The organism is Streptomyces sp. NPDC002787 (genome assembly GCF_053592095.1).
Window position 1 is genome coordinate 1 of record NZ_JBSFVC010000001.1, and the last position, 56482, is coordinate 56482.

The 56482-nt window shown below is 71.3% G+C and carries 50 protein-coding genes and 3 pseudogenes (1 of these 53 cut by a window edge); 26 read left to right on the plus strand and 27 right to left on the minus strand.

Features of this window, described 5'->3' with window-relative positions:
* Window positions 1-242 precede the first annotated feature (242 nt).
* Window positions 243-788 (minus strand): annotated as a pseudogene (locus ACWD26_RS00005) (LamG-like jellyroll fold domain-containing protein); the annotation flags it as partial.
* Between ACWD26_RS00005 and ACWD26_RS00010 the strand changes: the two are divergent.
* A pseudogene (locus tag ACWD26_RS00010) lies at window positions 789-1341 on the plus strand (MGH1-like glycoside hydrolase domain-containing protein); the annotation flags it as partial.
* A 13-nt stretch (window positions 1342-1354) separates the two neighbouring features.
* Here ACWD26_RS00010 and ACWD26_RS00015 read toward each other — a convergent pair.
* A complete protein-coding gene (locus tag ACWD26_RS00015; RefSeq protein ID WP_451264479.1) occupies window positions 1355-2587 on the minus strand; it encodes a CdaR family transcriptional regulator in 1233 nt (410 codons plus the stop codon).
* Window positions 2588-2790: 203 nt separating this feature from the next.
* Here ACWD26_RS00015 and ACWD26_RS00020 point away from each other — a divergent pair, with 203 nt between their 5' ends.
* The 4 genes from ACWD26_RS00020 to ACWD26_RS00035 are packed head-to-tail and all read left to right on the plus strand — an operon-like array spanning window position 2791 to window position 6676.
* The gene (locus ACWD26_RS00020; RefSeq protein WP_451264481.1) at window positions 2791-3720 is read left to right on the plus strand and encodes a substrate-binding periplasmic protein; all 930 of its coding nucleotides are present in this window, start codon (window positions 2791-2793) and stop codon (window positions 3718-3720) included.
* A 9-nt stretch (window positions 3721-3729) separates the two neighbouring features.
* On the plus strand, window positions 3730-4506 hold the full coding sequence (locus tag ACWD26_RS00025; protein WP_451264483.1) for an amino acid ABC transporter permease: 777 nt from the start codon (window positions 3730-3732) through the stop codon (window positions 4504-4506).
* The gene (locus tag ACWD26_RS00030) at window positions 4503-5381 is read left to right on the plus strand and encodes an amino acid ABC transporter ATP-binding protein (protein WP_451264485.1); all 879 of its coding nucleotides are present in this window, start codon (window positions 4503-4505) and stop codon (window positions 5379-5381) included. The genes ACWD26_RS00025 and ACWD26_RS00030 overlap by 4 nt, the downstream gene beginning before the upstream one ends.
* Window positions 5378-6676, plus strand: coding sequence for an NAD(P)/FAD-dependent oxidoreductase (locus tag ACWD26_RS00035; RefSeq protein WP_451264487.1), 1299 nt, complete (start codon window positions 5378-5380; stop codon window positions 6674-6676). Before ACWD26_RS00030 ends, ACWD26_RS00035 begins: the two co-directional genes overlap by 4 nt.
* A 168-nt stretch (window positions 6677-6844) precedes the next feature.
* Here the strand turns inward: ACWD26_RS00035 and rocD are convergent, their stop codons facing one another.
* The 3 genes from rocD to ACWD26_RS00050 form a co-directional block, all read right to left on the minus strand.
* Entirely contained in the window at window positions 6845-8071 is a 1227-nt protein-coding gene (gene rocD, locus ACWD26_RS00040) for an ornithine--oxo-acid transaminase (protein WP_451264489.1), read from the minus strand.
* Window positions 8072-8108: 37 nt separating this feature from the next.
* On the minus strand, window positions 8109-8939 hold the full coding sequence (gene ddaH, locus ACWD26_RS00045; RefSeq protein WP_451264491.1) for a dimethylargininase: 831 nt from the start codon (window positions 8937-8939) through the stop codon (window positions 8109-8111).
* 121 nt (window positions 8940-9060) lie between these two features.
* Complete coding sequence (locus tag ACWD26_RS00050; RefSeq protein ID WP_451264493.1) at window positions 9061-9552, minus strand: Lrp/AsnC family transcriptional regulator; 492 nt, start codon at window positions 9550-9552, stop codon at window positions 9061-9063.
* A 91-nt stretch (window positions 9553-9643) separates the two neighbouring features.
* On the opposite strand from ACWD26_RS00050, the gene ACWD26_RS00055 reads away from it, so the two are divergent.
* From ACWD26_RS00055 to ACWD26_RS00070, 4 genes are all read left to right on the plus strand, one after another.
* A complete protein-coding gene (locus tag ACWD26_RS00055; RefSeq protein WP_451264495.1) occupies window positions 9644-10399 on the plus strand; it encodes a LytR/AlgR family response regulator transcription factor in 756 nt (251 codons plus the stop codon).
* A 9-nt stretch (window positions 10400-10408) separates the two neighbouring features.
* Window positions 10409-10804, plus strand: a complete 396-nt coding sequence (locus ACWD26_RS00060) for a hypothetical protein (RefSeq protein ID WP_451264497.1) — start codon at window positions 10409-10411, stop codon at window positions 10802-10804.
* Window positions 10805-10824: 20 nt separating this feature from the next.
* Complete coding sequence (locus ACWD26_RS00065) at window positions 10825-12570, plus strand: sodium/solute symporter (protein ID WP_451264499.1); 1746 nt, start codon at window positions 10825-10827, stop codon at window positions 12568-12570.
* 97 nt (window positions 12571-12667) lie between these two features.
* Window positions 12668-13876 carry a sensor histidine kinase gene (locus ACWD26_RS00070; RefSeq protein ID WP_451265236.1) on the plus strand — a complete coding sequence of 403 codons (1209 nt, stop codon included), beginning with the start codon at window positions 12668-12670 and terminating at the stop codon, window positions 13874-13876.
* Between the two features lie 19 nt (window positions 13877-13895).
* Here the strand turns inward: ACWD26_RS00070 and ACWD26_RS00075 are convergent, their stop codons facing one another.
* From ACWD26_RS00075 to ACWD26_RS00105, 7 genes are all read right to left on the minus strand, one after another.
* On the minus strand, window positions 13896-14051 hold the full coding sequence (locus ACWD26_RS00075; protein ID WP_390997614.1) for a hypothetical protein: 156 nt from the start codon (window positions 14049-14051) through the stop codon (window positions 13896-13898).
* Window positions 14052-14065: 14 nt separating this feature from the next.
* Entirely contained in the window at window positions 14066-16036 is a 1971-nt protein-coding gene (locus ACWD26_RS00080) for a protein kinase domain-containing protein (RefSeq protein ID WP_451264501.1), read from the minus strand.
* A 16-nt stretch (window positions 16037-16052) separates the two neighbouring features.
* A complete protein-coding gene (locus ACWD26_RS00085; RefSeq protein WP_451264503.1) occupies window positions 16053-17615 on the minus strand; it encodes a DUF6777 domain-containing protein in 1563 nt (520 codons plus the stop codon).
* Window positions 17616-17845: 230 nt separating this feature from the next.
* Entirely contained in the window at window positions 17846-18790 is a 945-nt protein-coding gene (locus tag ACWD26_RS00090) for a cytochrome c oxidase assembly protein (RefSeq protein WP_451264505.1), read from the minus strand.
* A gap of 186 nt (window positions 18791-18976) precedes the next feature.
* Entirely contained in the window at window positions 18977-20002 is a 1026-nt protein-coding gene (locus ACWD26_RS00095) for a 6-phosphofructokinase (RefSeq protein ID WP_451264507.1), read from the minus strand.
* A gap of 246 nt (window positions 20003-20248) precedes the next feature.
* The gene (locus tag ACWD26_RS00100; protein ID WP_451264509.1) at window positions 20249-20977 is read right to left on the minus strand and encodes a type 1 glutamine amidotransferase; all 729 of its coding nucleotides are present in this window, start codon (window positions 20975-20977) and stop codon (window positions 20249-20251) included.
* A gap of 38 nt (window positions 20978-21015) precedes the next feature.
* Window positions 21016-22254, minus strand: a complete 1239-nt coding sequence (locus ACWD26_RS00105; protein WP_451264511.1) for a MurT ligase domain-containing protein — start codon at window positions 22252-22254, stop codon at window positions 21016-21018.
* Window positions 22255-22406: 152 nt separating this feature from the next.
* Between ACWD26_RS00105 and def the strand changes: the two genes are divergently transcribed.
* A complete protein-coding gene (gene def / locus ACWD26_RS00110) occupies window positions 22407-22946 on the plus strand; it encodes a peptide deformylase (RefSeq protein ID WP_451264513.1) in 540 nt (179 codons plus the stop codon).
* A gap of 97 nt (window positions 22947-23043) precedes the next feature.
* Here the strand turns inward: def and ACWD26_RS00115 are convergent, their stop codons facing one another.
* Entirely contained in the window at window positions 23044-23700 is a 657-nt protein-coding gene (locus ACWD26_RS00115; protein WP_451264515.1) for a TetR family transcriptional regulator, read from the minus strand.
* A gap of 173 nt (window positions 23701-23873) precedes the next feature.
* Here ACWD26_RS00115 and ACWD26_RS00120 point away from each other — a divergent pair, with 173 nt between their 5' ends.
* Together ACWD26_RS00120 and ACWD26_RS00125 are read left to right on the plus strand one after the other, a co-directional pair.
* Window positions 23874-25100, plus strand: coding sequence for an acyl-CoA dehydrogenase family protein (locus ACWD26_RS00120; protein WP_451264517.1), 1227 nt, complete (start codon window positions 23874-23876; stop codon window positions 25098-25100).
* Window positions 25101-25227: 127 nt separating this feature from the next.
* Entirely contained in the window at window positions 25228-25890 is a 663-nt protein-coding gene (locus ACWD26_RS00125; protein WP_451264519.1) for a transcriptional regulator, read from the plus strand.
* A gap of 86 nt (window positions 25891-25976) precedes the next feature.
* Here ACWD26_RS00125 and ACWD26_RS00130 read toward each other — a convergent pair whose 3' ends face one another.
* From ACWD26_RS00130 to ACWD26_RS00150, 5 genes are all read right to left on the minus strand, one after another.
* Window positions 25977-26216, minus strand: coding sequence for a DUF6213 family protein (locus ACWD26_RS00130; protein WP_451264521.1), 240 nt, complete (start codon window positions 26214-26216; stop codon window positions 25977-25979).
* Window positions 26217-26241: 25 nt separating this feature from the next.
* Window positions 26242-27627, minus strand: coding sequence for an NADP-dependent succinic semialdehyde dehydrogenase (locus ACWD26_RS00135; RefSeq protein ID WP_451264523.1), 1386 nt, complete (start codon window positions 27625-27627; stop codon window positions 26242-26244).
* A gap of 64 nt (window positions 27628-27691) precedes the next feature.
* Entirely contained in the window at window positions 27692-28159 is a 468-nt protein-coding gene (locus tag ACWD26_RS00140; RefSeq protein WP_451264525.1) for an NUDIX domain-containing protein, read from the minus strand.
* Window positions 28156-29694 (minus strand): ATP-dependent DNA ligase, encoded by a 1539-nt coding sequence (locus ACWD26_RS00145; protein WP_451264527.1) that lies wholly within the window; start codon window positions 29692-29694, stop codon window positions 28156-28158. The genes ACWD26_RS00140 and ACWD26_RS00145 overlap by 4 nt, the downstream gene beginning before the upstream one ends.
* Window positions 29695-29839: 145 nt before the next feature.
* Window positions 29840-30769, minus strand: coding sequence for an NAD(P)/FAD-dependent oxidoreductase (locus ACWD26_RS00150; protein WP_451264529.1), 930 nt, complete (start codon window positions 30767-30769; stop codon window positions 29840-29842).
* A gap of 78 nt (window positions 30770-30847) precedes the next feature.
* On the opposite strand from ACWD26_RS00150, the gene ACWD26_RS00155 reads away from it, so the two are divergent.
* From ACWD26_RS00155 to ACWD26_RS00180, 6 genes are all read left to right on the plus strand, one after another.
* A complete protein-coding gene (locus ACWD26_RS00155; protein ID WP_451264531.1) occupies window positions 30848-31465 on the plus strand; it encodes a helix-turn-helix domain-containing protein in 618 nt (205 codons plus the stop codon).
* Between the two features lie 117 nt (window positions 31466-31582).
* A complete protein-coding gene (locus ACWD26_RS00160) occupies window positions 31583-32560 on the plus strand; it encodes an NADPH:quinone oxidoreductase family protein (protein WP_451264533.1) in 978 nt (325 codons plus the stop codon).
* Entirely contained in the window at window positions 32557-33741 is a 1185-nt protein-coding gene (locus ACWD26_RS00165; RefSeq protein ID WP_451264535.1) for an acyl-CoA dehydrogenase family protein, read from the plus strand. Before ACWD26_RS00160 ends, ACWD26_RS00165 begins: the two co-directional genes overlap by 4 nt.
* Window positions 33738-34814 carry an acyl-CoA dehydrogenase family protein gene (locus tag ACWD26_RS00170; protein ID WP_451264537.1) on the plus strand — a complete coding sequence of 359 codons (1077 nt, stop codon included), beginning with the start codon at window positions 33738-33740 and terminating at the stop codon, window positions 34812-34814. Before ACWD26_RS00165 ends, ACWD26_RS00170 begins: the two co-directional genes overlap by 4 nt.
* A 185-nt stretch (window positions 34815-34999) precedes the next feature.
* Entirely contained in the window at window positions 35000-35869 is an 870-nt protein-coding gene (locus ACWD26_RS00175) for a phosphatidylinositol-specific phospholipase C/glycerophosphodiester phosphodiesterase family protein (protein ID WP_451264539.1), read from the plus strand.
* 141 nt (window positions 35870-36010) lie between these two features.
* Window positions 36011-36205 (plus strand): hypothetical protein, encoded by a 195-nt coding sequence (locus ACWD26_RS00180; RefSeq protein WP_451264541.1) that lies wholly within the window; start codon window positions 36011-36013, stop codon window positions 36203-36205.
* A gap of 33 nt (window positions 36206-36238) precedes the next feature.
* Here ACWD26_RS00180 and ACWD26_RS00185 read toward each other — a convergent pair whose 3' ends face one another.
* From ACWD26_RS00185 to ACWD26_RS00200, 4 genes are all read right to left on the minus strand, one after another.
* Window positions 36239-37411: a phosphodiester glycosidase family protein gene (locus ACWD26_RS00185; protein WP_451265237.1), complete on the minus strand. Its 1173-nt coding sequence runs from the start codon at window positions 37409-37411 to the stop codon at window positions 36239-36241.
* Window positions 37412-37525: 114 nt separating this feature from the next.
* Window positions 37526-37900 carry a DUF779 domain-containing protein gene (locus tag ACWD26_RS00190; protein ID WP_451264543.1) on the minus strand — a complete coding sequence of 125 codons (375 nt, stop codon included), beginning with the start codon at window positions 37898-37900 and terminating at the stop codon, window positions 37526-37528.
* Between the two features lie 47 nt (window positions 37901-37947).
* Window positions 37948-39435: an alginate lyase family protein gene (locus ACWD26_RS00195; RefSeq protein ID WP_451264545.1), complete on the minus strand. Its 1488-nt coding sequence runs from the start codon at window positions 39433-39435 to the stop codon at window positions 37948-37950.
* A 99-nt stretch (window positions 39436-39534) separates the two neighbouring features.
* The gene (locus tag ACWD26_RS00200; protein WP_451264547.1) at window positions 39535-41592 is read right to left on the minus strand and encodes a pectinesterase family protein; all 2058 of its coding nucleotides are present in this window, start codon (window positions 41590-41592) and stop codon (window positions 39535-39537) included.
* Between the two features lie 394 nt (window positions 41593-41986).
* On the opposite strand from ACWD26_RS00200, the gene ACWD26_RS00205 reads away from it, so the two are divergent.
* From ACWD26_RS00205 to ACWD26_RS00225, 5 genes are all read left to right on the plus strand, one after another.
* Complete coding sequence (locus ACWD26_RS00205) at window positions 41987-42997, plus strand: substrate-binding domain-containing protein (protein ID WP_451264549.1); 1011 nt, start codon at window positions 41987-41989, stop codon at window positions 42995-42997.
* Between the two features lie 298 nt (window positions 42998-43295).
* Complete coding sequence (locus ACWD26_RS00210; protein ID WP_451264551.1) at window positions 43296-45704, plus strand: sensor histidine kinase; 2409 nt, start codon at window positions 43296-43298, stop codon at window positions 45702-45704.
* A gap of 48 nt (window positions 45705-45752) precedes the next feature.
* A complete protein-coding gene (locus ACWD26_RS00215; protein ID WP_020114533.1) occupies window positions 45753-46181 on the plus strand; it encodes a roadblock/LC7 domain-containing protein in 429 nt (142 codons plus the stop codon).
* A 1-nt stretch (window position 46182) separates the two neighbouring features.
* Window positions 46183-46539, plus strand: coding sequence for a DUF742 domain-containing protein (locus ACWD26_RS00220; RefSeq protein ID WP_451264554.1), 357 nt, complete (start codon window positions 46183-46185; stop codon window positions 46537-46539).
* On the plus strand, window positions 46526-47107 hold the full coding sequence (locus ACWD26_RS00225) for a GTP-binding protein (RefSeq protein ID WP_451264556.1): 582 nt from the start codon (window positions 46526-46528) through the stop codon (window positions 47105-47107). The genes ACWD26_RS00220 and ACWD26_RS00225 overlap by 14 nt, the downstream gene beginning before the upstream one ends.
* A gap of 3 nt (window positions 47108-47110) precedes the next feature.
* Here ACWD26_RS00225 and ACWD26_RS00230 read toward each other — a convergent pair whose 3' ends face one another.
* The 4 genes from ACWD26_RS00230 to ACWD26_RS00245 form a co-directional block, all read right to left on the minus strand.
* On the minus strand, window positions 47111-47716 hold the full coding sequence (locus ACWD26_RS00230; RefSeq protein WP_451264558.1) for a TetR/AcrR family transcriptional regulator: 606 nt from the start codon (window positions 47714-47716) through the stop codon (window positions 47111-47113).
* A 28-nt stretch (window positions 47717-47744) separates the two neighbouring features.
* The gene (locus ACWD26_RS00235) at window positions 47745-49805 is read right to left on the minus strand and encodes a galactose-binding domain-containing protein (RefSeq protein WP_451264560.1); all 2061 of its coding nucleotides are present in this window, start codon (window positions 49803-49805) and stop codon (window positions 47745-47747) included.
* Between the two features lie 296 nt (window positions 49806-50101).
* Window positions 50102-51217, minus strand: coding sequence for a LacI family DNA-binding transcriptional regulator (locus ACWD26_RS00240; RefSeq protein WP_451264562.1), 1116 nt, complete (start codon window positions 51215-51217; stop codon window positions 50102-50104).
* 147 nt (window positions 51218-51364) lie between these two features.
* On the minus strand, window positions 51365-51778 hold the full coding sequence (locus ACWD26_RS00245; protein ID WP_451264564.1) for an HGxxPAAW family protein: 414 nt from the start codon (window positions 51776-51778) through the stop codon (window positions 51365-51367).
* A gap of 116 nt (window positions 51779-51894) precedes the next feature.
* Here ACWD26_RS00245 and ACWD26_RS00250 point away from each other — a divergent pair, with 116 nt between their 5' ends.
* The 3 genes and pseudogenes from ACWD26_RS00250 (at window position 51895) to ACWD26_RS00260 (ending at window position 54658) form a co-directional block, all read left to right on the plus strand.
* Window positions 51895-52356 (plus strand): MarR family winged helix-turn-helix transcriptional regulator, encoded by a 462-nt coding sequence (locus tag ACWD26_RS00250; RefSeq protein ID WP_451264566.1) that lies wholly within the window; start codon window positions 51895-51897, stop codon window positions 52354-52356.
* A gap of 234 nt (window positions 52357-52590) precedes the next feature.
* Window positions 52591-52780: pseudogene (locus ACWD26_RS00255) on the plus strand (beta-L-arabinofuranosidase domain-containing protein); the annotation flags it as partial.
* A gap of 204 nt (window positions 52781-52984) precedes the next feature.
* Entirely contained in the window at window positions 52985-54658 is a 1674-nt protein-coding gene (locus ACWD26_RS00260) for a cellulase family glycosylhydrolase (RefSeq protein WP_451264568.1), read from the plus strand.
* A 53-nt stretch (window positions 54659-54711) separates the two neighbouring features.
* Here ACWD26_RS00260 and ACWD26_RS00265 read toward each other — a convergent pair whose 3' ends face one another.
* Window positions 54712-56482: the 3' portion of a glycoside hydrolase gene (locus ACWD26_RS00265; protein ID WP_451265239.1), read on the minus strand. 1379 nt of this gene lie beyond the right edge of the window; the window shows 1771 of its 3150 coding nt (coding positions 1380-3150); the start codon falls outside the window, past its right edge; it ends in the stop codon at window positions 54712-54714.

Sequence of the window (56482 nt, forward strand, 5' to 3'; positions counted from 1 at the left end):
CGGCGTCGACGGCGGCGGCGACGTCCGGGTCCAGCTCGTGCAGGGGCGTGTTCAGAAGCGACATGCGTACGACCTCGTCATCTCAGCCGGCGGTGCGTATTAAGCAACCTGTCGAGCAATACGCAACATCGTGCAAGAGGTGCGGGGTCCGGTCAAGGGCGCCGACGCAGACCGGTGCGCCGCCGGCCGCAGCGAGAAGCGCGCCCGGCCTGTCGACCATGACGGACCGGGCGCTTCGCCGTTCAGCTCATCCCACCGCGCGCGTAGGGCGCGACGGTGATCCGGTCGATCAGCGGCGCGTAGCGGGAGCGGAGCAGCACGCCGGGGAAGGTGTCCGAGGTGTAGGTGGTGCCGTCGAAGTTCGGGAGTTCCTCGGAGCGGAAGGTGATCGTGTTCTGTCCCTTCTTGAACTGGACGGGGACGGTCAGCTCCCAGAAGTTGTTCTGGTGGAAGGTGTGCGGGAAGCCGACCCGCCGCGTCTCGCCGCCGTTGACGGCGATGTCGGCGTGGCGGGCGAGCGGGTCCGGGTTGTAGTGGGTGGCTTCGGACTGCTCGGGGTTGGAGTAGCGGATGCGCAGCGCGTGGGTGCCCGCCTTGTCCGCGGTGACGGTGAACGTGGCGGTGTTGCCGTTGCCCGGGGCGCCGCCGATCCCGGTGATCGCCGTCCCGTCGGTGGCCAGGGAGAGCGGGGTGAGCGTGGCCGAGCCCGCGAGCTCCGCGTCCCGTGCCTCGTACGTACGCGTCGGGAGAGCGCCCTCCGTCGGCGTGACCGTGAGGCGGTCGACGACCAGCTGCACGAACTCGCCGAACTGGCGACGCAACTGAACAGACCGGACGAGGCCCGCCGATGGACGCTGGCCGCCGGGGCGACCCACGGCCATGCTCGACCAGCTGTGGACCGGTGACCGCTTCGTCGCCCGAGGAGTCGCGAGCGGCGACACCTGGCACAGCTCCGGCCTCCTCGATTTGATGCCCATCGTGCTGGGCGAGCATCTGCCGGACGCCGTCAGCCGCGCCCTGGCCGACCGCGTCGAGACCCGCCTGACCCGGTACGGACTGGCCACCGAACTGCCCAGCTCACCGCACTACCTCTCCGACGGATACTGGCGCGGCCCGATCTGGGCCCCCGCCACGGTCCTCGTCGAGGACGGCCTGCGCCGCGCCGGACACCACCGGCAGGCCGACGAGATCAGCGCCCGCTTCCGCGCCCTGTGCGAGGCCCACGGCTTCGCGGAGAACTTCGACGCCCTGACCGGAACGGGCCTGCGCGACCGCGCCTACACCTGGACCGCTGGCGGCTGTCTCCTCCTCGCCGAAGCCCACGAGAACCGCCGGGCGTGACGGCCGACCGCTCTCACGTCCCGAATTCTTCGGTGGTCGCGCCCAGTTGGTCGCAGAGACAGGCGAGATACAGGGCCATGGTGGTGCGGTGCTCGCGCAGTGGCCGACCGGTTAGCTGCTCGATCTTGTTCATCCGGTAGACCACGGTGTTGCGGTGGACGTGCAGCGCCTCGGCCGCCCGTACGAGATTGAAGCCGCCCTCGCACCACGCGGTGATCGTGTCGCGGAGCACCGGCCAGTCCGGCTGGGCCCGCAGGTCCTGGGCGGTCACCGCGAGCAGGCGATGGCGGGCGGGCTGGCCCACCGCCGCCAGGACCTGATGGATCCGCAGATCGGAGATCAGGTGCACCGGGGCGCCGCCCGCCCGACGGCCGGCCGCGAGCGCGGGGGAACCACTCGTCCGCCGGGCCGTCAGATGGAGCGCGTCGCACGCGTCCTGGTAGGAGTCGTGGAGCCTGCCCACGGTGTCGGCCGGTTCGCCGATCCCGGCCCGGGCCGTGAGGGAACTCTGCGCGGCGATGACATCGGCCACCCGGCGGCAGTCGGCGACCAGGGACGCCGTCGGCCGGTCGGCCCGGAGGCGGTGCAGGACGCCGAGCCGGCCGGGAGCCGTGGTCGCGACGATGTCCTGCGGGTCGGCGAACACCTCACGCACCGTGCGGAGCAGTTCCGAGCGGACCAGCGCCATGTCCCGGGCCGGTGCGCCGTGCCGGCGGTTGCCCGGTTCGGCCACGGTCACCTCGAAGGCCACCGCGACCCGGGGGAGCCGCAGGTCGAAGCCCAGCTCGGCGGCCCGGTAGAGCAGGAAGTCGCCCTCCACCACCTGAGGGTCGTACGAGGCGATGTCGGCGAGCAGTTTCTCGGCCGCCCGCTCGGCGAGCAGCCGGGAGCGCAGCATCACCGACTCCCGCAGCAGGATCTCCGTCTGGCGCTTCACCAGCAGGCCGAAGCGCCGCACCTGGGCGGGGGTCCCGGTGATCCCGACCGTGCCCACCGCCTGCCCGTCGGTGACCAGCGGGAGGGTGATACCGGGCCGTACACCCCGTAGCCGAAGGGCCTCCGTGGCGCTGTGCGCGGCCGGTTCCTGGGTGCGGATCACCTCGACGGAGGCCTCGTGGAAGGTGCCGACCCGGCTGCTGTCGCCGCTGCCGATGACCATGCCCTCCGCATCGGTGATCAGCACGTTGAAACCGATCACCGCGGAGGTGTCCCCGGCGATCTCCTGCGCGAGTGACGGGCTCAGCACGGGTGTTCCTCCCGTCGGGGGCGGACCTGAGCTGGACGCACCGTACAGCGGGTCAGGCGCTGTTCACCACAAGTTCGTACGAAGTGAACAGTGACCCGCGACGGGCCCGCTCATAGCCTGTGGGCCCATCACCTCCTCTCCCCGCCGGGGGCACACCGCGGTGAACGGCGGGTTCCTGCAGGCCGACATGGAAGGCCACCCCGATGATCCGTGTGCGTTCGCTCGTCGCCGCTCTGTCCGCGACCCTCCTGCTGTCCACCGTCGGCGCCTGTGGTTCGGGCGACGACGGCCCGAAGAACGTCTCCGCGAAGGCCGCCGCGCTGGGCACCCTCACCCCGGGCGTCCTCAAGGTGGCCGTCCAGCCGTACGCGCCCTACACCAGCGTCCAGGGCGACAAGATCGTCGGGTTGGACGGCGACATCCTCAATCACGTGGCCGGGAAGCTCGGCCTCCAGGTGGAGCCCCAGGTCACGGACTTCGCGGGCATGCTCGCCGGGGTGCAGTCCCGCCGGGTGGACATCACGATAGGCGGGGTCGCCTGGTCGGCGGACCGGCAGAAGCAGGGCCTGTTCACGGATCCGCCCTACTACTCGCCCCCGGCGATGGCCGTGCGGTCCGGCAAGACCTACAAGACCGTCGACGACCTGGAGGGCCTGGAACTCGGGACGGTCGAGGGCTATGTCTGGGTCAAGTCCATCCAGGCCGTCCCCGGCGCCAAGCTGCACGCCTATCCGGACGCCAACGGTGTCTTCGACGACCTCGGCGCGGGCCGCGTCGACGTCGGCTTCCTCGACCCGCTGCTCATCATCGCGGCCCAGAAGGAACGGCCCGACCTGAGGATCGAGACCCAGTACATGACCCCGCCGACCGCCGCGCAGGTGAAGGCGGAGCCCGCCTACCAGTACTTCCAGCCCTACCAGACCGGGTTCTACCTGCCCAAGAAGGCCACCGCGCTGGAGAAGGCGATCTCCGCGGAGATCGACGCCATGTACAAGAACGGCGAACTGAGGAAGCTCGTCGAGAAGTGGGGCGGCGACCCCGAACAGTTCCTGAAGCCCGCCGCCGACGTCGCCACCGCACGCCGGGGCGTGGACCGGCCCCAGGACTGGACCCCGCCGTCCATCGCGCGGTGAGGGGATGACATGTCCGATCTCGCCGGCTTCTTCGAAGTTCCCTGGTCCGACTACCGCCCCGACCTGCTCGACGCACTCGGGCGGACCCTCTCCTACACGCTGGTGAGCTTCCTCGGCGCCGTACTGCTCGGCCTGGCGGTGGCCCTGCTCCGGCTGAGCAGGGCCTGGCCGGCCCGCGCCGTCGCCGCCGTCTACACGGAGGTGTTCAAGAACGTCCCGCTGCTCGCCATCATCTTCCTGACCTACTTCGGCCTCGCCTCCGCCGGGCTCCGGCTGGACGTGTTCACGGCCGGCTGCCTCAGCCTCGTCGTCTTCTACGCCGCCTATCTGTCCGAGATCTTCCGGTCCGCGATCAGCGGGGTGCACGCCGGGCAGACGGAGGCGGGCGAGGCGCTGGGACTGGGCAGGACGGGCATCTTCGGCCACATCGTCCTGCCGCAGGCGGTACGGCAGGCGCTGCCCGGCACCAACACCATGCTGGTCGACCTGCTGAAGTCCACCTCGCTGCTCGTCACCGTCTCCGCCGCCGAGCTGATGTCCGAGGGCCGCCTCATCACCTCGGCCACCTTCCGCGCCCTGGAGGTGTACCTCGTCATCTCGGCCGTCTACTTCGCCCTCTGCTACCCCCTCTCCCAGCTCCTGCTGCTCCTGGAACGCAAGGTACGGGCGGGCGTCCCCCTCTCCCCGTGGCGGCGACGGCGGCTGCGCGCGGCCCGCGCCCTGCTCGGCGGCGACGTGATCACGAACACCGGCGTGGACGCCGGCGCGAAGGAGGCGACGGCATGACCGACTCGGTCACCTCGGCGAAGGGCGAGACCCCGGCCGGGAGCCCGAACCCGGCCGGGAGCACGGCCCCGGCCGGGAGCACGACCCCGGCCGCCGGTCCTGGACCGGCCCCGGCGACGCCGACCCAGGAGGCGGTCGTCCGCATCCAAGGTCTGAGCAAGTCCTTCGACGGCCGCCTCGTCCTCGACGACGTCCACCTGGAGGTCCCCCGGGGCCGCATCGTCAGCGTCATCGGACAGAGCGGCGGCGGCAAGACGACGCTGATGCGCTGCGTCAACCTGCTGGAACGCCCGGACCGGGGCACGGTCGAGGTCGCCGGGGAGGTGGTGCACCAAGGCGGCCGCACCGTCTGCCGCGACCTGGCCCGGCTGCGCCGCACCGTCGGCATGGTCTTCCAGCGGTTCAACCTCTTCCCGCATCTCACGGCCGTCGAGAACGTCGTCCTCGCCCAGCGCAAGGCCGGCATCCCCGAACAGCAGGCCCTGGAGCGGGCCGTCGCCCTGCTGCGCCGCGTCAAGGTCGCCCACCGTGCCCTCGCCCTGCCCGACCAGCTCTCCGGCGGCGAACAGCAGCGCGTCGCCATCGCCCGCGCGCTCGCCCTCACCCCCGAAGTGCTCCTCTTCGACGAACCCACGTCCTCTCTGGACCCGGAGGCGACCCGGGAGGTGCTCAGCGTCATGCGGGAACTCGCCGCCGACGGCATGACCATGCTCCTGGTCACGCATGAACTCCCCTTCGCCCGCGAGGTGTCCGACCATGTCGTCTTCGTCGACGGCGGCCGGATCGTGGAGGAGGGCAGGCCCGAGGAGGTCCTCGACAACCCCGCCCGGGCCCGCACCCGGGAGTTCCTCGCCTCGTACGGGACGGCGTCATGACCCGAGCGCCCGGTACGGGAGGGCCGGTGGGTGACGCCCCGGTCGTGGTCGTCGGCGGTGGTGTCGTGGGACTGTGCACCGCGTACTACCTGGCCGCGGCCGGGGTCCCGGTGGAGGTCGTCGAGCGGCGCGGGCTGGGCTCCGGGGTGTCCCGGGGCAACGCCGGCTGGGTCTGCCTCAGCCATTCGACACCCGTCCCCGCCCCTGGCGTACTCCGCTACGCCCTGCGCTCCCTCGGCCGCCCGGACTCGCCCCTGTACCTGCGGCCGCTGCCGGACCCGGCGTTCGTACGGTGGCTGTGGCGGTTCTGGCGCAGCAGCACACCGGCCGCGTTCCGGCACGGCTACGCGGCGATCGCCGAGCTGAACCGGACCACCTTCGACCTCTTCGACGGCCTGCGCGAGGCGGGCGTCGACACGACGCTCACCCGGCCCGGCATGGTTCACGCCTTCCTGTCGTCGGCCGAGGCCCGTCACCACCTCGCGATCCAGCGGGAGATGGCGGACGGCCGCTACCCGCTGCCCGACGACGTCACCACGGGCGCCGACGCCCGCCTCCTGGACGAGGCGCTGTCGCCCAAGGTGCGTGCGGCGTACCTCGTCGAGGGGGAGGGCGTGGTCGATCCGGAGGCCTTCGCCCGCGCGCTGGGGGAGGCGCTCGCCGCGGCCGGGGTGAAGGTGCACGAGAACGCGGAGGCCACCGGGTTCCGGTCCGGCGGTGGACGGGTCACCGCACTGCGGACCGCCCAGGGGGAGATCCCCTGCTCGGCCGTCGTCGTCGCGGCCGGAATGCGTTCCCCCGCGCTGCTGCGCGCGCTGGGGAGTCCGCTGCCGCTCCAGGCGGGCAAGGGGTACAGCTTCTCCGTGGACCTGGATCCGGCGCCGCGTCACACGCTGTACTTCGGCGAGCGCCGGGCCGTCGCCTCACCGATCGGCGAGACCACGCGGATCGGCGGGACGATGGAGCTGAGCGGGAACAACAACCGGCTGGACTGGCGCCGGGTGGTCGCCGTCGCCCTCGCCAGCCGGCACTATCTCGGCCGCTGGTTCGACGATCCGGACGATCTGGTGGGTCTCATCCGCGATCCGTGGGTGGGCGGGCGGCCGTTCCTGCCCGACGGGCTGCCGGTCATCGACCGAGTCCCCGGCCACGACAACGCGTACGCGGCTACCGGGCACGGGATGCTCGGGGTGACGCTGGGGCCGGTGACGGGCCACCGGCTCGCCGAGTACGTCGTCACAGGGCGGCGGCCGGATGTCCTCACGCCGTTCCGCTTCGACCGGCTTCGGTCCTGAGGGCGGGTTTCGCCCCCGCCGCCGCTTCCCTTCCCCAGGGGCGGCTGCCCCTTCGACCCCGCTTCCGGGGGCTGCCGCCCAGGGGGAGTGCGCTGTCCGCGCGTTGTGGGTGGGTGCTCGCGCCGTTCCCCGCGCCCCTTTCGGGGCGCGGGTGTCGGACTTCGGGTGTCAGGAGCCCTTCTTCAGGACCTCTCCCAGCGTCCCCAGCGCGGAGCCGAGTTCCGCGGCCGTGATCGTCAGGGGCGGGGCCAGTCGGATGGTCGAGCCGTGGGTGTCCTTGACCAGGATCCCCTCCGCCATGAGGCGGTGGCTGATCTCGCGGCCCGTGCCGATCGCGGGGTCGATGTCGACGCCCGCCCACAGGCCGCGCGCGCGGAAGCCGACCACGCCCCGGCCGACCAGTTCCGTGAGCCCGTCCCGAAGGACCCCGCCCAGTTCGGCGGCCTCGCGCTGGAACTCCCCGGTGCGCAGCAGCTCCACCACCGCCGAACCGACGGCGGCCGCGAGCGGATTGCCACCGAACGTCGACCCGTGCTCACCGGGGCGCAGGACCGACAGCACCTCGCGGCGGGCCACCACCGCCGACACCGGCACGATGCCGCCGCCGAGCGCCTTGCCGAGCAGGACGGCGTCGGGCCGTACGTCCTCGTGGTCGACGGCGAGCGTACGGCCGGTGCGGCCGAGGCCCGACTGGATCTCGTCGGCGATGAAGAGACAGCCGGTGCGCTGGGTCAGCTCGCGGACGCCGCGCAGATAGCCGTCGTCCGGGATGAGTACCCCCGCCTCGCCCTGGATGGGCTCGATCAGCACCGCGGCCGTCGTCTCGTCGACCGCCGCCTCCAGCGCGGCGAGGTCGTTGTACGGGACCACCCGGAAGCCGGGCGTGAACGGGCCGAAGCCGTCACGGGCCACCGGGTCCGTGGAGAAGCTGACGATCGTCGTCGTACGGCCGTGGAAGTTGTCGGCGGCGACCACGATCGTCGCCTGGTCGGCGGGGACGCCCTTCACCTCGTACGCCCATTTGCGGGCCACCTTGATCGCGCTCTCCACGGCCTCGGCGCCCGTGTTCATCGGCAGCACCATGTCCAGGCCGATCAGCTCCGCCAGGGCCTCGGCGAACTCGGCGAGCCGGTCGTTGTGGAAGGCCCGCGAGGTGAGGGTCAGCGTGTCGAGCTGGCGGTGCGCGGCCTCGATCAGCGCCGGGTGGCGGTGGCCGAAGTTCAGGGCGGAGTAGCCGGCGAGCATGTCCAGATAGCGACGCCCCTCGACGTCCTCGACCCAGGTCCCCTCGGCCCTGGCCACGACCACGGGCAGCGGGTGGTAGTTGTGCGCGAGGACGGGTTCCTCGGCCCGGATGAGGTCGGCCGAGGAACGCGTACGGACGGGAGCGGTCATTCCGGGGCCTCCTGGGGCACGGGTCGGATCTCCGGAGTCACGGGCGGATCTCCTGAGTGACGCACTTGATGCCACCGCCGGCCTTCTGGAACTCCGACAGGTCGACGGGGACGGGGACGTAGCCCTGCCGCGCGAGCTGGTCGGCGAGTTCCTTGGCACGGGGCGAGATGAACACATGACGACCGTCCGACACCGAGTTCAGGCCGAACGCCATGGCGTCCTCGCGGGTGGCGATCAGCGCGTCCGGGTAGAGCCGGGCGAGGACCGCGCGGCTGCCGGGCGAGAACGCCTCCGGGTAGTACGCGATGTTGCCGTCGTGTCCGTCGTGTCCGTCGTCGAGGACGAACAGCGCGGTGTCCAGATGGTAGAAGCGCGGGTCCACCAGCTGGAGGCTGATCACGGGCACGCCGAAGAACTCCTGCGCCTGGCGATGGGCCTCACGGGTGGTGCGGAAACCGGTCCCGGCGAGCAGCCAGCGACCGGCCGGGACCAGGTCGCCCTCCCCCTCGCAGACCGACTCGGACCGCAGCACGTCGTACCCGGCGCTCTTGAACCAGGCGTCGTACGCGGCGGACTCGGGGCGCCGCTCGGGCGCGTGGAACAGCGAGCCGAGGACACGGCCGCCGAGGACGAGCGCGCAGTTGGCCGCGAACACCATGTCGGGCAGCGCCGCCACCGGCTCCACGGTGTCCACGGTGTGGCCATGGGTTCGGTAGGCGCGGATCAGCTCCCGCCACTGATCCTGGGCGAGGTCGACGTCCACGGGGGTGTCCGGGTGCATCCAGGGGTTGATCGAGTACTGAACGGCGAAATGTCTGGGTTCGCAGACGAGAAAGCGCCGAAGGCGCGGCACACGGCTGTCGGGCACAGAGGGTCTCTCCGCTTCCTGCGGTGTCGGCTGGGATGACACCACGGTAGAAATCGGGGCAGGCGCACGACAAGAAACGAACGTTGCGTGTTCGCGCAGTAATGCTGCGTATCCAACGAGCTCAGCGCACGTTCGCTGCGTCCTGCGTCGCGCCGGCCTCCGGAGCCTCGGGCAGCAGATGCGACAGCACCATGTAGCTGATCGTCTTCCGGATGAACGGCTCGGTGCGGATCCGCTCCAGCACCTCCTCGAAGTGCCCCACGTCGACGGCCCGCACATGCAGCAACGCGTCCGCCCCGCCGGTCACCGTCATCGCCGCGGTGATCTCCGGATGGTTGCGCACCACCTCGGCCAGCCGCCGGGGCGGCGCCGCGCCCTCGCAGTACACCTCCACGTACGCCTCCGTGCGCCAGCCGAGCGCCGCCGGCTGCACCGTCGCCGTGAACCCGGTGATCACCCCCGTCTCGCGCAACCGGTCCACCCGCCGCTTCACCGCGGTGGCCGAAAGCCCGATGGCCGAGCCGATCTCGGCGAAGCTGCTCCTCGCGTTCGCCATGAGCGCCGTGATGATCTTGCGGTCGAGCTCGTCGAACGCCGCCGACTTGCTGTTCATGCGGGCACTGTATCCAGCGGCGCCCCTCCGTGGACGCCGTGCGGCGCGCGCCCGTGTGCAGGCGTGCGAATTGCTCCTACACTCCACCTTCATGCTGCGCGCGCTCGCCGTCGATGACGAGAAACCCTCCCTCGAGGAACTGCTGTACCTGCTGAACGCGGATCCACGGATCGGCAGCGCCGAGGGCGCCAGCGACGCCACCGAGGCCCTGCGACGGATCAACCGTGCCCTGGAGTCCGGCCCCGGCGGACCCGAGGCGATCGACGTCGTCTTCCTCGACATCCACATGGCCGGACTCGACGGCCTGGACCTCGCCCGCCTCCTCACCGGCTTCGCCCGGCCCCCGCTCGTCGTCTTCGTCACCGCGCACGAGGGCTTCGCCGTCCAGGCCTTCGACCTCAAGGCCGTCGACTACGTCCTCAAACCCGTCCGCCGGGAACGCCTCGCCGAGGCGATACGCCGGGCCGCCCAGCTCCGCGACACCGCCCCGCCGATACCGGTCCACGAACCCGACCCCGACCAGATACCCGTCGAACTCGGCGGAGTGACCCGCTTCGTCGCCGTCGACGACATCACCCACGTCGAGGCCCAGGGCGACTACGCCCGGCTCCACACCCCCCAGGGCAGCCACCTCGTCCGCATCCCGCTGTCCACCCTCGAAGAACGCTGGCGCGCACGCGGGTTCGTCCGCATCCACCGCCGCCATCTCGTCGCCCTGCGACACATCGGTGAACTCCGTCTGGACGCGGGCACGGTCAGCGTCCTCATCGGCTCGGTGGAACTCCAGGTCAGCCGCCGCCACGCACGCGAACTGCGCGATCTGCTGATGCGCCGGACCACGGGCTGAGGAGCCGCCATGCCGAACGACCCCACCGAACGCCGCGTCGTCGTCACCGGAGTGCCCCGGCGCACCCTCCCCCACTCCCGGCTGCGCCCGAGCGGGAGGTACCCCCATCCCTCCGGCCATCACCGCCCACGCACCGAGATCGACGAACAGACCACCCTCGGCCACACCTACGTCCGCTCCCTCATGCGCAGCCAACTCCGCGCCGCCCTCGCCGTGTTCGGAGTCCTGGTCCTGCTGGTCGCCCCGCTGCCGCTGGTCTTCGCCGCGATGCCGGACGGCGCCGGCCTGGAATGGGCCATCCTCGGCTTCGGCATCTACCCGCCGCTCGTCGTCCTCGCCCGCTGGCACGTACGCCGCGCCGAACGCAACGAGCAGGACCTCGTCCGGCTCGTCGAGGACCGCTGAGGCGACGGAACCGTGAACTCATGAACGAGAACTACGCCGTCCCCGCGGTCGCCCTGGTCGTCGTCGCCACCGTCTTCGTCGGCGCGTTCGGCCTGCGCATATCCCGCACCACCTCCGACTTCTACGTCGCCTCCCGCACCGTCGGCCCCCGCCTCAACGCGGCCGCGATCAGCGGCGAGTACCTCTCCGCCGCCTCCTTCCTCGGCATCGCGGGCCTCGTCCTCGTCCAGGGCCCCGACATGCTCTGGTACCCGGTCGGCTACACCGCCGGCTACCTCGTCCTCCTGCTGTTCGTCGCCGCCCCGCTGCGCCGCTCCGGCGCCTACACCCTGCCGGACTTCGCCGAGGCCCGGCTCGCCTCCAAGACGGTACGGCGGCTCGCGGGCGCCTTCGTCGTGGGCGTCGGCTGGCTCTATCTTCTGCCCCAACTCCAGGGCGCCGGACTGACGTTGAGCGTCCTCACCGACGCCCCCGAGTGGCTCGGCGGGGTCATCGTCGCCGTCGTCGTCTCCGCCACGGTCGCGGCCGGCGGCATGCGCAGCATCACCTTCGTCCAGGCCTTCCAGTACTGGCTGAAGCTCACCGCCCTGCTGGTCCCCGCCCTCTTCCTCGCCCTCGCCTGGCACGGCGACGGCGCCCCGCGCCACGCCTTCGACGAGCCCGCCGAGTTTCGCGAACAACGCGTGGTACGCGTCGACGAGACCCTCGACCTGAAGCTGGCGAGCCCGCTGACCGTCACCGCCTCCGGCACGATCGACGGCCGCCGCCACGACGACAGCCGCGTCGACCTGCCCGCCGGCACCCACCGCATCGACCGGGGCACCCGGCTGACGTTCACCGAGGGCGACACCGTGCCCCTCGCCGACCGCGGCGGCAACGGCGGCATGTCCACCTCGCTCGCCGCCGGCCGCGAGGAACGCCCCCTGTACGCCACCTACGGGCTGATCCTCGCCACCTTCCTCGGCACCATGGGCCTGCCCCACGTCGTCGTCCGCTTCTACACCAGCCCGCACGGTGTCGCCGCCCGCCGCACCACGGTCGTCGTCCTCGGCCTGATCGGCGCCTTCTACCTCCTGCCCCCCGTCTACGGCGCCCTCGGCCGGCTCTACGCCCCCGACCTCACCCTCACCGGCGACGCCGACGCGGCCGTCCTGCTCCTCCCGGACCGCATGATCGGCGGCCTCGGCGGCGACCTGCTCGGCGCGCTGGTCGCGGGCGGCGCGTTCGCCGCGTTCCTGTCCACCGCGTCAGGGCTGACCATGGCCGTCGCCGGGGTGCTCACCCAGGACGTACTGCCCGCACGCGGCGTACGGCACTTCCGGCTCGGCACCGTCCTCGCGATGGCGGTGCCGCTCGCGGCGAGCGGCCTGGTCGGCGGGCTGCCCGTCGCCGACGCGGTCGGCCTCGCCTTCGCCGTCTCCGCCTCCTCCTTCTGCCCGCTGCTCGTCCTGGGCATCTGGTGGCGGCGCCTCACCCCGCCGGGCGCGGCCGCCGGCATGCTCGTCGGCGGCGGCGCGGCCCTCCTCGCGGTCGCCGCGACCATGGCCGGATACCCGGGCACCGGCACCCTGCACGCCCTGCTGGCCTGGCCCGCCCTCTGGTCCGTACCCCTCGGCTTCCTCACGATGGTCCTGGTGTCCCTGGCCACCCCCGGCAAGGTCCCGCCCGAGACACCGGCGATCCTGGCCCGCTTCCACCTCCCCGAGGAACTGGTCGGCGGCCGGACCCGCGCGGCCACCAAGGAGGTCGAGCTGTGGCGGCGGTGAGGACCGGCGGAGTCGATGGCGGCGGTGAGGCCGGCGGAAGGGAACCCACGGGCGATGAGCGGTGTACCCATGCAGGAGGTGAACGATGAGCGGTGAAGTGAGCGGGTTCCTGGCGGGGCTCTTCGTGGCCGTGCTCCCGATGCTCGCGGCCGGATTCTGGCTCGGCCGCCGTACGGCCCGGCCCCGCAACAGCCTCGGCGGACTCGGCACGCCCGTCGAGCACGCCACCTTCCAGACCCTGCACACCGCCACCCTCGCCGCGCCCCCGCTGCGCGCCGGCCTCACCGAGGAGACCGCCCGCAGATCCGCCAAGCGCCTGCGCACTCTGCTCGGCACAGACGCGCTCTGCCTCACCGACCACGAGTCGGTCCTCGCCTGGGAGGGCGTGGGGGAGCACCACCGCGCCGAGATCATGGGACGGCTGGCGGGTCCCCTGGAGACCGGCCGGGGCGAGGCCTTCCGGCTGACCTGCGACATCCTCGACTGCCCGGTGCGCTGGGCGGTCGTGGCCCCCCTCACGGTCGACGATCGGGTCCACGGGGCGCTCGTCGCCTGCGCGCCCCGCGAGTCCGCCGTCCTCGTCCGGGCCGCCGGGGAGGTCGCCCGCTGGGTCTCCGTCCAGCTCGAACTGGCCGATCTCGACCAGTCCCGCACCCGGCTGATAGAGGCCGAGATCAAGGCCCTGCGCGCCCAGATCTCCCCGCACTTCATCTTCAACTCACTCGCGGTGATCGCCTCGTTCGTCCGCACCGACCCCGAGCGCGCCCGTGAACTCCTCCTGGAGTTCGCCGACTTCACCCGCTACTCGTTCCGCAGGCACGGCGACTTCACCACCCTCGCCGACGAGCTCCACGCCATCGACCACTACTTGGCACTGGTCCGGGCCCGCTTCGGCGACCGCCTCTCGGTCACCCTCCAGATAGCCCCCGAGGTCCTGCCGGTCACCCTCCCCTTCCTCTGCCTCCAGCCCCTGGTGGAGAACGCGGTGAAGCACGGCCTCGAAGGCCGGATCGACAAGAGCCACATCAGCATCACCGCCCAGGACGCGGGCGCCGAGGCGCTCGTCGTCATCGAGGACGACGGCGTCGGCATGGACCCCGCGGTGCTCCGCCGCATCCTCGCCGGCGAGACCAGCCCCTCGGGCGGCATAGGCCTCAGCAACGTCGACGAGCGGCTCCGCCAGGTGTACGGCGACGACCACGGCCTCGTCATCGAGACCGCGGTCGGCGCGGGCATGAAGATCACCGCCCGGCTGCCGAAGTACCAGCCGGGCGTACACCCGGACGGGGGAATCCCCCGGGCCTGAGAGACACAGAGCGTGAGCCTCAGGTGCGCGACGCCACCATCCCCAGCGTCAGCAGGCCGAGGACGACCCATCCGAACCACAGCCAGCCGTTGCTGCCGAGCGCCACCGTGTAGGCCGTCACCACGACCAGCCCACCGAGGGTGAGCACCCCCATGGCCTTCGTCGAACCGGGCATCGCAACACCCTTCCTCAGGCTTCTTCTCCCTCCATGGTGCCCCCACTGGCGGAGACAGCGGTGCATACGACGAAATGTGCGCCCAGTTTCCAGCCGTCGTCGCTGATCCAGAAGCCGGACAGGACGCTGCTCGGCTCGTAGCCGTAGTCCTGCGGTCGCATCTTCTCGGCGCAGTTCTCCGGAGCGTTCCTGAAGGCCTGCGCATAGGTCGTCTGCGGGCTCATCTCCAGGAAGCCGAGCACCTTCTGCCGGTGGCGGTCCTGGCAGGAGACCAGCTTGGCCTTGTTCTCGTTGATCGTGTCGAGACAGTCCTGCTTCTGCAGGGTGGCCGTGTCGTTGAACACCGTTCCCAGCTCGCGATGGTGGCCCATGGGTCCGTACACCGGCCTGCGCTCGCCCAGCAGCAGACAGGCGACGCGGTGCCCGGCGGCGGCGAAGCCGTCGGTGGTCGGCAGGACCGCGTAGGTGCGGATGTCCACGAGTTTGCCGCGCGCCTCCTGGGTGAGCTGATCACACCGCGTGGCTCCGCTCGCGCGGGCGTCCTCGGCGGACGAGGCCTCGTAGAACGCCATCACCTGCCCGTCCGTGCTCGTGCTCGCGCAGCGCGGCAGGACCCTGAGTCGGGGCGTGTCGGCGAAGGGCGTGTCCTTCCAGGTGGCGTCCACACAGTCGCCGTCCCGCAGCGGCTCCGTCAGCCCCACGGTCTTCCCGTACGGCAGCGCCTCGCTCCCGGTGTCACCGCCGAGCCCGCCCGGCAGGTCCTGGATGTTCCCCATGGCGTACCAGGCCCCGCTCACCACGAGGGCCAGGCCGAGGGTGGTGGCCATGCCCGCGAGGAGGGCCCTGCCGCGGTGCCTACGGCGGCGCCCACCACCGCCACGGCCACGGCCACCGTCCCCGGTGGTCCGTGCGGGAGGGCCGAACCCCTGTCCGCCCGACGCCCGGTGCTCCGCCGGGGACCAGGCGTCCTGTCCGCCGTGCCCGGCCGACGGCGCGTACCACGGTGTCTCGTGCCGGACGTGGGGGAGGACGGGGATCTCCGGCTCCGCCGTGTGCGTCGGCTCGCTCGCCCACTGCGGCTGGGAGCCCAGGTCGGGCTCGGTGCGGGGGTGGGCCTGGGGTGTCACGATCGCGGAGAGCGCGGCCTCGGTCTCGGCGGCGGTGATCCGGTGCACGGGGTCCTTGGCGAGCATGGCGGACAGCACCGGCTCCAGCGCGCCCGCCCGCAGCACGGGGCGCGGTTCCTCCAGGACGACCGCGGTCAGCGCCGCGATCTCCGAGTCCCGCTCGAAGGGCCCGTACCCCTCGACGGCGTAGTACAGCGTGCACCCCAGTGAGAACAGGTCGGCCGCGGCGGTCGGCGGCCCGCCCTGCGCCCGCTCGGGCGCCAGATATCCGGCGGTGCCGACCAGGACGTGCGTGCGCGTGTACCGGGTCTCCTGCGTGTCGGGCTGGACGGAGATGCCGTAGTCGGTGAGCAGGACGCGCGCGTACGGCGATCCGGTGCGGTCCGGGGCGAGCAGGATGTTGGCCGGCTTGACGTCCCGGTGCATGACGCCGCGTTCGTGCCCGGCGGTCAGGGCGTCCAGCACGGCGAGCCCGATGCGGGCGCACTCGGCGGGCGCGAGGGCGCCGCGCCGGGTGACGAGCGCCTTCAGGTCGAGGGCGCCCGGCACGTATTCCATGACGATCCACGGCAGCTCGTCGTGTTCCAGCACGTCGTGCACCGTGACCACGTTCGGGTGGGCGCGCAGTCCGGCGGCGTGCCGGGCCTCGGCGCGGGCGCGGGCCACCCGGGCCGTGCGCTCCCGCTCGGCCTCGCCCGCATTGCGGAACACGATCTCCTTCAGCGCGACCTCGCAGTCCAGCTGCCGGTCGTGCGCCAGCCAGACATGGCCCATGCCGCCGCTGCCGAGCCGGTTCAGCAGGAGGTAGCGGTCGGCGATCACCCGGCCGACTCCCGAGTGCGGTGCTCCTGACTGCATCGGTCACTCCCCAGGTTCAGATCCGTACGGGCTGGGCGGGGTTCTCGACGGGAACGCCCGGGTCTCCGGGCGCTCCCGCGTCACCCGAGTCGCTCGGGTCCCCCGGGTGCCCCGGGCCGTCGGACGGCGGATCGCCGGTCGGATCGGGATCGTGCGTCGTCGGGGTGTCGGTGGGCGGGGTGTCGATGGGCGGGTCGCTGTCCTCCGGTGGAGTGGGATCGGGGTCGGGAGTGGTCGGTGGCCGGCTCGACCTGGTCGGGCTGGGCGGCGTCGACGGAGGGGTGGGAGTGGGATCGGGCGGTGGGGTCTGCGAGGCCTTGGAAGGCGTCGGGGTAGGTGGCGTCGGTGACGCTTTCTCGCTCGGCGGGGGAGAGCTCTCCTCCGTGGGCGACGATCCGTCGTCCGTCGGACCGGAGCCGCCGCCGGACGGGGTCGTGTTCTCACCGCCCGGCGTCGATTCGCTCTCCGACGGCGATCCACCCGACGACGAACTGCCGCCCGTCTCCCTGGGCCCGGTGGAGCCCGGGTCGGTCCCCGTGGAACCGGAGTCCGACCCCGGCCCGGGCCCCGATCCGGACCCCGAGCCCGACCCCGATCCGGGCCCCGGCCCCGAATCGTCCGTGCTCTCCCCGTCCGTACCTCCCCCGTCCGTGCTCTCCTCGGACGACGCCCCCGGCCAGTCCACCCGCAGCGCCACCGCGGCCCCGAACTCCAGCTCGGTGCCCGGCCCGGGGCTCGACCCGATCACCGGCGCGTCACCCGGCGGCATCCCGTCCCCGGCGACCGTCACCGCGAGGCCCTTGTCCGCGAGGGCCGCACTGGCCTCGCCGAACGTCATGCCCCGTACCTTCGGCACCGGCTGCCGCGCACGCGTGTCGAACGTCGTGTCGGACTCGCCCGTGGTGCCGACCTCCCGGCTGATGCCCTGGTCCGGGTCCTCGACGTCGACGAGCTTGATCTCCTTGAGCTGCTCGGGCGCGGGCTTGACCACGACCAGCGCGGACTCGTCGAAGCCCTCCCACTCCTTGTTGCCGTCGGCGAACTCCACCTTCACGCGCTTCGGGTCCTCGTCGAAGGCGCGCAGGGGATTTCCGCAGCTGCACTTCACGGCGGGCAGGCCCTGGTCGTCGACCAGTACCGCGATTCCGGCCTCCAGCAGCGCGTCGAAGGGGACGGCCTTGCCCTTCTTGTAGTCGTGGTTCTTCACGAGGGTGTCGTGGCGCAGGAGAACGGGTGTGAGTCCATCGAGATAATTTCCGATTCCGTCGACCTTGATGCCGACGACGCGGGCCCAGTCCTGAGCCTTTTTCTCGTTCTCGGGGGCGGTGAGGAAATCCTCCAGCTTGCGGACGTCGCAGACCTTCGGTTTCTGGGTGCCCCCGTACAGGCCGGGGGTGTTGCCCTGCTGCAGACCGCTGTGCGGCTCCAGGGACCTGAGGTCGGGCTCGTCCCGCCCCAGCTGTTCGCCCTCGTCGAAGAAGGGTGCGAGAGACGGCACCCCCGCGGCCACGGCCTTCACGGCGAGGATCGACGGAGCCGAGTCGCCGCATCCACTCAGGATCACCCCGCCCACGAGCACGACGGCGATCCTCCGGGCAGCCGATTTCCCGGCTTTTCGCAAACACGTTCGTAAGCAGGCGTGAATGGTCATGACCGCTCCCCCCGGCGGTTTCCCCCGTCACCCCGCAGAGCGGACGCGGGGCTCACGCATCATGCTACTGAAGGGCAAAGCCTTTCGGTCAAGGAAATAAAGATGAGCGGGGTCATGGGGTCAGACAAAGGAATTGGGGCGCGAAAAAGAAATGTGACTCAACGACTGCGTGCGTTGAGTGAGGCCAGATAGGCGTTGTACGCCTCGAGTTCCTTGTCGCCGTCCCGGTCGGCCGCGCGGTCCTTGCGCCGGGCCTGCCGCTGCTCGGAGCCGTACCACTGGAAGAGCAGCGCCAGCAGCACGAGCACCGAGGGGATCTCGCTGAACGCCCAGGCGATGCCGCCGGCCGCGTTCTGGTCGGCGAGCGCGTCGATGCCGAGGGAGGCGGGCGGGTTCTCGTACGTCTTCACCATCGGCGTGGACGCCATCATCAGCGCGATGCCGAAGAACGCGTGGAACGGCATGCCCGCGAACAGCTCCAGCATCCGCATCAGATAGCCCGGCCGGTGCGGCCCCGGGTCCACTCCCATGATCGGCCAGAAGAAGAACAGCCCGACCATCAGGAAGTGCGTCATCATCACGATGTGCCCCGGCGTCGACCCCATCAGGAAGTCGAACAGCGGCGTGAAGTACAGCCCGTACAGGCTCGCGATGAACATCGGGATCGTGAACGCCGGATGCGTGACGATCTTCATGTACCAGCTGTGCAGGAACATCAGCAGCAGCTCACGGGGCCCCTTCCGCCCCTTGCCCGCCGTCGGCAGCGCCCGCAGCGCCAGCGTGATCGGCGCCCCCAGCAGCAGCACGATCGGCGCCAGCATGCTGACCACCATGTGCTGGACCATGTGCACGCTGAACATGACCATGCCGTAGTCGTTCAGCCCGGTACACGTCACCAGCAGCACGAGCAGCACACCGACGACGAACGCGACCGTCCGCCCCACGGGCCACTTGTCCCCGCGCCGCACGAGCCGCACGACGCCCCAGCCGTAGAGAGCGAGGGCCGTCAGACAGGCGACGAGGAAGAACGGGTCAGCCGACCACGCCAGTCCCCGCCCGAGGGTGAAGGGCAAAAGCCCCATACCGTGCCCGCTGTGATCCATCCGCCGGCTCCTGTTTCGTGGGGGTTGAGCGCTGTACGTCCGCCCCAAGACTAGAACCGCCCCCGGCCGCCGCTACGACCGGGGGCAGAGCAGCGAGCCCCTTCAGGGGCGCGGGGAAGTGCGCGAGCGACCACGAACGACCCGCGGCCCGCACATCACCTGCTGGACCGAGCTCTCATCGGCGTCCTAGAGCACACACTCCGCTTCCGCGTACCGCTCCGAAGGCACCGTCTTCAACGTCTCCACGGCCTCGGCCAGCGGCACCATCACGATGTCGGTCCCCCGAAGCGCGGTCATCCGACCGAACTCCCGCCGGTGCACGGCCTCCACGGCGTGCCACCCGAACCGGGTCGCCAGCACCCGGTCGTACGCGGTAGGCGTACCACCGCGCTGCACATGCCCGAGGATCACCGGCCGCGCCTCCTTGCCGAGACGCTGCTCCAGCTCGATCGAGAGCTGACGCGCGATCCCGGCGAACCTCTCGTGGCCGTAGATGTCCTTGCCGCCCTCGTCGAACTCCATCGACCCGGCCTTCGGCTTGGCCCCCTCCGCCGCCACCACGATCGCGAACCGCTTGCCCGCCGAGAACCGCTCGGCGACCTTCGCGGTCAACTCCTCGATGTCGAAGGGCCGCTCGGGGACGACGATGGCGTGCGCGCCGGCCGCCATGCCGGAGTGGAGCGCGATCCAGCCGGTGTGGCGGCCCATGACCTCCACGACCAGAACCCGCTGGTGGGACTCGGCGGTGGTCTTCAGCCGGTCCAGTGCCTCGGTGGCGACCCCGACGGCCGTGTCGAAGCCGAAGGTGACGTCCGTGACGGCGATGTCGTTGTCGATGGTCTTCGGCACGCCCACGATCGGCAGGCCGTTGTCCGACATCAGCCGGGCCGCCTTGAGCGTGCCCTCACCGCCGATGGGGATGATCGCGTCCAGACCCAGCTCCTCGACATGGCCCTTCGCCCGCGCCACCCCGTCCCGCAGATGGGAGGGCTGGACCCGGGAGGAGCCGAGGATCGTGCCGCCGCGGGCCAGGATGCCCGCCACCGCGTCCAGGTCGAGCTTGAGGTAGTCGCAGTCCAGGAGACCTTTCCAGCCGTCCCGGAAGCCGATGACCTCGTCGCCGTGGTCTACGACGGCACGGTGCACGACGGACCGGATGACGGCGTTCAGTCCGGGGCAGTCGCCGCCGGACGTGAGGACACCAATGCGCATAGCCCGAATACCTTCTCAACGTGGGCCGGGGACCGGACCACGTTGTCCGGCTGGAATCCCCGCCACCCTACCGGCGGCAGGGGGCGGGGCCGTAGCGGGCGTCCGCCTGCTGGACGGCCCCGCACAAGTGAGCGGAGGCCTGGTCAGACGGGCTTTCACACGTGAGCGGAGATGCTGTCGGACGGGCATGCGTACGGGCAGTGAGGAACCGTTTCTCAGGCTCCTCCGCCCGCCTCACGGACCGTGCTACGCCGGCTGCGTGGCCGCCTCGATGCGCTCGTTGCGCAGCGCCTCGAACCAGCGGTCGTCGGTCGGCGGCAGCGCGTTCACGTCGAGCGCCAGCTTCAGCAGCAGGTCGGCGATCTGCGGGTTCCGCGCGAGCACCGGCCCGTGCATGTACGTACCGAACACCGTGTCGTTGTACGCGCCCTCCGTGCCGTCGCCCGTGCCGTTGCCCTTGCCGAGCCGCACCTGTGCGAGCGGGCGGGCGGTGGGGCCGAGGTGGGTGATGCCCTGGTGGTTCTCGAACCCCGTCAGCTGCGGCAGCCCGAGGCGCGGGTCGATGTCCGCGAGGACGTCGCCGACGCAGCGCTCGCCCTCACCGCGGGTCGTGGTCACGTCGAGCAGACCGAGGCCGGGCTCACGCTGACCGAGATCGTTGACGAACTCGTGGCCGAGGATCTGGTAGCCGGCGCAGACCGCGAAGACGATCGCGCCGTTGTTCACCGCCTGGTACAGATGCCCGTCGCGGCGCAGCCGCTCGGCGGCGAGCCGCTGCGGACGGTCCTCGCCGCCGCCGATCAGGTAGATGTCGCCGGAGGTCGGGATCGGCTGGTCGCTGCGTACGTCCAGCCGGGCCACGTCCAGGCCGCGCTGGCGCGCCCGGCGTTCCACGACGAGGACGTTGCCCTGGTCGCCGTAGGTGCTGAGCAGGTCCGGGTAGACCCAGACGACCCGCAGACTGTTGTCGCTCATGAAAGTCGGTGCCCCTCGCAGTCGTTCGTGGTCGGTGCTCAGTTGCCCACGCGGCGGCGCAGGTCCTGGAACGCGGTGTAGTTGGCGATGACCTCGATCCGGCCCGGCGGGCACATCTGCACCGCCTGGTCGAGGCTCTCGCAGACCTGGAAGTGCTGGTTCGCCACCTCCAGACGTACCGCGAGGTCGAGCTTGCGGTCGCCGAGCACGAAGATCGGGTGGCCGGTCAGCCGTGTGTAGTCGACGTCCCACAGCCAGGAGGTGTCGGTGCCGTCGGCGCCGCGCGCGTTCACCGACAGGATCACCGGCGCCGGCGGCTGGTCGATCAGCGAGAACGTCTCCAGCCAGCCCGCCGGGTTCTTCGCGAGCAGCAGCCGCAGATCGCGCTGCATGAACTGCACCACGTCGTACCGGCCGGCCACCGCCTGCACCTGGTACATGCGTTCCAGGGCGACCTGCGGCGGTACACCGAAGACGGCGGCGGTCGCGGCCGACGAGGCGGCGTTCGCCTTGTTGGCGCGGCCCGGCAGCTGCAGATGGATCGGCCAGGCCGAACCGTGCGGGTCGAGGACGTGGTCGCCCGAGAGCGCCCAGCTCGGCGTGGGGCGGCGGAAACCGCACTCGCCGCAGAACCAGTCGTCGCCGGGGCGCTGCATCACACCGCCGCAGGACGGGCAGGACCAGGCGTCGTCCTTCCACATCTGGCCGACGGCGACCCAGATCACGTTCGGGGAGGACGAGGCCGCCCACACGATCAGCGGGTCGTCGCAGTTGGCCACGACGACGGCCTTCGTACCGGCCAGGCCCTCCCGCCAGGCCTCCGCCATCATGCGGGTCTCGGCGGCGCGGTCGAGCTGGTCGCGGGAGAGGTTGAGCAGCGCGATGCACTTGGGGTCGGTGTCCCGCGCGACACCGGCGAGGTACTTCTCGTCGACCTCGATGACCGCGAACTTGGCGTCCGAGTTCCCGGCGAGCGCCGAGGTGATGCCCGCGGGCATGTTGGCGCCGAGCGCGTTCGACACGACCGGGCCCGCGGCCCGCAGCGCCTCGGCGATCAGCCGGGTCGTGGTGGTCTTGCCGTTGGTGGCCGAGACCAGGACGACGTCCAGGCTCTGCGCGAGCCGGGCGAGGAGGTCGGGGTCGAGTTTGAGTGCCACCCGGCCGCCGATCACAGATCCGCTACCGCGTCCCGCGGCACGCGATGCCGCCGCGACCGCCTTGCCCGCCGTCACGGCCAGCTTGGCCCGCGGCGTGAGCGGGTCCGAGTTGCCTGCCATCAGTTCTCGATCCTCCTTGCGTACAGCGCCGCGCCCAGTCCCGGCAACATGTGGACCAAAGCCTATCGAGATCCACTCACGCGCCCGAATCTCGCCGGGTGCGTTGCCCTGGCCGGACCGGCTAAATCGGGTCTGAACGTACCCTTGCCGCCATGCGAAGCGGCTCGATTCCCGGCGCCCGAGGGCGCGTTCTCCCCATGACACTCCTCGGAGACCCCGTATTGCACGCGCCCTGTGAAGACGTGACGGAGTTCGGGCCCGAACTGGTGCGGCTTGTGGAGGACATGTTCGCGACGATGTACGACGCGCGGGGGGTGGGGCTCGCCGCGAACCAGGTCGGCCGGGGGCTTCGGGTGTTCGTGTACGACTGTCCGGACGACGAGGATGTGCGTCATCTCGGGCATGTGGTGAATCCTCGGCTCGTCTCGGCGGAGGGGATCGTACTGCGGGGGCCCGAGGGTTGTCTGTCGCTGCCCGGTCTTGAGGCGGGGGTGGAGCGGTACGACGAGGCCGTGGTGGAGGGGTTCACGGTGGACGGGGACCGGGTGCGGGTACCGGGGACCGGGTTCTTCGCGCGGTGCCTGCAGCACGAGTGTGATCACCTTGAGGGCCGGGTGTATGTGGACCGGCTGTCGGGGTGGAGACGTTCTCGGGTGATGAGGAAGGTCGCGAAGGCGTCGTGGGGGTCGTGAGTGCGTCGGCGGGTGCGGGTTCGTCGTGGCTGGTCGCGCAGTTCCCCGCGCCCCTGACGGGGCGCGCCCACGCCGGCCACGCCGAGAAGGGGGCCCACTAGAAGCCCGGGCCGCCCACCTTGTCGCCCGCCGCTGCCAGGCGGCCCCAGAGGAGGTCCGCCAGGCTGCGGACCAACTCGGCCCTGGTGAGGGGGCGTTCGCCGAGCCACCAGTCGCCCGCGGCGTGCATCATGCCGACGATGCCGTGGCCCCAGACACGGGCCAGTTGGCGGCTGTCGGGGCCGAGGTCGAGGCGGTCCTCTATGACCGTGCCCAGCTCCTCGCCCATGCGGCGCAGGAGGGGGGCGGAGTGCTTGCCGACGTCGAAGCCCTGCTCGCCGGGCTGCTCGCCGGGCTGACCGCCCTCGGCGGGGTGCATGAGGAAGCGGTACACCTGGGGGCGGGCCTCGATGGCCGCCAGATAGGTGTCGAGGGTCGCCTCGACGCGTTCACGGCGCTCCGCCGGGGCGTCCAGCGCGGCCCGCAGGGAGTCGAGGAGGGCGTCGGTGTGGCGCTGGGCGAGAGCGGCGTAGAGTCCGCCCTTGTCGCCGAAGTGGCGGTACAGGATCGGCTTGGTGATGCCGGCCTCGGCGGCGATGGCGTTCATCGACGCTCCCGGGCCGTCGCGGAGCACGACTCTGTCCGCGGCTTCCAGCAGCTCACGCCGACGACGGTCGGCGGACCGCTCCTGGTCGGTCCGCTGCGTGGTGTCCATGAGTCTCTCCCCCAAATACTGATGACAGTGACGCCCTGCGCAAACTAACACTGATTGGCACGTGCCGATCGAACGGGCTACCGAGCCCGGCGCGGGAGTTGACTTTTCCTACCGACCGGTAACAGACTCGCGTTACCGCAGGTAACATCTTAGTGCAGTGCTGGAGGCGCGTCATGGCCGAGTTCACCATGGAACTCAACGAGGAACAGCGAGAGGTTCGCGACTGGCTCCACGGATTCGCCGCCGATGTGATCCGCCCCGCGGCGGCCGAGTGGGACGAGCGCGAGGAGACCCCCTGGCCGGTGATCCAGGAGGCCGCCAAGGTCGGCATCTACTCCCTGGACTTCTACGCCCAGCAGTACTTCGACCCCACCGGCCTCGGCATCCCCATGGCCATGGAGGAGCTGTTCTGGGGTGACGCGGGCATCGCCCTGTCCATCGTCGGCACCGGCCTCGCGGCCGTCGGCGTCCTCGCCAACGGCACCGAGGCGCAGATCGGCACCTGGATCCCGCAGATGTACGGCGATGCCAACGATGTCAAGGTCGCCGCCTTCTGCTCCTCCGAGCCCGACGCCGGTTCCGACGTGGCCTCCATGCGCACCCGAGCCGTGTACGACGCGGCCAAGGACGAGTGGGTCCTCAACGGCACGAAGACCTGGGCGACCAACGGCGGCATCGCCAACGTCCACGTCGTCGTCGCCGTGGTCGACCCCGAGCTCGGCTCCAAGGGTCACGCGTCCTTCATCGTGCCGCCCAACACGCCCGGCCTGTCCCAGGGGCAGAAGTTCAAGAAGCACGGCATCCGCGCCTCGCACACCGCCGAGGTCGTCCTGGAGGACGTACGCGTCCCCGGCTCCTGCCTCCTCGGAGGCAAGGAGAAGCTCGACGAGCGCCTGGCGCGGGCCCGTGAGCGGGCCAAGGCCGGCGGCGAGCGGGTGAAGAACGCGGCGATGGCCACGTTCGAGGCGTCCCGCCCTGCCGTGGGCGCCATGGCGGTGGGCACCGCCCGCGCCGCGTACGAGGTCGCCCTCGACTACGCCAAGACCCGCGAGCAGTTCGGCCGGCCCATCATCGACAACCAGGGCGTCGCCTTCCAGCTCGCCGACATGCGGACCTCCGTCGACGCGGCCCGGCTGCTGGTGTGGCGGGCCTCCTGGATGGCGATCAACGGCAAGCCGTTCACCGCGGCCGAGGGCTCCCAGTCGAAGCTGTTCGCGAGCGAGACGGCGAAGAAGGTGACCGCCCAGGCCATCCAGATCCTGGGCGGCAACGGGTACACCCGGGAGTACCCGGTGGAGCGGATGCACCGGGACGCCGCTATTTACACCATCTTCGAGGGTACGAGTGAGGTGCAGCGGCTGGTGATCGCCCGGACCCTGTCGGGGATGCCGATTCGGTAGCGCCGTGGGTGTGACCGTGTCGGTCGGGCCGCGGGTGATTCGTGGTTGCTCGCGCAGTTCCCCGCGCCCTCAGGGGCGCGGGCTGCTGATCAGCGGTGACGGCATGTGAACCCGACGGGAGTGCTCGATGACGCGTACGGCCGGAGAAGTGCTGGAAGCCACCGCCGCGCGGCTCGCCCCGGAACCCGACGCCAATCCTCTGCTACCCCTGATCGCCTCCGGTGCGGCCGATCTCGACACGCTTGCCGCGCTCGCCATGGAGCAGCGACTGGTGATCGCCGCGGATCTGCTCTCCTTCCGCCATCTGGCCGAGCGGTCGGCGGTCGAGGAGCCGGCCTGCGCGCCCTTCTTCGAGATGCTCGCGGAGGGGGAGGCGGTGGCGGCGGAGCGGCTCGGGGCGTTCGCCGAGGCGTGCGGGGTGGACGCGGAACGGGGTGCGGCGTACGAGCCGCTGCCGGGCTGTCAGGCCTACCCGTCGTACGTCGCCCGGCTCGCCCTCAGCGCCGCCCCGGCCGACGTCGTGCTCGCGCTCAGCGCCAACTTCGCTTCCTGGGGCGGCTATTGCGCGACGATCGCGCGGGCCCTCCGCCGCCACTACGGCTTCACGGACGAGACCTGCGCCTTCTTCGACTTCTTCGCCGAGCCGTCACCGGAACTGGACCAGAGGGCGAGGGTGGCGGTACAGGCGGGGTTGGACGCGGGGCGGATCGATGCGGAGGCGGTGAACGGGTACGGCCGCCTGCTGCAGAGCTACGAGTCGATGTTCTGGACCACACTGGCACGCCCCTGAAGGTGGCGCGGGGAACTGCGCGACAAGCCACGACGTACCCGCGGGCGTGTACGGTCGCGAGTGCTACGGCGGACAGGCGAACCACCCTAGCCGGAGGCGGCCCCGCTGCTGTGCGCGATGCACGCCACGTCGATGCGGTCGGCCAGCTTCGCGAGTTCGATCGTCAACGCCGCGACCGTGTCCTCGTCCAGCCCTTCCTCACCCGCCTCCACCAGGTGCAGCCACCGTCCGCCCACCGTCCGCAGCAGCTTGCTCACATCGGCCGCAGACACCTGCAAGGTCCCGCGGTCGTCGACGATCAGAGGCAGAGTCACTTCGCGGTTCACAACGGGGATGGTAGTCGCGTAATGCTCACGCCCCGTGCCATACGGTGGTGATGTTGCAGAACTCCCGGATTCCGTGTCCGGACAGCTCGCGCCCGTATCCGGACCGCTTGACCCCGCCGAACGGGAACGCCGGGTGGGAGGCGGTCATCCCGTTGACGTAGACCGCGCCGGCGTCGAGGTCCCGGACGAAGCGGTCGACCTCGGCGGTGTCCCGCGTCCACACGTTCGAGCTGAGCCCGAAGGGCGTGTCGTTGGCGATCGCGATCGCTTCGTCGACGTCGGCGACCCGGTACAGCGTGGCGACCGGCCCGAACGCCTCCTCGCGGTGGATGCGCATCTCGGGGGTGATGTCGGCGAGGACGGTCGGCGGGTAGTACCAGCCGGCCCCGTCGGGGCGCTCGGCGCCGCACAGGACCGTGGCGCCGCTTTCCACGGCCTCGTCGACCAGCTCCTCCAGATCCTCACGGCCCCGCTCGCTGGAGAGCGGCCCGACGTCGGTGTCCTCGTCCAGCGGGTCGCCGACCTTCAGTGCCTTCATGCCCTCGACGAAGCGTTCGGCGAAGGCGTCGTACACGTCGGCGTGCACGATGAACCGCTTCGCGGCGATGCACGACTGCCCCGTGTTCTGCGCCCGGGCCGTCACGGCGATCTCCGCCGCCTTCTCGATGTCGGCCGACGGCAGGACGACGTAGGGGTCACTGCCGCCGAGCTCCAGCACCGTCTTCTTGACCTCGTCCCCGGCGACCGAGGCGACGGCCCGGCCCGCCGGTTCGCTGCCGGTGAGGGTGGCGGCCCTGACGCGCGGGTCGCGCAGGATGTCCTCGATCGCGCCGGAGCCGACGAGCAGGGTCTGGAAGCAGCCCTCGGGGAAGCCCGCCCGGCGGAAGAGGTCCTCCAGGTAGAGCGCGGTCTGAGGGACGTTCGAGGCGTGCTTGAGCAGGCCCACGTTGCCGGCCATCAGGGCGGGCGCGGCGAAGCGGATCACCTGCCAGAGCGGGAAGTTCCACGGCATCACGGCGAGCACGGGGCCGAGCGGGCGGTAGCGGACCAGGACGCGGGAGGCGCCCGAGTCCTTCACGTCCGCGTCGGAGGGCTCCACGTCGGTGAGCAGCACCTCCGCGTGGTCGGCGTACCAGCGCATCGCCTTCGCGCACTTGGCGGCCTCCGCGCGGGCCTGCTTGACCGGCTTGCCCATCTCGGTCGTCATCACCCGCGCCACGTCCTGCGCGTCCTCGTCGAGGAGATCGGCGGCCCGGTGCAGCAGACGGGCACGCTCCGCGAAGGACGTGGTCCGGTAGGTGCGGAACGTGGTGTCGGCGGTGGCGAGGCGGCGCTCGATCTCCTCCTCGCCCAGGGCGTCGTACGTCTTGATCGTCTCGCCGTTCGCCGGGTTGACCGTGGCGATGGGCATGCTGGCCTCCTGCGTGGGCTGTCCTTCGACCTTCCCGCGCGGCGGCGCACGCCGCAACGCGGACTCAGTGCGAGTGCTCCAGGAGACGGTCGAGAAACTCCGCCTGTGCCGGGACGATCACGGCCCGGGCCCGTTCGACGGTGAGCCACTCCACCCGGTCCAGCTCCGGGAACTCCTGAATCCGCCCCGACCTCGGCGGCCACTCCATCCGGAAGGTCCCCGGCACCACGGTGGCCGGGTCGAGATCCGCCTCGATGGCCCAGGCCGTGACGAGCTTGCCGTTCGACTGCCGCACCTCACCCAGCGGCACGGCCTCCCCGTCGGGCGGCGCCAGCCCCAGCTCCTCCTGGAACTCCCGGCGGGCCGCCTCCCAGGCCGGCTCGTCCGGCTCGTACTCGCCCTTCGGCACGCTCCAGGCCCCCGCGTCCTTGTGCGCGAAGTACGGGCCGCCCATATGGCCGAGCAGGACCTCGACGCCGTGCTCGGTGCGGCGGTGGAGCAGCAGACCGGCACTGCGCCTGGGTGTGGTCAACGTGTCACCTCGGGGTGTGCGGCGAGCAGGGTCTCGACCGTATCGGCTTCCGCGGGGGTCTTGTCCTCGCGATAGCGGATCACGCGGGCGAAACGCAGGGTGACACCGGCCGGGTAGCGGGTGGAGCGCTGGAGGCCGTCGTACGCGATCTCGACGACGAGTTCGGGGCGTACGGTCACGCCCCAGCCGTGCTCCGCCACGGCCAGCTCCGCCAGCCGTTCGGTCTGCCAGGTCAGCAGGGCGTCGGTCATGCCCTTGAAGGTCTTGCCGAGCATGGCGAAGGAGCCGTCGGCGGTGCGGGCGCCGAGGTGGAGGTTGGAGAGCTTGCCCGTGCGGCGGCCGTGGCCCCACTCGGCGGCCAGGACCACCAGGTCGAGGGTGTGGACGGGCTTGACCTTCAGCCAGGACGCCCCTCGCCGGCCCGCGCTGTAGGGGGCGTCGAGGGCCTTCAGCACGACCCCTTCGTGGCCGCGTTCCAGGGTGTCCGCGAGGAAGCGCTCCGCCTCGGCGAGGTCGCCGGGGCCGTTCACCAGGGTGCGCCGGACCCGCATCGGCTCGGGTACGAGCCGGGCCAGTACGGCGTGGCGGTCGGTGAAGGGCAGGTCGAGGAGGTCCTGGCCGTCCACGGAGAGCGCGTCGAAGAAGACCGGGGAGACGGGCACCTGCTCGGCCGCCGTCGCCACATCCACCCGCGAGCCGACCCGCCCGGCCGTCTCCTGGAAGGAACGGGGCCGCCCGCTCTCGTCGAACGCGATCACCTCCCCGTCGAGGATGAACCGCTCGCCCCTCAACTCCCTTGCAGCGGAGGTCAGTTCGGGCAGCCGGTCGGTGATGTCGTCCAGGGTGCGGGTGTACAGCCGTACGTCGTCGCCGACGCGGTGGACCTGGACGCGGATGCCGTCCAGCTTCTCCTCCACCGCGCACGCGCCCAGCTTCGCCACGGCCTCCGCGACGGAGGACGCGCTGTGCGCCAGCATCGGCAGGACCGGCTGCCCGACGGTGAGCCGGAACCCTTCCAGGGCCGACGGCCCCTCCGCCAGCAGTGCCTGGGCCACGGTCTGCAGCGAACCGGCGAGCATCACCGCCCGGCGTACGTAGGCGGCGGGCGCGCCGGTGGCCCCGGCCAGCCCCTCCACGGCCAACGCGTCCAGCGCGCCCTGCCGGACCTCGCCGGTGAGCAGCCCGAACAGGTACCGCTGCTCGTCCTCGGTGGCCGCGGCCAGCAATTCACCGACCAGGCGCGTGCGTTCGGCTTGTGAGCCGGGGCCGGTGGTGTGGCCGATCGCCGTCAGGCGGGCGTCGACCTCGTGGACGGTGAGGGTGGGGTCGGTGGCCGGTGGGATCCGCTGGTTCAGGAGCTTCCAGCCGATGCCGAGCCGGCCCTGTGGCAGCCGGCCCGCGAGGTACGGGATGACGATCGGTACGTCCGCCGCCTCGGCGTCCCGGAAGAGCTCGGCGAGCAGGGTGGTCTTGCGGGACCGTGCCGAGGTGGCGGCGATCTCTTGCGACACGCGGGCGAGCCGGGCGAAGAGCATGGGGCCATGGTCCTACGGAGTTCAGCCGGGCGCCCAATTGGGGTGGGGCGCGGGTGCGTCGTGACTGGTCGCACCTACGCGGCGGCAGCCGCATATTCAGCACAGCCCCGCGCCCCTTCGGGCGATGGCCCTTCGGGCCGATCGATCATCCCGCGTCCAGGTCCGTCATCAGCAGCTCCCCGTTGATCGTGGCCCCTGCCCGGTAGCCGGAGGAGGCCGCGTTGATCACCTGTTCGGAGAAGGCCATCGCGTTGCCGACCGCCCAGACGCCGGGGACGGTGGTCAGGCCGGTCGGGTCGACCACCGGGTAGGTCCCGAAGGGGGTCTCGTTCATTTCGGCGCCCAGCTTCTCCAGCAGGCCGGTCCGGGGGATCGGGCGGGGGGCCGTGAAGAGCACCGAGCGGTCGTGTGCCGTGCCGTCGGTGAGTCGGACGCCGGTGAGGCGGTCCTCCTCGACGATCAGGCCCGCCACCTCTCCCGGCACCACCCGGACCCCGGCGGCGGCGAGACGGCGCAGGTCGTCGTCGGAGAGGTCGGTCTCGGCGACGGTGTGCAGGAACATGGTCACGTCCTTGGACCACTGGGAGACCATCAGCGCCTGGTGCACGCTCCTCGGGGTCGTGGCGAGCACGCCGAACGGCTCGTCCCGGACCTCCCAGCCGTGGCAGTACGGGCAGTGCAGCACGTCCCGGCCGAAGCGCTCGGCGACGCCGGGCACGGCCGGCAGCTCGTCCTTCAGGCCGGTGGCGACGACCAGGCGTCGGGCGCGCACGGGTCGGCCGTCCGCGAGGGTCACCGTGAAGCTCCGCCCGTCCTCGTCCCGGGTGACGTCCGCCGCCCGGTCCCGGACCAGCTCGACGCCGTAGCGGGCGATCTCCTCCCGGCCGACGGCCAGGAACTCCGCCGGCGGCATCCCGTCACGGGACAGAAAGCCCTGCATGTGGGCGGCGGGCGCGTTGCGGGGCTCGCCGGCGTCGACGACCAGGGTGTGGCGCCGGGCCCGGCCGAGGACCAGGGCCGCAGAGAGCCCCGCCGCGCCGCCGCCGATGACGATCACTTCGTACTGCTCGGTCATGGTGACCACCTCCGGGACGACCGTCGCCCGAGCACCGCAGCATTGACAAATGTCTTTGCCGAAACTGCAATACAAGGCATGAGCGAGATGAACGAGATCAGTGGGGCGGGGGAGGGGCCCGCCCGGACGGACGAGGTTCTCGCCGGTGTCGGACCCCGGCTGCGGCGGATCCGGAGGGAGCGGGGGGCCACGCTCGCCGGGCTGTCGGAGGCGACCGGGATCTCGGTGAGCACGCTCTCGCGGCTGGAGTCGGGGCTGCGCAAGCCCAGCCTGGAGCTGCTGCTGCCGATCGCGCGGGCCCATCAGGTGCCGTTGGACGAGCTGATCGGGGAGCCGCCGGTCGGCGACCCGAGAATCCGGTCGAAGCCGATCGTGCGGCACGGGCGGACGTACTGGCCGCTCACCCGGCAGCCGGGGGGTCTCCAGGCGTTCAAGGTGCGGGTCGAACCCCAGGGGCAGCAGGAGCCGGAGCCGCGCACCCACGAGGGCTACGAGTGGCTGTATGTGATGTCCGGGAAACTCCGGGTGGTGCTCGGCGAACACGATCTGGTGATGGTCGCCGGGGAGGCCGCCGAGTTCGACACCCGGGTCCCGCACTGGTTCGGGTCGGCGGGGGAGGGGCCGGTGGAGTTCCTCAGCCTGTTCGGGCCCCAGGGGGAGCGGATGCACGTGCGGGCCAAGCCCACCCGTTCGTGACGCACGCTACCGGGCGCGGACTGTTCCCCGAAGGGCAAGCGACCGCTTAGTATGCGTACGACAGTCGAGTCGACCCGGTCAGACGACGAAGTCCGAAGAAGTCCGTGGAGGCACCGCATGCAGGCATGGCAAGTGCACGAGAACGGCGAGCCGAGCGAGGTGATGCGGCTCCAGGACGTGGAGCGGCCCACGCCCGGTGACGGCCAGGTCCTGCTGAAGGTGCGCGCCGCGAACATCAACTTCCCGGACGCGCTGATGTGCCGGGGGCACTACCAGGTCAGGCCGCCGCTGCCCTTCACCCCGGGCGTGGAGATCTGCGGCGAGACCGAGGACGGCCGCCGGGTCATCGCCAACCCCGCCCTGCCGTACGGCGGACTCGCCGAGTACGCGGTCGCCGACGCCGCCGCGCTGCTGCCCGCGCCGGACGCGCTGGACGACGCCGAGGCCTCGGCCCTGCACATCGGCTACCAGACGGGCTGGTTCGGCCTCCACCGCCGGGCCCGCCTCGAAGCGGGGGAGACCCTGCTCGTCCACGCTGCCGCCGGAGGGGTCGGCAGCGCGGCGGTGCAGCTCGGCAAGGCCGCCGGAGCCACGGTCATCGGCGTCGTCGGCGGCGCCGACAAGGCCGCCGTGGCCCGGGAACTGGGCTGTGACGTGGTCGTCGACCGGCGGAGCGAGGACGTCGTCTCCGCCGTGAAGGAAGCCACCTCAGGCCGGGGCGCGGACGTGATCTACGACCCCGTGGGCGGCGAGGCCTACACGCAGTCGACCAAGGTCGTCGCCTTCGAAGGGCGCATCGTGGTCGTCGGCTTCGCCAGCGGGACGATCCCCAGCCCCGGCCTCAACCACGCCCTCGTCAAGAACTACTCGATCCTCGGCCTGCACTGGGGCCTGTACAACACCAAGAACCCGAAGCTGGTCCAGCACTGCCACGAGCAGCTCACCGAACTGGCGGCCCGGGGCGTCGTCAGGCCGCTGGTGAGCGAGCGCGCGCCGCTCGACCGCGCCGCGGCCGCCGTGCAGCGCGTCGCGGACGGCGTCACCACGGGCCGTGTCGTCGTGGTGCCCTCGCTGGAGAACGGAGCCGCCGCATGACCGACGCAGCCGAACTCCGGCGCCGCGCGGCCGAGTTGCTGGCCGCGTACCCGCCCGCGACCACCGACCGCCTGGACTTCCTGCGCGCCCGCTTCGACGCGGGGCTCGCCTGGGTGCACTACCCCGAAGGCCTCGGCGGCCTCGGCGCCCCGCGCTCCCTCCAGGCGGTGGTGGACACGGACCTGGAGGCGGAGGGAGCCCCCGACAACGACCCGCGCCGCATCGGCATCGGCCTCGGCATGGCCGCGCCGACGATCCTCGCCTACGGCACGGAGGAGCAGAAGCGCCGGTATCTGCGGCCGCTGTGGACCGGCGAGGAGGTCTGGTGCCAGCTCTTCAGCGAGCCCGGCGCCGGATCGGACCTCGCCGCGCTCGGTACGCGGGCCGTCCGCGAGGGCGACGGCGACTGGGTCGTCAACGGGCAGAAGGTGTGGACGTCCAGCGCGCACATCGCCCGCTGGGCCATCCTCATAGCCCGCACCGACCCGGACGTGCCCAAGCACCGGGGCATCACGTACTTCATCTGCGACATGACCGACCCGGGCGTCGAGGTCCGGCCGCTGCGCCAGGTCACCGGCGAGGCCGAGTTCAACGAGGTGTTCATCACCGACGTCCGCATCCCGGACTCGCGCCGCCTCGGCGAGGTCGGCGACGGCTGGAAGGTCGCGCAGACCACGCTCAACAACGAACGCGTCGCCATCGGCGGTATGCGGCTGCCCCGCGAGGGCGGCATGATCGGCCCGGTCTCCAGGACCTGGCGCGAACGCCCCGAACTGCGCACCCACGACCTCCACCAGCGGCTGCTGAAGCTGTGGGTCGAGGCCGAGGCCGCCCGGCTCACGGCCGAGCGGCTGCGCCAGCAGCTCGTCGCCGGACAGCCCGGCCCCGAGGGCGCCGGCATGAAGCTCGCCTTCGCCCGCCTCAACCAGGAGATCAGTGGCCTGGAGGTCGAACTCCGGGGCGAAGAAGGCCTGTTGTACGACGACTGGACCATGCGGCGCCCGGAACTGGTCGACTTCACCGGCCGCGACGCCGGCTACCGCTACCTCCGCTCCAAGGGCAACAGCATCGAGGGCGGGACCACCGAGATCCTGCTGAACATCGTCGCCGAGCGCGTCCTGGGCCTGCCCGGCGAACCGCGCACCGACAAGGACGTCGCGTGGAAGGACCTCGCCCGATGACGGATCTTCTCTACTCCGAAGAGGAAGAGGCACTGCGGTCGGCGGTACGGGACCTGCTCGCCGACCACTGCGACGCGGCCGGCGTGATCGCGCGCGTCGAGTCGGACGACCCGCACGACCGCGAGGCCTGGAAGGCGCTCACCGACGGCATGGGCCTCGCCGGACTCCTCGTGCCCGAGGACCGGGGCGGCCAGGGCGCCACGCACCGTGAGGCCGCCGTCGTCCTGGAGGAGCTGGGGCGCGCGGTCGCCCCAGTGCCGTACCTCACGAGCGCCGTCGTCGCCACCGAGGCCCTGCTCGCCTGTACCGCCGACGACCTGCTGGCCGAGTTGGCGTCCGGCCGGAAGATCGGCGCCCTCACGGTCGCGCTCAACCTGTCGGCCGGCAGCGCCTACCACGTCGTACGGTTCGAGGACGGCGCCCTGCACGGGGAGTTGACCGGCATCGCGGACGCGGCCGTCGCCGACGTGCTGCTGGTGCCCGCCGACGACGGCGGCCTCTACGCGGTCGACGCCTCGGCCGCGACCGTCACCCCACAGGTGTCGCTGGACCTGACCCGGCCGCTGGCGAAGGTGACGCTCGACGGGGCGCCGGGCCGCCTCCTCGGCGACGCCGAACCGGCCGTACGCCGTGCCCTGCGCGCCGGGGCCGGGCTGCTGGCCTCCGAGCAACTCGGGCTTGCGGAGTGGACGTTGACCGAGACCGTCCGCTACCTCAAGGAGCGCAAGCAGTTCAACCGGCCCGTCGGCGGCTTCCAGGCGCTCAAGCACCGGCTCGCGCAGCTGTGGCTGGAGGTCGTCAACCTGCGGGCCGCCGCCCGGAACGCGGCCGACGCGCTCGCCACCGGCAGCGAGGACGCCGACCTGGCGGTGGCCGTCGCCCAGGCGTTCGCGGCGCCCGTCGCCGTGCACACGGCCGAGGAGGCGCTGCAACTGCACGGCGGGATCGGCATGACCTGGGAACACCCCGTCCACCTGTATCTGAAGCGGGCGAAGGCCGACTCCATCGCGTACGGCACCGCGGGCGCCCACCGGGCGGCCCTGGCCGAACTGGTCGACCTCCAGGCCCCCTGACGTACACCCGGAGAAGAGCAGGCGAAGCCCGCCCCACCTGGGGTGGGCTTTCCCCTGTGCGCGCGGTGATCCAGGTGAACGAACGACGGCGGTCCGGCCAACTCCCCGCAGGGCACTGCTCATCGGCCCCTTCCGGCTCGCATACTCGCTTCCGTCCGTAACCGGCCCCACCCGGGAGGCAGAGCATGGCCCTCACCACCCGTCGCAGAGCCCTCACCGCCCTCGGCGCCGCCCTCGCGGGCTCGGTCGCCCTGCCCGCCACGAACGCGCTGGCCGACGAGCGAAAGCACCGCCCACGTCCGCTGTGGCGCGCCCACGCGCACAACGACTACGAGCACCCGCGCCCCCTCCGCGACGCCCTGGACCACCGCTTCGGCAGCGTCGAGGCCGACATCTTCCTCGTCGGCGACCAGCTCCTCGTCGCCCACGACGCCGCCGACCTCGACCCCACCCGCACCCTGGAATCCCTCTACCTGGACCCGCTCGCCGCCCGCGTCCGCGCCCACCACGGCTCGGTCCACCGGGGGCACCGCAGGCCCTTGCAGCTTCTGATCGACATCAAGACCGAGGGCGCGTCGACGTATCTCGAACTCGACCGCCATCTGCGGCGCCACCGGCACCTGTTCACGACCTACGCGCACGGCCGGGTGTACCCGGGCGCGGTCACGGCCGTGATCTCCGGGGACCGGGCCGCCCGGGTGCCCATGGAGGCGCAGACCGTGCGGCGGGCCTTCTACGACGGGCGGCTGGCCGACCTCGTCAGCGCGACGCCCGCGCCCGCCTCGCTCATCCCGCTGATCTCCGACAACTGGTCGCTCAACTTCACCTGGCGGGGCGTCGGCCCATTCCCGGACACCGAGCGCGCCAAGCTGCGCCAGATCGTCTCGACGGCTCATGGGCGCGGGCAGAAGGTGCGGTTCTGGGCCACACCGGACCTGGCGGGCCCGGCGAGGGACGCGCTGTGGGGCGAGTTGGTCGCGGCCGACGTGGACTACCTCAACACGGACGACCTCGCGGGGCTCGAAGCGTTCCTGGACGCACACCGGTCTGCGTAGAGCGGCGCGGCCACGACACGTTCGACACGACACGTTCGACACCACACGTTCGGCGGACACGTCAGCCGCACGGCCGAACCCTCCGCTACGCCACACTTGCGGCCGAATGCCGCGAAGTGGGCGTGGCGGAGGAGGTTGACGGTGGCCATTTCCATCTCTGTGGTGCTGCTGCTGGCGATTCTGGCGGTCATCTTCGTGCGGAACGGAGCGCTGAAGGTCTCGCACGCGGCGGTCTGTGTGCTGCTGGGTTTCTCCATGGCCGGCACGAGTTTGGCGCCCACCATCCACGACGGCCTGACGGCCACGGCGGACATCGTCAGCAGCCTGAAGCCGTGACGCCGGGCGCGTGGACGGGGGACCCCGCGGGACTCACGGTTTCGTGAACACGCCGATGCCGTTCGGCACGGCCCGCTCCGTGCCGTCGCTCGGATGGTTCCGTACGGTCACGGCGGTCGCACCGGGCGCGCGGGCGACCAACGTGGAGGAGCCGCCGCCGTCCAGGCTGAAGGCGTCGACGGAGCCCAACCCCCGCATGGTGTCGGCGACCTCGGCGATGGTGAGCCCCGTGCGGTACGCGGCGGCGCCGTCCAGGGCGAGCAGCAGCAGACGGTGACCGTCGTCCGCGATGCCGGCGGCCGTGCGCACCGCCGAGGTGGTGGCGTCGAGACCTGGCAGCGGGCGGCCGCCCCGGAGGACCGGGTAGCCCCCGACCGCGAAGGCGTAGGGGGACCTGGACGTCGAGGCGACGAGGCGGTGCCGTACCTCGACCGCGTCACCCGGGGAGAGTTCGCGCAGCCACTGGGCGCCCGCCTCGCGGCCGACGAGGACGGTGGTGCCGGGGTCGACGGGGGCGCTGCCAGGGGTGCCGGCCGTGCGGACCACGCGGCCGTCCGCGACCAGGACCTCGTGGGTGTCGGTGCTGCACGGCGCCGCCCGGTCGGTGTCCGTGCCGCAGACCGCCCGCAGCCGGGACATCTCGCCCCAGTCCGAGGTGAACGCCCCGACGGAACCGACCGGCAGGGCGTACTGGTTGAGGCCGCCGAGCGGGCGGTCGCCCTCGGCGGTGGTGACGGAACCGTCGAGGGCGATGCTGTCCAGGCGGGCCGTACCGTCGGCCGTCACACCGAGCACGTCCTTGGTGCTGGTGCCCGGCGGCAGGGCCGGGCCGAAGCGCTGGCCGTTCGGCACGGCCGCCTTGAGCGCGTGCCCCTGGGCGATCGCCGGACCGACCGAGGCGCCCGTGGCCGCGACACCGGGATGCTGGGTCTCGGTGATGTTGAAGAAGTCGCCGTTGACCCCGGCCACGGCACCGGCGGAGGTGGCCAGTCGGGACACGGTCGCCCGCGCCGCCACCTTGCCGGGGTACAGGAGTCCGACGTCCACCTGACCGCGGCGCAGATCGACGCTCAGCACATGGGCGTGCGCCACCCCTCGGGCCGCCCGGATGTCGAACTCGGTGTACTCGACGCCCGGCGCGACGACGACGGCCCTGGACGCGCCACTGGCCGGTGCCGCCCCCACGAGGGCCGCGCCGGCCAGCACACTCCACACCGCGAGAACCGTCGGTACCGTTCTGAACCGTCCACCACGACGCGGCACGATGCCCCCTGATGTCTCGTCAACTGTCCCAGGACTCAGGGGAAGTGCACCAGACGACTACCGGCCGGGCGGCGGCTCGGTGTCGACGACGCGGGAACGGATGAGAAAACGCACTCCTTCGGGTGCCTCCAGTGAGAAACCGCTGCCCCGGCCCGGTACGACGTCGACGATCAACCGGGTGTGGCTCCACACCTCGTACTGCTTGCGGGACATCCAGAACCCGACCGACTCCTCGACCCCGTCGACGCTCAGCTCCGCGAGGAGGACGTCCGAGTCTCCCGTACGGAACTCGCCGTCCGGGTAGCACATGGGGGCGCTGCCGTCGCAGCAGCCGCCCGACTGGTGGAACATCAACGGGCCGTGGGCCGCCCGCAGCCGCCGTACGAGATCGGCGGCGGCGGGCGTCAGCTCTACACGCGGGACCACATCCATGTCCGCAGTGAACGCCTCGTCGGGTTGCGAGGACGTTGCGTGGCCCGTCAGCTCTCCGACGGGCCGCCCGAGCGGTTGCGGCGGCGCAGCAGGAGCAGGCCGCCCGCGAGGGCCGCGACGCCGCCCGCGGCGGTCCAGGCCGGGAAGTCGGAGGTGCCGGTCGCGGCCAGGTCCTCGCCCCGTCCGCCCTGGGCGCTCGCGGAGGCCGAGGGGGAAGCCGCGGAGGTGCCCTTCTTCGAGGTGGCGTCGGACTCCGAGCCGGACGCCGCGGCCTTCGCCGACGGCGCCGCGCCCGCCTCGGCGGCGGTCGCCCTGTCCCGGGTGAACGCCAGGGTGCCGAAGCCCAGTTGGTCGTAGCCGCCGCTGTTGGGGCCGTAGTCGCCGCCACCGCCCTCGGGGGCCGCCTTGGCCGCGATCCGGGTCAGGTACGAGGCGTCGAGGCCCCGGCGTTTGGTGTAGTGGTTGGCGATCATGGCCCAGATGGGGCGGGTCATGTTCGGGTCGACGCCGGCGGCCCGGGACGCCGTCTCCCGGCCGGACCAGCCGTTGATCGCGCCCTTCGCGCGGGTGTTCTCGGTGTAGGCGACCTGGCCGCCCAGGCTCCACTTGGCCACGTACTGGGCGCCCTTGAGGAAGCGGTTGTCGTCGTAGCCGTACAGATCGACGCCCTGGTTCCAGGCCATCTCGCAGAAGGTGCCCATCAGGCCGACACCCAGCAGGGCGTGGCCCTGGTCGCGGCCCGCCTCCAGCCACTCGGCGAGGCCGTCGTCGTGGACGACGGGGATGGCCTTCTTGACGGCGCCGAGGCCCTCGCCGTTCTTGAAGTAGTCGACCGCGCGGGCGACTTGTGCCTTGTCGTCGCAGAAGATGCCGGTGGCGAGGACGCAGGCCATGTTGGCGAGGTCCCAGTTGGGCCAGTAGTTCGTGACGACGGCGCCGTTGTGTCTGACCAGGAAGTCGTCGCTGACCCGGGCGAAGACGCCGCTCAGCATCTCCTGGAAGCGGTCGAGAGCGAAGTCCGGGTGGTCGCGGACGAGTTCGGCGGCGTTGGCGAACTGGTAGCCGTACAGCCCGGCGGCCAGGAAGCGGTCGGCGTTGCCCGCCAGCGAAGTGAGATTCGCCGACCAGGCGTTGAGGATCGCGACAGCCGTGTCGGCGTACGCGGACTCGCCGGAGACGTGGTGACGGAGGCCGTTCTGGTAGGCGGCGTGGACGTCGTTGTAGAGGGTCACGTAGTTCTGGCCGGTGCCTCCACGGGTCACGGTCGCCTGTGGGTTTGCCTGCCAGCCGCTCTGCGCGTGCCGGTTGGCGGTGAGCTTCGCGAAGCCCGCCGTGTAGGGCTCGGCGCTCGCCTTCACCTTGGCCGCCATACGGGCCAGGTCCGCCTGAGTGTGGAGCAGACCGGGGTGCGCGTAGGCGCCGCCCGCCGCCGCGGCCGGCGTCGCCGCCGTGCCCGTGCCGATTCCCAGGCCCGCCGCGCCCGCGGCGATACCGGCGATCCTCAGGGTGCTCCGGCGGCTGATCTGTGTTGTCACGTGGGGGTCCTCGGGTCTCGGGTACGTCTGCCTGCGAGAGGAGACGCACCGGCCCCCGGGAGATAACAGAAAGGGGGAGCGGTGCGTCTCTGCGCGCGGTCAGGCGCCCGGCGTCCAGCCGCCCAGCCAGTCCGCGACCTCCTGGTCCGCGGCCTGCGCGTCCGTCAGCTGCGGTCGGTCGGCGCTCGCGCCGCCCGACCCCGCGCCGGTGTTCCGGTACTCGGCGAAGCGGTCGTCCTTCCAGGAGAAGCCGCCCATGTCGGACCAGGGCTTGGACTTGATCGCTGCGCTGAGGGTGGAGTTGCGGACCGTGGTCTGCGGGTCGACCGTGGTGTCGCCGCCGGGGTGCCAGTTGCGGCCGAGGAAGAAGCTCGCGTCGGACACGTCACCGTTGACGGTGGACCGGTTGATGAGGATGCCCTTGCGGTTGCCGGGTGTGCTGGGTGCGGTGATGTACCCGGCGGAGGTGCCGTCCCAGCGCTTCTTCAGGGTGATGATCGACTGGTCGACGACGGCGGTGGCCCGGCCGAAGATGAAGTCGACGTTGCCCGTGATGTACGAGTTGGTGATGTAGACCCGGCCGAGCTTGTCCTTGGCCGCGCTCTCCAGCTCCAGGGTGTCCTGGTCGCCGTTGACGATGAGACTGTCGAGGACGATGCGGTCGGCCTGCGTCAGCAGCGCCACCGCCTGGTGGCCGGAGAGGCTCTGGTTGGCCTTCTCGTCGAAGTCGTTGGTGACGGTGAGGTTGCGTACCTGGGAGTCGTCGGACTGGATGGACACGGTCGCGCTGCCCGGCGTGCCGTAGGTGCCCGAGCCGTCCGGCTTCTGCATCCCGGAGGCGTTGCCGTACACGATCGTCGTGTCCTTGCGGCTGCCGCCCGAGCCCTGGATGGTGACGTGCGGCTTGTTGGACGGGACCTTGACGACCTCACGGTACGTGCCCGGCGCGACCGAGATCACCACGCGCGCGGTGTTGTTCGCGGGCACCGCGTCGACGGCCTTCTGCACGCTGGTGAACCGGCCGCTGCCGTCCTTGGCGACGGTCAGCGTGGTGGCCGCGGCGGCCTTGGTGGTGGCCGTCGTGCCGATCGAACCACGGGGTCCCGCACCGGACTTGAGGAGGGCGGGGACGTCGGCCGCCTTGTCGAGGGTGTAGCCGTAGTACGTCTTCGGGTCGAAGGCGGTGCCGCCGCTCTCGTTGCGGCCGGAGGTGCCGGAGAAGACGTTGCCGCGCTGGACCAGGGCGGCCGTGGAGTCCTTGGTGACCGGGTTCCTCAGGCCCTGGAAGTAGCTGTTCTCCAGCACCATCCTGGTGTTGCCGCGCGCGTAGTTGCCGTACGACGAGGTGATGTCCGTGCCGGACACGTCCTCCAGGAAGTTGTTGTACAGGTGCGCGTGGGCCACGTTGTCGGTGGACGGGTTGCGCTGTTCCGTCTCGCGGAACCAGTTGTGGTGGATCGTCAGGTCGGCGGTGGTGTTGGTGGTCCAGCCGATGCCGAAGGTCTTGTTGTTCTGGCTCAGCTTGTTCCAGGAGACCGTGACGTAGGTGGTGTCCTTGCGGCTGTCGATGAGGCCGTCCGCCATGTGCCGCAGGTCGTTGTGGTCGATCCAGACGTGGTGGGCGCCGTCCATCTGGATGGCGTCGAAGTCGTGGTCCTTGTCGTTCCAGGTGCCCTGGTAGGAGTCCCGGATCGTCAGGTTGCGGATGATGACGTTGTGGACGCCCGAGCCGAGGAAGAAGCCGCCGCCCACGATGTGGCCGGAGGTCCCGGAGCCGACGATCGTCTTGTCCGAGGCGACCTTGATCTCCTTGCCCACCGGGTTCATGTTGATCGTCGCGGCCACGACGATGACGTACGGCTCGGCGGCGGTCGCGTACTTCTCCAGGTCGGCCAGGGTCTTCACGGTGACCGTCCTGCCGTCGCGGCCGCCGTAGGTCCCGTTCTGGCCGAGCGCGTTCACCGAGGCGAAGCCGTCGGCGGACTCGGCCGCCCAGGCGGAGGTGGCCGCCGCGGCTCGGGGCTGGGCGTCCTCGCCGAACACACCGAAGACCGTGCCGTAGGCCATGGTTCCGGCGACCGCCAGGGACAGGGGGACACCGGCCACGAGCGCGGTCTTCCTTCTGCGGTGGCGGGCCTTGCCGTGATTCTCGCTCACGCGTCGCTTCCGTTCCGTGCGGGGGATGGTCGTCAGCGGGGCAGTCGCCGCCGGAGGGGCGGAGGTTGCCGCCTTCGGGCGCGAATTTCGGCCAGGAGAACAGAACTTCGCTTCGGGACCGGAATTGGCTGAGAATCGATCCCCGGGCCCGGAGTGGAACGGTCCATGTCACTTGTCACGGGCCTGTGGCGGCCGTTGACACGTGTGTGCAGGTCAGCGCCGGGCAGTCACAGCAGTACATCGTTTTTGTTGTTCACTTGACTACCGGGCGTCACACGCGATTGGCTCCGCCCAGCGAAAGTCAGCCAGTCACCGCACGTCATCGCGGTGATGATGGCCGCTTCGCTCTCCCCAGACGTCCCACCCCGGTCGCACAGCGAGGTGCCGCGCCCCCATGAACCCGCCCCCAGCGCCCCACAGAATCCTCACCGCCTTCCGCGTCACCGCGCTCGCCGCCGCCGTCAGCCTGACCGTCGCCGGCTGCTCGGTGTTCGGCGGATCGGCGTCTGATTCGGACATGGACGCGTCGGGTGCCTTGGGCGGCGGGATGAAGGTCGCGCTGATCACGCACAGCGCCGAGGGCGACGCCTTCTGGGACCTGGTCCGCAAGGGAGCGGAGGTCGCGGCCGCGAAGGACGGCATAGAGCTGACCTTCGTCAGCGACCCGGACGCCGCCGGGCAGGCCCAGCTGGTACGGGACGCGATCGCCGACAAGGTCGACGGCATCGCGGTGACCCTGGCCAAGCCGCGGGCGATGCAGGGCGCGGTCGCCGAGGCCCGCGCCGCCGGCATACCCGTGGTGGCCCTCAACTCCGGCATCGACGCGTGGCAGGCGCAGGGGCTGCTCGGCTTCTACGGCCAGGACGAGAGCGTCGCGGGCCGGGCGCTCGGCGACGAACTCGACGCCCGCGCCGCCAAGCACGCCCTGTGCGTCATCCACGAGCGCGGCAACGTCGCCGTGGAGGCCCGCTGCGCCGGCGTACGGAAGACCTTCGGCGGCCGGACAGAGAACCTCTACGTGGACGGCACCGACATGGACGCGGTGACCGACTCGATCACCGCCAAGCTCCGCCAGGACCCGACCATCGACGAGGTCGTCACGCTCGGGGCGCAGTTCGCGCTCGCCGCCGTGGACTCGGTCGACGAAGCGGGCAGCAAGGCCCAGGTCGCCACCTTCGACCTCAACAAGGACCTGGTCCAGGCCGTGAAGAGCGGTGACGTCCAGTTCGCGGTGGACCAGCAGCCGTACCTCCAGGGCTATCTCGCGGTGGACGGGCTCTGGCTCTACAGGACCAACGGAAACACCAGCGGCGGCGGTGTCGAGCCCGTGCTCACCGGTCCCGCGTTCGTGACCAGGAAGAACATCGCCGGCATCGCGAAGTTCGCGGCGAACGGGACCCGTTGACGGGACGCGGCCGGCCTCCCGCGAGGTCTCCGGCGGGCCGAGGCATCCGGGCCGCCGGACGGACAAACGGAACCTTCCGTTCGGGCATGACCGTGGTGCGGAACCCAAGCATCCGGAACGGTCGTGTAACGGCGACGCCAAACTTCTGACCACCCCTGCGACGTGCGCTCACTTGTACGGATAACATCCTGCGCATCCCCTGTGCGCTGTACCGACAGGTGTTCAGCCACCCATCTCGGCCCCCTGTCGCCCCGTCCCCCGATCCCTTCCGCTCCCCGCCAACCGCCCAAGGACGACGATGCCCCCACGGACCGGCGCCCGGCGCCGTCTCGGCTCCATACGTCTCTCGCTGATCCTCCTGGCTCTGATCCCCAGCGTCACCCTCGCCGCCAGCTGGGCCGTGACGACGACCCAGATGTTCTCGGAGGGGCTGCGGCTGCGGGCGCAGACCGGACTGAGCAAGTCCACCGGCGCCATGGGCACCGACGCGACCCTCGCCCTGCAGCGCGAGCGGGCCCTGTCGGCCGCCTACATGGCCGCCCCCGGCAGCTCCATGGACGCCCTGGAGCAGCAGCGCAGGGAGACCGACAGGGCGGTCGCCAAACTGGACCGCCGCGCGAGCGAGATCGAGGAAGCCCCCGACCGCATCGGCGACCAGCTGTACTCGGTCATGGGCGGGTCGAACAGCCTGGAGTACTACCGCGACCAGGTGGACAGCCCCACCGACATCACGCCCGAGCAGATCCTCGACCACTACAGCTCGATCATCGACGGCCAGATCCACGCCTTCCAGGCGCTCTCCCAGGTCGACGACGGCGACCTCACCTCGCAGGCCGGTCCGCTCGTCACCCTCGGACAGGCCGCCGAACTGGTCTCCCAGGAGGACGCGCTCCTGACCCTCAACTGGCCCTCGGGACAGCTCGACGAGCCGAACCGGGACCGCTTCGCCCAGGTGGTCAACGCCCGCCGCTGGCTCGTCGACAACCAGCTCGTGCCCTCGCTGGAGGGCGAGGTGAAGAGCGAGGTCGAGCGGATCGTCCAGGGCAAGGACTGGCAGGCGCTGCAGGCCGTGGAGGACCAGGTCCTCTCGGCCCACACCACGGGCACCGGGAACGGCCGGAAGACCAGGCTGCCGGAGTCCCAGGCGCGCTGGAACGACGCGATGGCGAAACTGTCCGCCCAGTACGAGCAGTTGATCCGGGCACAGACCAAGGGGCTGCTGGACCGCAGTGGTGAGGAGGCGCGCGGGCTGCTGATCAAGGCCGGCTCGCTGAGCGCCGCCGGACTCGCCGCGCTGCTGCTGTGCGTCATGATGTCCTGGCGGATCACCCGCTCCCTGTCCCGCCGCCTCACCGGCCTCAGGACCGCCACCCTCAGCCTCGCCGAGGAACGGCTGCCCGACGTCGTGGCCCGCCTCGACCGGGGCGAGAAGATCGACGTCGACACCGCCGCGGCCCCGCTCGACTACGGCACCGACGAACTCGGCCAGGTCGCCAAGGCGTTCAACGCCGCCCAGCGCACCGCCGTGCACACCGCCGTCGAACTCGCCGACACCCGGCGCGGCTTCCAGCGCGTCATCCTCGGCATCGCCCGGCAGAGCCAGAACCTGGTCAACCTCCAGCTCAGCAAGCTCGACAAGCTGGAGCGCCAGCACCAGGACCCGGAGATCCTCAAGGGCCTGTACGAACTGGACTCCACCGCCAGCCAGCTGCGCCGCTACGAGGAGAACCTGGTCATCATCAGCGGCGAGCGGCCCGGCCGCAGCTGGACCGAACCGGTCGCGCTGATCGACATCCTGCGCAGCGCCGTCGGCGAGGTCGCCGAGTACCAGCGGGTGGAGGTGCACACCGACGACGACGTGTGGATCGCCCCGCCCGCCGTCGCCGACGTGATCCACCTCCTCGCCGAGCTCATCGACAACGCCACCTCGTACTCGCCCGCGCCCAGCCCGGTGAGCGTCCGCGCCGCGACGGTCGCCAAGGGCCTCGCCCTGGAGGTCGAGGACCGCGGACTCGGCATGTCCGAGGACGACTACGCCGCGTTCAACGCCCAGCTCGCCGTGCCCCCGCAGTTCGACGTCGTGGCCCTCGCCGACGACCTCCGGCTCGGCATGTTCGTCGTCGCCCGCCTCGCCACCCGGCACGGCATCACGGTCACCCTGCGCGCCTCGCCCTACGGCGGCACCACCGCGATCGTGCTCATCCCGGACGAGATCGTGGTGCGCGAGGCCCCCGCCCCCGGCGAGGACGGCACCGACACGGCCGAACCGCCGGCCCGCACCTCGCTGGTGGCCGCACGGGTCGCCGCCGCGGCCGAGTCCGCACCCGAGCCCGTACGGCAGGACCCGGACCCTACGCCGGAGGAACGGCCCGTCACGCACGGGCACACCGCCGATGCCGCCGAGGACGGGAACGGGAGACAGCCGGCCGCCGCCAGGAAGCCTCCGGCCGCGAAGAAGGGCGGCCTGATGCCGTTGCCCCGCCGGATCCCGCAGACCAGTCTGGCGGCGGAGCTGAAGGAGGACGCGGACCCCTGCCCGGACGGCGACGCCGACGACTTCACCGCCGAGCGCGCGGCCTCCTCGCTGGCCGGATTCCAGCGCGGAACGCTCCAGGCACGTGACGACGACGCGGAAGCCGAGTACGCCCCGGGGGAGGAATCCGCATCCGAAGACCCAGGAGACCGAGTCCCCGCCTCCGGCACCTGACGTCCCCCCGACTCCCTCCCCCGCAGACCGCTCATGAAGGACACACAGATGACACGCCCCATCCCCGCCACGCACAGCCAGCTCGACCAGCTGCTCACCGGACTGGTGGACCGGGTCGCCGAGGTCGACCACGCCGTCGTGCTCTCCGAGGACGGACTGGTCGTCAGCAAGTCCACCGCGTTCCTGCGCGACGACGCCGAGCGGTTGGCTGCGACCGCGTCCGGGCTGATGAGCCTCAGCAAGGGCGTCAGCATGGACTTCCGCGGCGGCCCCGTGCGCCAGCTGCTCATCGAGATGGGCAACGCCTTCCTGATCCTCACCAACGCCGGGCCCGGCGCCAACCTCGCCGTGCTGACCCGGCAGGGCGCGGACGTGGGCGTGGTCGCGTACCAGATGAACATGCTGGTGAAGAAGATCGGCGAGCACCTCAGCGCGGCACCGCGTGCCGGTGTCGTCGCGGCCGACAGCGGCGAGTGAGGTGAACGGAGGCGATGCGGCGGGCCGGCTGGTTCGCCCGTTCACCCTGACGGGCGGCCGGACCCGGCCCGCTCGTGGCGACTTCACCCTGATCACCATGGTGGTGGCGGTGGACCCGCAGCCGGCCGGGGGCACCCGGCCGCAGCCGGAGCACGCGCGGATCCTCAAGCTCGGCGCGAAGCCGATCGTGGTCGCGGAGCTGGCCAGCAAGCTCGACCTCCCGGTGAGCGTGGTCGCCATCATGCTCTGCGACCTGCTGGAAGCGGGCCGCATCAGCGTGCGCCAGCCGCGCCTGATCTCCCGCGCCCCCGACCTGGACCTGCTGAAGAAAGTGAGGGACGGCCTTGGCCGGCTCTGACCCCACCCCCCAGGGGATCGCGGCTCCCGACACGGTGAAGATCCTCATCGCCGGGGGATTCGGTGTCGGGAAGACGACCATGGTCGGGTCGGTCAGCGAGATCGTCCCGCTGCGCACCGAGGAACCCCTCACCACCGCCGGTCTCGGCGTCGACGACCTCGACGGCATCCCGGACAAGCACGCCACCACGGTGGCCCTCGACTTCGGCCGGATCAGCATCGGCCAGGACCTCGTGCTGTATCTGTTCGGCACGCCCGGGCAGCAGCGGTTCTGGTTCATGTGGAACGACCTCGCGATCGGCGCCCTCGGCGCCGTCGTCCTGGTCGACGTGCGCCGGCCCGAGTCCAGCTTCGCAGCCATCGACTTCTTCGAGCGCCGCAAGATCCCGTTCGTCATCGGCGTCAACGGCTTCCACGGCGAACACCCCTACGAGCCGGAGGTGATCCGGGAGTCGCTGGCCCTGCCCGAGAACACCCCCGTGCTGCTCTTCGACGCCCGGGAGCGCACCTCCTGCCGTGACGTCCTGATCGCCCTGCTCGACCAGCTGATCGCCGCCTCGGCCCGCTGAGGCCTACGGGCGGATCTCCTCGCGCACCAGGCCGGCCACGTGGTCGACGATCGTGTCGAGGACGTCCGCCCAGGCCGCGTCGGCGCCCAGCACCAGGTAGTTCAGGGTCAGGCCGTCCGTCATGGCGGCCAGGTAGCGGGCCAGGACCGGGACGGGCACGGTCAGTTCGAATCCCGTGGTCACGCGCAGCTGCTCGATCAGGTCGGCGTAGGTCTCGCAGTACATCTCGTACTGCCGCCGCGCCAGATGCTCGAACCCCGGCTCCCTGAGGGCGTACTGGGCCAGCTCGTAGGTGAGCATGTGCTCGCCCGGGTGGGCGGAGACATGGTCCCAGTACGCCTGGAAACCGGCCCGGACGGTCTCCCTGAGCGTCTCCCGCGGCCGGATCGCCTCCCGCACCAGCGTCACGTAGTGCCCGGTGATGGTGGTGATCACGGACTCGAGCAGCTCCTGCTTCGACTCGAAGCAGTAGTGGAAGACACTCAGCGACACGCCCGCCTCGGCCGCGATGGACCGGGTCGTCGTCCTGGGGACGCCGTCCCGGGTCATCGCGCGGATCGCCGCCTCGGTCAGCTGTCTGCGTCGTTCGGCCGACGGCAGGCGTGCCATGTGGATTCCTTTCCCCCGTTTCGTGCGGTCAGCTGCTGTAGACGCCGACCTCGTAGAGGGAGTAACCCCAGTCCGTGCCGCGGTCGGTCCCCAGCATCCGAACATATCTGGCCGTCACACCGGCGAACGTGGCCGTGTCCAGGCCGCCGTCGCCCGAGGTGGTGGACCACACGGTCTTCCACGTCGAACCGTCGGTCGAGACGTCGATCTGGTACGCCTTGCCGTAGGCACGCTCCCAGTCGAGGGTGACCTTCTTGACGACGCGCGAGGAGCCGAGGTCCAGCCTCAGCCACTGGCTGTCGCTCCAGTCGCTCGCCCAGCGGGTGCCGCCGTCACCGTCCACCGCCCGGCCGGGCTGGTAGCTGGTGACGGGGTTCGACTCCGACGAACTGGCCGTCGCCGCCACGCCCTTGGCGAGGTTCACGCCCGCCTGGTGGGCCTCGGAGGAGCCCCACGTGTCGAGGTAGGACTCGGCGCCCTTGAAGAGGTCGTCCACGACGCCCTGACCACCGACGAGCCGGATGTCCTCGATCCAGTCCGGGACCATGCCGACATGCGCGGCACCGTCGGTGTTGTAGTTCCACGTGCGCTGACCCGTGGTCTGCTTGTCGATCGTGGAGCCGCCGTCGACGCTCTTGAAGGGGTACGTCACCGGGTGCGAGGCGTCGGCGCCGCGCGGGGCCGGGTGGTCGCCGATGCCGTTGAAGTCGGTGCCGTAGCCGTAGCCCACGTCGTACTTCGTACGCAGCGCGTCCGTGCGCTCGGCCTCCTCGCTGAACTCCTCGGAGCCGTGCATGTACTGGGCGACGAAACCGCCGAGGGAGTAGACCCGCTCGGTCCAGTTCAGGTCCATCCAGCTGTGCGAGGACAGCACGCCCGGGTACGAGGCGGCCTCGAACATGTCCAGGACCTGGCCGGTGGCCTTGACGCTCATGTGGTCGATCTCGAGCATCATCTTGCGCTTCATCATGCCCTGCACGGCGTACTCGCCCAGGTCGGTGAGCCCGCGCACATTGCACTGCGCGTCCTCGTCGTACTCCGGGACCTCGGTGCCCGCCGGCAGGTCCTCCTCGGCCTCCGTGGACGCCTCACCGATCGGGTTGTCCTTCTGCGGGCCCTTGCACTTCTCCGTCTGCCAGAAGGTGCCGGTCGACAGGAACTGGCCGACGTTGATCGCCGTACCGAGACCGTGCTCGTCGAAGCGGACACCGCACAGCGCGTTGTCGAACTTGTGGCACAGGAACATGCTGCGCACACCCAGGTCGTACAGCTCGTCGAGGCCCTTGTCGATGTCCTCCTTGCCGCACTGCGGGATGTCGAGGATCTGCTTGCAGCCGAACGGCTCGGAGGTCTCCACCCCGAGGACGACGGCGAGCTTGCCCTGCTTGATGACCTCACGGGCCTGCGCGCTGTCGGTGACGATCCGGAACCAGCCCTTGCCGGCGCCGCCGTACTGCTTGTCGATGTAGTCCTGCAGGTCGTACGTCAGCTTCGCCTGCAGCCGGATCGAGGTCATCTCGTCGCAACCACGGTCCTTGAACGGGTAGATCGAGCAGATCATCCCGTTGGTGACCAGGTCGTTGACCAGCACCCGCTGGCCGCCGCGCCAGGCGCGCTCGATCCAGGCGTAGTAGTTGGCCTGGTGGGTCATCGAGTCGTACGCCGGCCAGTCCTTGAACGTCGGGTAGCCGACCGGGTCGTGCTTGCCGTCGCCGCCGTGGGTGATGTAGTCGAAGATCGCGAGGCTGCCGTCGGGGTAGTGCTCGGGGCAGTCCTTCAGCGCGTCGGCGATGCCGGACGTCGAGAAGACCTTGCCGCAGATGAGCCGGCCGCCGAACGCCTCGTTGGAGAACAGGTGGTTGTGCGCGTCGACGAACCCGCGTACGTCGCCCGCCGAGTCGGTCCCCTTGAACGGCTCGCCCGTCACGTTGATCTGGGAGTCGGGCGACGGCCGGGAGGTGGGCAGCCACCAGTCGCCGGTCGCGGCCGAACTCGACGACGGGCTGAGCAGCATGCCCATCGCGGTGAGGAACAGCGCCAGCACCATGAGGGGTCTGCGTCTGCGGTGGGCGCGTGGAGTTGTGGTCATCACTCACGTCCTCGGTCGGGGGGACGCACGGTCGATGGGCCAGACCGTTCCGGGACGCGTGAACACCCACGACGCCTGAGGGCCTGCCCGGGCCCGATTGTCATGGCTGGCACAAGCGATGTGACGAGAATCGCCACTGGGCTGACCCGAGTCAATAGTCCGGGACGGTTGACCTGATGGCACTCTCGGCTTTACGGCGGGATGACGCCACGTCACATTCCTGTGAAGGTACGGAGGTTGGTCCGGGACGGGCGGCCCGTCTCGGGCCCCGGACGTTCACCGAGGGGTGGATACGTTCACGAAAGCGCCCGTACCGACTGACGGATCACCAACTGCGTGCTCAGTACGACGTGGTCGTCGCCCCCGAGGCGCTCCTCGCGCTCCAACGCCAACCGGACCGCCGTACGCCCCAGATCCTCGTACGGCACCCGCACCGTGGTCAGCGCGGGGGAGAGGTCGGCGGCGAACGGGACGTCGTCGAAGCCGACCACGGAGACGTCGCCCGGGACCTTGAGACCGGCCTCGCGCAGCGCGGCCAGCGCGCCCGTGGCCACCATGTCGGTGCCCGCGAAGACCGCCGTGAACTCCAGGCCGGCCGCCAGCGCGTCCCGGGTGCGCTGATAGCCCGAGACCCGGGTGTACGGGCCGGGCAGCTCCAACTCCGCCAGGTGCGCCACCCCGTGGGCGCGCAGGGCGTGCAGGAAGCCGTCCCGGCGCTGCTCGGTCGTGCTCAACCCGCGCTCCCCGCACAGGAAGAGGACGCGCCGGTGCCCGGCGGTCAGCAGATGGTCGGTGGCCTGGAAGGCGCCGCCCCGGTTGTCGTACTGCACCACCGTGACCGGTAGATCGCCGGGCAGTGGCGGGCGGCCCACCAGCACGAGCCGGGAGCCCGCCGCGTCCAGCGCCGTCGCGTACTCGGCCATGCGCCGCTGGTACGCCTCGTCCTGCGGGGCCCCGCCGACGAGGAGGACGGCGGCCGCGTGCTGCTCGCGCATCAGCTGGACCAGGGCGTCCTCACGGGCCGCGTCGTCGTGCGTGGCGCACACCAGGCTCAGCCGGCCGCGTTCGGCGGCCGCCTGCTCCACACCTGCGGCGACATGGGCGAGGGAGGGGCCGGTGATGTCCTTCATGACCAGGGCGACCGGGCCGGCGACCCGGCCGGAGAGCGCCTTGGCGTGCACGTTCACCACGTAGTGCAGCGACTCGACCGCCGCCATGACCCGGGCCCTCGTCTCCGTGGAGACCGGGTAGTTCCCGGCGAGCGTGCGGGAAACGGTTGCTACGGAGACCCCGGCCTGCGCGGCGACATCCCGAATCGTGCTGGGCCGCTCGCCGCCCGTGGTGCTGCTCCGTCGACGCCTGGCCCCGTTGGGTTCGGGGCTGTTTCGGCGACCGTTTTCATTGACCGTCACGGTTCGACGTTACTGCATGGGAGGCTGATCGCGGGGCGTGGTTCGGTAACCGGGGCCACTGGAAGTGGTAAGCGTTTACTGGACGACGCCGGGCCGAACTCCTCCAGGGTTGCGGTGGCCTGTCCGGCGGGGCTCCGTTCGGAGCGGTCAGGACGACGGGTCGCCCGCCGAGACCGTGGCGGTCGCGGTGCCGGTGGTGCCGGCGGCTTCGGGGCTGACGGTCGGTCCCGGTACGGCCGGGGCCGGTACGGAGGGGAGCGGGGCCGGGGTGCGGCGGCGGCCGGCCAGGCGGCAGCCGAGGCACTCCCCGTGGCCGCCGCGGGCGGCGGGGTCGCGGACCCAGGGGCTCCACTGGTCCCGGGGGCGGGGCCCGGGTGGCTTGCCCCAGCCGGCGAGGTGGAGGACCCAGGTGACCAGGAGCGCCAGTACCGAGAGGGCGGCCCCCAGGGTGAACCCCGGTGACCAGCCGCAGACGCCCAGGCCGAGCGCCGTGGCGCCGACCGTGCCGAGGGCGGTGCCGGTCCAGCCGGCCACGGTGTGGCCGTCGTCGTGAAGACTCACGTCTCTGCTCCCCTCGCGCGCCGTGCCGAGCCACGGCACGGCGCAGCCACGCCGACGGCGCCGGACTATGATGTCTTAGCAACTAAGGAATCTAGCGTGCCTCGGAGGCGAGTTCAATGGAGGCCGATCGCCGTCCCACCGTCCCGGAGGCCATCAGTGCCATGGACGGCCTGATCGCGACGATGATCGTCGGCCAGCAGGAGTTCGCCCGGACTCTCGGTCTGAGCGTCACGGACCTCGTCTGCTTCGCGTATGTCCTTCAGGCCGGGGACGCCCCGGTCGCCGCCGGCGATCTGGCCGCGCGCGCACATGTCACCACGGGGGCGGTGACCGGCATCCTCAACCGCCTGGAGCGCGGCGGCTTCGTGACCCGGCAGCCGGACCCGGCCGACCGGCGCCGGGTCCGCGTGGTCGCGGTCCCCGACGCCGCCGAGCGGGTGGTCGCCGTCTACGGCCCGTTCTACGCCCGCCTCGCCGAACTCTTCGCCCAGTACTCGGCCGACGAACTGGCCCTGCTCACCGACTGGTTCACGCGCGCGGGAGAGCTGGCGCGCGGCTATCTGGACGAGTCCTGTTAGGCGGCTGTCCGGCGGCGCCTGGCGGCGCCCCGGCCTCCTTGCGACGGGAGAGGGTTCAGGGCAGGCGCGGGGCGGACCAGGCGGCGTCGTCGAGTGCCAGGTGGCGGTCGAGGGCGTCGCGGGTCGGGAGAGGGGGGACGTCCTTCCTGGTGCCGCGCGTCGCGGCGGCCAGGAGGTGGTTCCGCGAGCGCGGCTACGCCGCCGACGACGTGGAGAACGAACTCGACATCCGCTGCGTGGCGCAACTTCTGGGGCATGGTCGTCGGCGCCCCGGACCTACAGCCTGGGCGGCACCGGACAGGGCGAGATGTTCAAGGCCCGGGGAGCCGTCGCGGCCACGCTCGACGACAAGAACGCCGAGACCTGCGCGACGTACAACATGCTCAAGCTGAGCCGGCGGCTGTTTTTCCGGGAGCCCGCCCCGGTCCGTGGGTGGCCGAGGGACGGTTCTCCGGAGCCGAGCGGGACGCGGTCGTCGCTGCGGCGGTCCGGGCCGACCCGAGGCGCTGAACGTCGCACGGAGGGTTGACGTGTACGTGTCGGAATGGGTTCATGGGAGCGCTCCCATTGGCATCCCCCCACTCTCGACGCCTGAGCTTCTCGGCGCTCACCCCCACCTGGAGTCGCAATGAGAACGACAACGAGCCCACCGCGGCACACCCCCTTGGGCACCCTCCTGGCCGGACTCGCGAGCATGGTCGGGCTCGCGCTCCTCGGAGTCCTCGCCCCGGCCGTGGCCCAGGCCCAGTCGGCGCCCGGGACGCGAGCGACCGGCCTGCACATCAGTGACGGCCGGCTGCTGGAGGCCAATGGCAACGATTTCGTGATGCGCGGCGTCAACCACGCCCACACCTGGTACCCGGGCGAGACGCAGTCGCTGGCCGACATCAAGGCGCTGGGCGCCAATACCGTCCGCGTCGTCCTCTCCGACGGGCACCGCTGGACCGAGAACAGCCCGGCCGACGTGGCGAACGTGGTCGCCCAGTGCAAGGCCAACCGGCTCATCTGCGTCCTGGAGGTGCACGACACCACCGGATACGGCGAGGAGGCCGCGGCCGGGACGCTCGACCACGCCGCCGACTACTGGATCGGCCTCAAGGACGTGCTCGCCGGCGAGGAGAACTACGTCATCGTCAACATCGGCAACGAGCCCTGGGGCAACACCAACCCCCAGGGCTGGACCGCCCCCACCATTGCTGCCGTGCAGAAGCTGAGGGCCGCCGGTTTCGAGCACACGATCATGGTGGACGCGCCCAACTGGGGCCAGGACTGGCAGGGCGTCATGCGGGCCAACGCCCAGTCCGTCTACGACGCCGACACCACCGGCAACCTGATCTTCTCGATCCACATGTACAGCGTCTTCGACACGGCCGCCGAGATCACCGACTACCTGGGCGCCTTCGTGAACGCCGGACTGCCCCTGCTCATCGGCGAGTTCGGCGGCCCCGCCGACCAGTGGGGCGATCCGGACGAGGACACCATGATGGCCACCGCCGAGCAGCTCGACCTCGGCTATCTCGCCTGGTCCTGGAGCGGCAACACCGACCCGGTCCTCGACCTGTCGATCGGCTTCGACCCCACGCGCCTCAGCTCCTGGGGGCAGCGCATCTTCAACGGCGCCAACGGCATCGCGCGGACCGCCGAGGAAGCCACGATCTTCGACGGCGGCGCCCCGGGTGACACCCAGGCCCCGACCACCCCCGGCACCCCAGCCGCCTCCGCCGTGACGGCCACGACCGCCGCGCTCTCCTGGACCGCCGCCACCGACAACGTCGGCGTCACCGGCTACGACATCGTCCGGATCAGCGGCTCCACCGAGACCAGGCTGGCGGGCTCCACCACCAACTCCGTCACCCTGACCGGCCTCACCGCCGACACCGCCTACACCTTCGCCGTCTACGCCCGGGACGCGGCCGGCAACCGGTCCGCCCGCTCGGCCACCGTGAACGTCACCACCGAGGAGGGCGGCAGTACACCCGGCGGGAACTGCTCCGTCGCCTACCGCGCCACCAACGAGTGGCAGGGCGGCTTCCAGGGCGAGATCGTCATCCGCAACACCGGCACCACGGCCGTCAGCGGCTGGACCCTCGCCTTCGGCTTCGCCGACGGCCAGGCCATCACCAACATGTGGGGCGGGACCGCCACGCAGAGCGGTGGTGCGGTGAGCGTGAAACCCGCCTCCTACACCTCCACCATCCCGGCCGCGGGCTCCGTGACGGTCGGGTTCATCGGGAGCAAGGGCGCCACCAACACCGCACCGACCGCGTTCACGCTCAACGGGGCTGCCTGCGCGAGCAGTTGACCCGGGACGTGCGCCGACCCGGCGGGGACCGTCACCGGCCCCCGCCGGCCGCTTCAGCGCCGTACGAGCTCGATCCGGTACTCACGGGTCTGCGCACCGTCCTCGCCGGTCACCGTGACGACGGCCGTGGTCCGGCCGGTCCGGTCCACGGTGACGGTCGCGTACGGGTCGCGGGCCGTCGCCGTGACCGCCGCCCGGCTCGGATCGCCGGTGACGACCCGGTAGGCGGTGGTGTCGGGGTCGAAGGACGCGATCGGCTTTCCGGCGACCTCCACGGAGTCCGCGGCGGCGTCCGAGGAGACGCCGGGGGTCCTGGCGTACACCTCGATCTCGCTCATGGTGATGTAGCCGCCCTGACGTGCGGTCATGACCACGCGTACGCCGGTCGCCGGGCCCGCGTCGAGCGGGACGTCGACGACCGGTGTGCCCTCGGTGCCGACCGCGACGGGGTCGCCCGCGTCGGTCCACGGACCGTTCTCGGAGGCTCGGACCTGCACCTGCAGGCTCTCGGGGAAGGACGTGTTGGTCCCGTCCCGGTGGAAGTGGGCGACGACACGGTTCAGGTCGCGGGCCTTCGGCAGGGTGAAGGTGACGGTGTCGGACGGGTTCTTGGTGCCCGACCTCCAGTTGGACCAGGCCTTCTCGGCGGTGTTGCCGTTGCGCAGGCGCTCGGCGGAGTAGCCGCTCTCGGTGAACGTGGCACCCACCGAGACGTTCGGGTCGGTCGCGATGTTGGCTTCCGTGGCCTCGGTGACCTGGACGCGTACCGTCGCGTCGACCGTGCCGCCGTCGACGACCTCCGCCGTGCCGGACAGCGTCACGACGCCGGTCCTGTCGAACGCCGCGTCGGGTGCCGCGTCCCAGGTGACCGGGAGCGTGGTCCGGCCGCCGTGCCTGCCGAGGCCGACGACCGTCGTCGGGAGCTCCGGCGCGCCGCCCACGTAGGTCTTGGCGCGGCCGGGGACCGTCGAGGCGATGGTGTCGACGGTGACGACGGCCTTGGCGGGGATCTTCCGGCCGAGGGCGTCGGTCGCCTCACCCGTCACGCGCACGGTCCCCGGTCTGCTCCACCTACGGTCCGACGGCAGCTCCCACACGACGGGCAGGGCGCCCCGGGCGCCGTCCCGGAACACCGGAGTCACCGTGTCCGGCATCTTCGGCCGCAGCCCGGGGACGGTGAACGCCTCGGCCCGCTCGGTGCGCAGCACGGTCTCGTCGGTCACGGTCCAGCGCTGGTTGGCCGCCGAGGTCGGCGTGTACGTCGCGACTGCGGCGCCGTCCGCCGACGACTGCCCGGTGACGTCGACGAGACGCCCGGTGGCGGCGTTCACGAAGGTCCAACTGCCGTCACCCGTGGTCGACATGATCCACTGCGCGGCTTCGGGGACCGCACCGCCGGCCGGCTCTTCCAGGACGGCCCGGTTGTCGCGTACGGCGAGCCGCTTGCCGGTGCCGGCGTTGGTGAGCGCGTAGCGCTCGCGGTTGTCGGTGCCCGAGGTCAGCTGCTCCACGGACCACAGCTGCCGGGCGCTGCTCGGGTCGGTCGTGCGGATGACCACGCCGGTGCCGTCCTCCGACGGGGCCAGGGACTTGCCGCTCTGTGCGCCCTGGAGCCGGTAGACGTGGTCGTGCTGGACGAGGGCGGCGTCCTTCGCCACGCCGCTGACGCCCTCGACCAGGAAGGTGGTGACGGACTTGGCGGGGACGTCGAGGGTGGCCGACCGGCCGCTCACTCGGACCGGCGTGCCCTCGACGAGGGCGCCCTCGTCGCTCGTCACGACGGGGGTGACGGTGGCACGGGAGGAGACCTTGCCGAAGCGCGAG

Excerpts from the sequence above, each read along its gene's own strand:
- ACWD26_RS00190 (WP_451264543.1), bottom strand. The coding sequence starts at position 37,900 with ATGGATGTGGTCCCGCGTGTAGAGCTGACGCCCGCCGCCGCCGATCTC.
- ACWD26_RS00075 (WP_390997614.1), bottom strand. The coding sequence starts at position 14,051 with ATGCCCGGTTCGACGAAGGCCATGGGGGTGCTCACCCTCGGTGGGCTG.
- ACWD26_RS00020 (WP_451264481.1), top strand. The coding sequence starts at position 2,791 with ATGATCCGTGTGCGTTCGCTCGTCGCCGCTCTGTCCGCGACCCTCCTG.
- ACWD26_RS00050 (WP_451264493.1), bottom strand. The coding sequence starts at position 9,552 with ATGAACAGCAAGTCGGCGGCGTTCGACGAGCTCGACCGCAAGATCATC.
- ACWD26_RS00215 (WP_020114533.1), top strand. The coding sequence starts at position 45,753 with ATGACACGCCCCATCCCCGCCACGCACAGCCAGCTCGACCAGCTGCTC.
- ACWD26_RS00035 (WP_451264487.1), top strand. The coding sequence starts at position 5,378 with ATGACCCGAGCGCCCGGTACGGGAGGGCCGGTGGGTGACGCCCCGGTC.
- ACWD26_RS00230 (WP_451264558.1), bottom strand. The coding sequence starts at position 47,716 with ATGGCACGCCTGCCGTCGGCCGAACGACGCAGACAGCTGACCGAGGCG.
- ACWD26_RS00205 (WP_451264549.1), top strand. The coding sequence starts at position 41,987 with ATGAACCCGCCCCCAGCGCCCCACAGAATCCTCACCGCCTTCCGCGTC.
- ACWD26_RS00055 (WP_451264495.1), top strand. The coding sequence starts at position 9,644 with ATGCTGCGCGCGCTCGCCGTCGATGACGAGAAACCCTCCCTCGAGGAA.
- ACWD26_RS00150 (WP_451264529.1), bottom strand. The coding sequence starts at position 30,769 with ATGACCGAGCAGTACGAAGTGATCGTCATCGGCGGCGGCGCGGCGGGG.
- ACWD26_RS00170 (WP_451264537.1), top strand. The coding sequence starts at position 33,738 with ATGACGGATCTTCTCTACTCCGAAGAGGAAGAGGCACTGCGGTCGGCG.
- ACWD26_RS00235 (WP_451264560.1), bottom strand. The coding sequence starts at position 49,805 with ATGACCACAACTCCACGCGCCCACCGCAGACGCAGACCCCTCATGGTG.
- rocD (WP_451264489.1), bottom strand. The coding sequence starts at position 8,071 with ATGACCGCTCCCGTCCGTACGCGTTCCTCGGCCGACCTCATCCGGGCC.
- ACWD26_RS00250 (WP_451264566.1), top strand. The coding sequence starts at position 51,895 with ATGGAGGCCGATCGCCGTCCCACCGTCCCGGAGGCCATCAGTGCCATG.
- def (WP_451264513.1), top strand. The coding sequence starts at position 22,407 with ATGCGAAGCGGCTCGATTCCCGGCGCCCGAGGGCGCGTTCTCCCCATG.
- ACWD26_RS00145 (WP_451264527.1), bottom strand. The coding sequence starts at position 29,694 with ATGCTCTTCGCCCGGCTCGCCCGCGTGTCGCAAGAGATCGCCGCCACC.
- ACWD26_RS00025 (WP_451264483.1), top strand. The coding sequence starts at position 3,730 with ATGTCCGATCTCGCCGGCTTCTTCGAAGTTCCCTGGTCCGACTACCGC.
- ACWD26_RS00260 (WP_451264568.1), top strand. The coding sequence starts at position 52,985 with ATGAGAACGACAACGAGCCCACCGCGGCACACCCCCTTGGGCACCCTC.
- ACWD26_RS00105 (WP_451264511.1), bottom strand. The coding sequence starts at position 22,254 with ATGGCAGGCAACTCGGACCCGCTCACGCCGCGGGCCAAGCTGGCCGTG.
- ACWD26_RS00080 (WP_451264501.1), bottom strand. The coding sequence starts at position 16,036 with ATGCAGTCAGGAGCACCGCACTCGGGAGTCGGCCGGGTGATCGCCGAC.
- ACWD26_RS00120 (WP_451264517.1), top strand. The coding sequence starts at position 23,874 with ATGGCCGAGTTCACCATGGAACTCAACGAGGAACAGCGAGAGGTTCGC.
- ACWD26_RS00125 (WP_451264519.1), top strand. The coding sequence starts at position 25,228 with ATGACGCGTACGGCCGGAGAAGTGCTGGAAGCCACCGCCGCGCGGCTC.
- ACWD26_RS00210 (WP_451264551.1), top strand. The coding sequence starts at position 43,296 with ATGCCCCCACGGACCGGCGCCCGGCGCCGTCTCGGCTCCATACGTCTC.
- ACWD26_RS00060 (WP_451264497.1), top strand. The coding sequence starts at position 10,409 with ATGCCGAACGACCCCACCGAACGCCGCGTCGTCGTCACCGGAGTGCCC.
- ACWD26_RS00175 (WP_451264539.1), top strand. The coding sequence starts at position 35,000 with ATGGCCCTCACCACCCGTCGCAGAGCCCTCACCGCCCTCGGCGCCGCC.
- ACWD26_RS00030 (WP_451264485.1), top strand. The coding sequence starts at position 4,503 with ATGACCGACTCGGTCACCTCGGCGAAGGGCGAGACCCCGGCCGGGAGC.
- ACWD26_RS00100 (WP_451264509.1), bottom strand. The coding sequence starts at position 20,977 with ATGAGCGACAACAGTCTGCGGGTCGTCTGGGTCTACCCGGACCTGCTC.
- ACWD26_RS00065 (WP_451264499.1), top strand. The coding sequence starts at position 10,825 with ATGAACGAGAACTACGCCGTCCCCGCGGTCGCCCTGGTCGTCGTCGCC.
- ACWD26_RS00115 (WP_451264515.1), bottom strand. The coding sequence starts at position 23,700 with ATGGACACCACGCAGCGGACCGACCAGGAGCGGTCCGCCGACCGTCGT.
- ACWD26_RS00160 (WP_451264533.1), top strand. The coding sequence starts at position 31,583 with ATGCAGGCATGGCAAGTGCACGAGAACGGCGAGCCGAGCGAGGTGATG.
- ACWD26_RS00090 (WP_451264505.1), bottom strand. The coding sequence starts at position 18,790 with ATGGATCACAGCGGGCACGGTATGGGGCTTTTGCCCTTCACCCTCGGG.
- ACWD26_RS00095 (WP_451264507.1), bottom strand. The coding sequence starts at position 20,002 with ATGCGCATTGGTGTCCTCACGTCCGGCGGCGACTGCCCCGGACTGAAC.
- ACWD26_RS00165 (WP_451264535.1), top strand. The coding sequence starts at position 32,557 with ATGACCGACGCAGCCGAACTCCGGCGCCGCGCGGCCGAGTTGCTGGCC.
- ACWD26_RS00155 (WP_451264531.1), top strand. The coding sequence starts at position 30,848 with ATGAGCGAGATGAACGAGATCAGTGGGGCGGGGGAGGGGCCCGCCCGG.
- ACWD26_RS00135 (WP_451264523.1), bottom strand. The coding sequence starts at position 27,627 with ATGCCCATCGCCACGGTCAACCCGGCGAACGGCGAGACGATCAAGACG.